29 protein-coding genes, 1 other RNA gene and 2 pseudogenes (1 of these 32 cut by a window edge) are annotated in these 40,548 nt (G+C 61.3%); 11 read left to right on the top strand and 21 right to left on the bottom strand.

Features of this window, described 5'->3' with window-relative positions:
- Nucleotides 1–105: 105 nt before the first annotated feature.
- The 4 genes from recR to dnaX all read right to left on the bottom strand — a co-directional run bounded on the left by recR (nt 106) and on the right by dnaX (nt 4,389).
- Nucleotides 106–708, bottom strand: coding sequence for a recombination mediator RecR (gene recR, locus KL786_RS18470; RefSeq protein ID WP_032863350.1), 603 nt, complete (start codon nt 706–708; stop codon nt 106–108).
- Between the two features lie 58 nt (nt 709–766).
- Nucleotides 767–1,792: an NADPH-dependent curcumin/dihydrocurcumin reductase gene (gene curA, locus KL786_RS18465; protein ID WP_215518524.1), complete on the bottom strand. Its 1,026-nt coding sequence runs from the start codon at nt 1,790–1,792 to the stop codon at nt 767–769.
- A 140-nt stretch (nt 1,793–1,932) separates the two neighbouring features.
- On the bottom strand, nt 1,933–2,271 hold the full coding sequence (locus tag KL786_RS18460; protein ID WP_003193199.1) for a YbaB/EbfC family nucleoid-associated protein: 339 nt from the start codon (nt 2,269–2,271) through the stop codon (nt 1,933–1,935).
- Between the two features lie 66 nt (nt 2,272–2,337).
- Nucleotides 2,338–4,389 carry a DNA polymerase III subunit gamma/tau gene (dnaX, locus tag KL786_RS18455; protein WP_215518523.1) on the bottom strand — a complete coding sequence of 684 codons (2,052 nt, stop codon included), beginning with the start codon at nt 4,387–4,389 and terminating at the stop codon, nt 2,338–2,340.
- 134 nt (nt 4,390–4,523) lie between these two features.
- Here dnaX and KL786_RS18450 point away from each other — a divergent pair, with 134 nt between their 5' ends.
- Nucleotides 4,524–5,291, top strand: a complete 768-nt coding sequence (locus KL786_RS18450) for a substrate-binding periplasmic protein (RefSeq protein WP_215518522.1) — start codon at nt 4,524–4,526, stop codon at nt 5,289–5,291.
- On the opposite strand, the gene KL786_RS18445 is transcribed toward KL786_RS18450, so the two are convergent.
- From KL786_RS18445 to KL786_RS30130, 3 genes and pseudogenes are all read right to left on the bottom strand, one after another.
- On the bottom strand, nt 5,270–6,961 hold the full coding sequence (locus tag KL786_RS18445) for a putative bifunctional diguanylate cyclase/phosphodiesterase (protein ID WP_215518521.1): 1,692 nt from the start codon (nt 6,959–6,961) through the stop codon (nt 5,270–5,272). The genes KL786_RS18450 and KL786_RS18445 overlap by 22 nt on opposite strands.
- 18 nt (nt 6,962–6,979) lie before the next feature.
- A pseudogene (locus KL786_RS30135) lies at nt 6,980–7,471 on the bottom strand (methyl-accepting chemotaxis protein); the annotation flags it as partial.
- Nucleotides 7,472–8,272: 801 nt separating this feature from the next.
- Nucleotides 8,273–8,545: pseudogene (locus KL786_RS30130) on the bottom strand (PAS domain-containing protein); the annotation flags it as partial.
- Nucleotides 8,546–9,003: 458 nt separating this feature from the next.
- Between KL786_RS30130 and KL786_RS18435 the strand changes: the two are divergent.
- Nucleotides 9,004–9,318: a helix-turn-helix domain-containing protein gene (locus KL786_RS18435; RefSeq protein ID WP_032863355.1), complete on the top strand. Its 315-nt coding sequence runs from the start codon at nt 9,004–9,006 to the stop codon at nt 9,316–9,318.
- A gap of 182 nt (nt 9,319–9,500) precedes the next feature.
- On the top strand, nt 9,501–10,403 hold the full coding sequence (locus tag KL786_RS18430; RefSeq protein WP_215518519.1) for a DUF2167 domain-containing protein: 903 nt from the start codon (nt 9,501–9,503) through the stop codon (nt 10,401–10,403).
- Nucleotides 10,404–10,547: 144 nt separating this feature from the next.
- On the opposite strand, the gene ffs is transcribed toward KL786_RS18430, so the two are convergent.
- From ffs to KL786_RS18400, 6 genes are all read right to left on the bottom strand, one after another.
- Nucleotides 10,548–10,644: signal recognition particle sRNA small type (gene ffs / locus KL786_RS18425), an RNA gene on the bottom strand.
- Between the two features lie 232 nt (nt 10,645–10,876).
- A complete protein-coding gene (locus KL786_RS18420; protein WP_215518518.1) occupies nt 10,877–12,043 on the bottom strand; it encodes a zinc-binding metallopeptidase family protein in 1,167 nt (388 codons plus the stop codon).
- 184 nt (nt 12,044–12,227) lie between these two features.
- Entirely contained in the window at nt 12,228–14,585 is a 2,358-nt protein-coding gene (ligA, locus tag KL786_RS18415; RefSeq protein ID WP_215518517.1) for an NAD-dependent DNA ligase LigA, read from the bottom strand.
- Nucleotides 14,586–14,671: 86 nt separating this feature from the next.
- A complete protein-coding gene (gene zipA / locus KL786_RS18410; RefSeq protein ID WP_032863359.1) occupies nt 14,672–15,535 on the bottom strand; it encodes a cell division protein ZipA in 864 nt (287 codons plus the stop codon).
- A gap of 253 nt (nt 15,536–15,788) precedes the next feature.
- A complete protein-coding gene (gene smc / locus KL786_RS18405) occupies nt 15,789–19,277 on the bottom strand; it encodes a chromosome segregation protein SMC (RefSeq protein ID WP_215518516.1) in 3,489 nt (1,162 codons plus the stop codon).
- 2 nt (nt 19,278–19,279) lie between these two features.
- Complete coding sequence (locus KL786_RS18400; RefSeq protein WP_065943389.1) at nt 19,280–19,939, bottom strand: GntR family transcriptional regulator; 660 nt, start codon at nt 19,937–19,939, stop codon at nt 19,280–19,282.
- 267 nt (nt 19,940–20,206) lie between these two features.
- Between KL786_RS18400 and xdhA the strand changes: the two genes are divergently transcribed.
- The 4 genes from xdhA (at nt 20,207) to guaD (ending at nt 26,317) form a co-directional block, all read left to right on the top strand.
- Entirely contained in the window at nt 20,207–21,655 is a 1,449-nt protein-coding gene (gene xdhA, locus KL786_RS18395; protein WP_215518515.1) for a xanthine dehydrogenase small subunit, read from the top strand.
- A complete protein-coding gene (gene xdhB / locus KL786_RS18390; protein ID WP_215518514.1) occupies nt 21,648–24,047 on the top strand; it encodes a xanthine dehydrogenase molybdopterin binding subunit in 2,400 nt (799 codons plus the stop codon). The genes xdhA and xdhB overlap by 8 nt, the downstream gene beginning before the upstream one ends.
- Nucleotides 24,048–24,162: 115 nt before the next feature.
- Nucleotides 24,163–25,005: a xanthine dehydrogenase accessory protein XdhC gene (xdhC, locus tag KL786_RS18385; protein ID WP_154842934.1), complete on the top strand. Its 843-nt coding sequence runs from the start codon at nt 24,163–24,165 to the stop codon at nt 25,003–25,005.
- A gap of 7 nt (nt 25,006–25,012) precedes the next feature.
- Entirely contained in the window at nt 25,013–26,317 is a 1,305-nt protein-coding gene (gene guaD, locus KL786_RS18380) for a guanine deaminase (RefSeq protein WP_215518513.1), read from the top strand.
- Nucleotides 26,318–26,379: 62 nt separating this feature from the next.
- On the opposite strand, the gene KL786_RS18375 is transcribed toward guaD, so the two are convergent.
- Nucleotides 26,380–27,144, bottom strand: a complete 765-nt coding sequence (locus KL786_RS18375; protein ID WP_032863366.1) for a GntR family transcriptional regulator — start codon at nt 27,142–27,144, stop codon at nt 26,380–26,382.
- 219 nt (nt 27,145–27,363) lie between these two features.
- Between KL786_RS18375 and KL786_RS18370 the strand changes: the two genes are divergently transcribed.
- Complete coding sequence (locus KL786_RS18370) at nt 27,364–28,557, top strand: benzoate/H(+) symporter BenE family transporter (protein WP_215518512.1); 1,194 nt, start codon at nt 27,364–27,366, stop codon at nt 28,555–28,557.
- Between the two features lie 67 nt (nt 28,558–28,624).
- On the opposite strand, the gene KL786_RS18365 is transcribed toward KL786_RS18370, so the two are convergent.
- Entirely contained in the window at nt 28,625–28,969 is a 345-nt protein-coding gene (locus KL786_RS18365) for a YggL family protein (RefSeq protein WP_215518511.1), read from the bottom strand.
- Between the two features lie 237 nt (nt 28,970–29,206).
- Here KL786_RS18365 and dacB point away from each other — a divergent pair, with 237 nt between their 5' ends.
- Nucleotides 29,207–30,667, top strand: a complete 1,461-nt coding sequence (gene dacB, locus KL786_RS18360) for a D-alanyl-D-alanine carboxypeptidase/D-alanyl-D-alanine endopeptidase (protein WP_215518510.1) — start codon at nt 29,207–29,209, stop codon at nt 30,665–30,667.
- A 146-nt stretch (nt 30,668–30,813) separates the two neighbouring features.
- Here dacB and KL786_RS18355 read toward each other — a convergent pair whose 3' ends face one another.
- Together KL786_RS18355 and rlmKL are read right to left on the bottom strand one after the other, a co-directional pair.
- Entirely contained in the window at nt 30,814–33,213 is a 2,400-nt protein-coding gene (locus tag KL786_RS18355) for a sensor domain-containing diguanylate cyclase (protein WP_215518509.1), read from the bottom strand.
- Nucleotides 33,214–33,347: 134 nt separating this feature from the next.
- Nucleotides 33,348–35,618, bottom strand: a complete 2,271-nt coding sequence (rlmKL, locus tag KL786_RS18350) for a bifunctional 23S rRNA (guanine(2069)-N(7))-methyltransferase RlmK/23S rRNA (guanine(2445)-N(2))-methyltransferase RlmL (protein ID WP_215518508.1) — start codon at nt 35,616–35,618, stop codon at nt 33,348–33,350.
- A 533-nt stretch (nt 35,619–36,151) separates the two neighbouring features.
- On the opposite strand from rlmKL, the gene rmf reads away from it, so the two are divergent.
- A complete protein-coding gene (gene rmf, locus KL786_RS18345; protein WP_002553055.1) occupies nt 36,152–36,367 on the top strand; it encodes a ribosome modulation factor in 216 nt (71 codons plus the stop codon).
- 117 nt (nt 36,368–36,484) lie between these two features.
- On the opposite strand, the gene KL786_RS18340 is transcribed toward rmf, so the two are convergent.
- The 4 genes from KL786_RS18340 to KL786_RS29965 all read right to left on the bottom strand — a co-directional run bounded on the left by KL786_RS18340 (nt 36,485) and on the right by KL786_RS29965 (nt 39,577).
- Nucleotides 36,485–37,510 carry a quinone-dependent dihydroorotate dehydrogenase gene (locus tag KL786_RS18340; RefSeq protein ID WP_215518507.1) on the bottom strand — a complete coding sequence of 342 codons (1,026 nt, stop codon included), beginning with the start codon at nt 37,508–37,510 and terminating at the stop codon, nt 36,485–36,487.
- A gap of 90 nt (nt 37,511–37,600) precedes the next feature.
- Nucleotides 37,601–38,065 (bottom strand): transglycosylase SLT domain-containing protein, encoded by a 465-nt coding sequence (locus tag KL786_RS18335; RefSeq protein WP_215518506.1) that lies wholly within the window; start codon nt 38,063–38,065, stop codon nt 37,601–37,603.
- Nucleotides 38,062–38,484: a winged helix-turn-helix domain-containing protein gene (locus KL786_RS18330; protein WP_215518505.1), complete on the bottom strand. Its 423-nt coding sequence runs from the start codon at nt 38,482–38,484 to the stop codon at nt 38,062–38,064. The genes KL786_RS18335 and KL786_RS18330 overlap by 4 nt, the downstream gene beginning before the upstream one ends.
- 175 nt (nt 38,485–38,659) lie before the next feature.
- Nucleotides 38,660–39,577, bottom strand: coding sequence for a secretin N-terminal domain-containing protein (locus KL786_RS29965; protein WP_353844675.1), 918 nt, complete (start codon nt 39,575–39,577; stop codon nt 38,660–38,662).
- Between the two features lie 248 nt (nt 39,578–39,825).
- On the opposite strand from KL786_RS29965, the gene KL786_RS18320 reads away from it, so the two are divergent.
- Nucleotides 39,826–40,548 carry the 5' portion of a CmpA/NrtA family ABC transporter substrate-binding protein gene (locus tag KL786_RS18320; RefSeq protein WP_215518503.1) on the top strand. It continues 504 nt past the right edge of the window, so 723 of the gene's 1,227 nt are visible here — the first part of the coding sequence; the start codon lies at nt 39,826–39,828; its stop codon lies beyond the right edge, outside the window.

Raw genomic sequence — 40,548 nt, 5'->3', positions numbered from 1 at the left:
CGAAAGCGGTGGATCAGTCGGTACATGTATTGACTGATCCACCGCTTTCGCGAGCAAGCCCGCTCCCACATAAGCTCATTCATATCTGGGAATTTGTGGTGGGTGTTAGAGGGCGATAGGTTTACGCCCGGCAAACGAGTGCGCCAGGGTGCCGCCGTCCACCAGCTCCAGCTCGCCGCCCAACGGCACGCCATGGGCGATGCGCGAAGTGACCAGGCCTTTGTTGCTCAGCAGTTGTGCGATGTAATGCGCCGTGGCTTCGCCTTCCACCGTCGGGTTGGTGGCCAGGATCACTTCGCTGAAGGTGCCCTGCTCTTCAATGCGCGCCACCAGTTGCGGGATGCCAATCGCCTCCGGCCCCAGGCCGTCGAGGGGCGAGAGGTGGCCCTTGAGCACAAAATAGCGCCCGCGATAGCCGGTCTGCTCCACCGCGTACACGTCCATCGGCCCTTCGACCACGCACAGCAGCGTGTCGTCGCGGCGGGGGTCGGCGCATTGCGGGCACAGTTCTTCTTCGGTCAGGGTGCGGCATTGGCGGCAATGCCCCACGCCGTCCATGGCCTGGCTCAGCGCCTGGGCCAGGCGGGAGCCGCCGCTGCGGTCACGCTCCAGCAGTTGCAGCGCCATGCGCTGGGCAGTTTTCTGGCCCACGCCCGGCAAGGTGCGCAGGGCATCGATCAGTTGACGAATCAGGGGGCTGAAGCTCATGGGGCAAAGGTCCGACAAAACAACGAGACGCGGTTTATACCCGCGCCTCGGATAAGCGTCAAATACGCACGACCAACTTGCCGAAATTGCGCCCTTCCAGCAAGCCGATAAAGGCTTCGGGCGCCTGCTCCAGACCCTCGACCACGTCTTCGCGGAACTTGACCTTGCCGTCACGCACCCACGGCGCCATGGCGCTGATAAATTCGGGGTGCCGATCACCATAGTCGTCAAACACGATAAAGCCCTGGATGCGCACGCGCTTGGTCAACAGGGTGCGTTGCAGCGCCGGCAACCGATCGGGTCCGGTGGGGGCTTCATGGGCGTTGTAACCGGCAATCAGGCCGCACAGGGGAATCCGTGCCTTGGCATTGAGCAAGGGCAGCACGGCGTCGAAGACCTTGCCGCCGACGTTTTCGTAATAAATGTCCACCCCTTTGCAACAGGCCAGGGCCAGTTCATTGGCAAAGTCCGCGCTCTTGTGGTCGATACAGGCGTCAAAACCCAGCTCATCCACCACATAGCGGCACTTGTCCGCGCCGCCTGCGATGCCCACCACCCGCAGGCCCTTGAGCTTGGCCACCTGGCCGACCACCGAACCCACCGCACCGGAGGCCGCCGCCACGACCAGGGTTTCCCCGGCCTTGGGCTGGCCGATATCCATCAATCCCATGTAGGCCGTCATACCGGGCATGCCCAGCACGCCAAGGGCCATGGACGGGCTCGGCAACCCCTTGGGCACCGGCATCAGGTTACGACCGTCACTGATGCTATGGCTTTGCCAGCCGGTGGCACCGACCACCAGGTCACCCACTTCAAACTTGGGGTTGCGCGACTGTTCGATACGGCTGACAGCGCCGCCGGTCATTACCTCGCCGATTTCCACTGGAGCGGCGTAGGACGGCGCATCACTCATACGCCCACGCATATAGGGGTCCAGGGACAGGAACAGGGTCTTGAGCAGGACCTGGCCGTCTGCCAGGTCTGGCAGCGCCACACGCTCCAGGCGGAAGTTTTCCGGCACCGGCGCCCCTTGCGGACGGGATACCAGGACGATGCGCTGGTTAAGGGTCATGGCTTGAGTCATCAGCGAGGCTCCTTTATATCGGTGATTGAATTCAGCGGTATAGGGTGCAGACAGCTGTTGCAATACTGACGTTCGATTTTGACCGACACAAACAAAAATGCCAGGCACAAGGCCTGGCATTTTTTATTGCATGTCACCGATCAGAACGGCAGCTTCATGCCCGGCGGCAGTTGCATGCCTGCGGTCACACCGGACATTTTGTCCTGGCTGTTGGCTTCGATCTTGCGCACAGCGTCGTTGACGGCCGCGGCGAACAGGGCTTCGAGCATTTCCAGGTCGTCTTCGCCCACGCCCGGCAATACGCTTGGGTCGATGCTCACGCGCTTGATGTCGTGACGACCGGTCATCACCACGCTGACCATATCGCCACCGGCTTTACCGGTGACTTCGGCGTTGGCCAGTTCTTCCTGCATCTTGGCCATTTTTTCCTGCATCTGCTGCGCCTGCTTCATCAGGCCGGCCATGCCACCTTTCATCATGGGAATCACCTCAAAAGTACGTGGATCAATACGGCGCCGAGCCTTGGGGCACGGCGCCTTCAACTATCAGCCCTGTGCTGCCTGGGCTTCGACGGGCTCAATAGTATCGTGTCGCACCACCGCGCCAAACTGCGTCATCATCTGCTGGATGAGCGGATCGGCCTGGATCGACTCCTCGGCCTCGCGCTGGCGGTTGAGACGGCGACGGGTCGCAGCCTGGGCCGGGGTTTCCTGCTCGGGCTTGATCAGCTCGATGGTCACCGTCAGGGGGCGTTCGTGGAACTGGTTCAGGGCATCGTTGAGCCGGCGCTGCTGGGTCGCGTTGAACAGGGCACTGTGGGCCGGGTCCAGGTGCAACAGCCAGTGATCGCCATCGACGGCGATCAGGGTGCAGTTGGCGGCGATGCTGCCGGTCATGCCGGAGATCGGCAATTTCGGGAACAGCTCCAGCCATTGCAGGGCCAGGCCCGTGGCCGGCATCGCGGCGGGTTCCGCCTCGGGCTCGGGAGCAGGCTCGGCGGTGTGCTCGCTGGCGAGATCGTCCAGGTAGCTGTAGGCCGAATCCATGTCCGGCTCGATGTAGTCTTCGTCCAGCGGCGGCTCGTCGTCCAGGTCAATGTCCGGCGTGGCGGCATCCACTTCGGCGAAAGTCGGCTCAGGCACGGGCGCAGCGATCCATTCCGGCGCATCGGGCACCACGCTGTCGGGAGTTGGCGTCGGCATCGGCGTGAGTTCGGGCTGTTCGCCAGCGGTTTCCAGCACGGGCTCGACTGCCGGCTGCTGCTCGACCACCGCCTCTACCGGCGCGTTCCAGGGCAGGTCGACTACAGGCGCGGGCGCAGGCTCGGCAACCGGCGCGGCTACCACCACGGGCGCCACAGGCTGTGCGACGACCGGCTTCGGCTCCGGTGCGACAGGCGTCGGCGCGACCACTGGTGCAGCAACCGCTGCGCCAGCCACTAGTTTGGCGGAATCAACTGTGGCCTGGCTGATCCCCACTGGCTTTAGCGGCTGTCTCGGCGCGTCGGCGGTGTCCGCCGGGCGGAACGCCAACATGCGCAACATGACCATTTCAAAGCCACCGCGCGGGTCTGGCGCCAATGGCAAGTCACGGCGACCGATCAGGCCCATCTGGTAGTAGAACTGCACATCTTCGGCCGGCAACGCCTGTGCCAGGGCCAACACGCGATCGCGGTCACCGTGGCCGTTATCGACGCCTTCAGGCAGGGCCTGGGCGATAGCGACGCGGTGCAGCACATTGAGAATTTCCGACAGCACGCCATTCCAGTCCGGGCCCTGCTCCGACAAATGGCGCACGGCTTCGAGCAGTGCCTTGGCATCGCCTTCGATCAGCGCATGCAACACATCAAAGACCTGCCCGTGATCGAGAGTACCGAGCATGGCCCGCACGTCGGCGGCCATGACCTTGCCTTCACCGAAGGCAATCGCCTGGTCGGTCAGGCTCATGGCGTCACGCATCGAGCCATCGGCGGCGCGACCCAGCAGCCACAGGGCGTCGTCTTCGAACGGCACGTTCTCGACACCCAGCACATGGGTCAAATGCTCGACCACCCGCTCGGGGGTCATGTTCTTCAGGGAGAACTGCAGGCACCGCGACAAAATCGTTGCAGGAAGTTTCTGCGGGTCGGTGGTGGCCAGGATGAACTTCACGTAGGGCGGCGGCTCCTCCAGGGTCTTCAACAGGGCGTTGAAGGAATGGCTGGAGAGCATGTGCACTTCGTCGATCAGGTAGACCTTGAAGCGGCCACGGCTAGGCGCGTACTGCACGTTGTCCAGCAGTTCGCGGGTGTCCTCGACCTTGGTGCGGCTGGCGGCGTCGATCTCGATCAGGTCGACAAAGCGCCCTTCGTCGATCTCCCGGCACACCGAACAGGTGCCGCAGGGGGTCGATGTGATGCCCGTCTCACAGTTCAGGCACTTGGCGATGATCCGCGCAATGGTGGTCTTGCCCACCCCGCGGGTGCCGGTGAACAGGTAGGCGTGGTGCAGCCGCTGGCTGTCCAAGGCATTGATCAGAGCCTTGAGCACATGGGTCTGGCCGACCATTTCGCGGAACGAGCGCGGACGCCATTTACGTGCAAGAACCTGATAACTCATCGAAAACCGTCGCAACTGGGAAGCGGAAGCCGGTAATGCTAGCGGAGCAGGGGGGAAATTGCATCCGGCACGCTCGCCTAATCTGACTAAGCTGGTAGTGGCATGCCCTGCAAAGGGCTGATCCCGGAGAGTTTATGCGCGTAGTCCTGGGCGCTTTATGGATGATCACCACACTGAGCCTGGCGGCACCTGCGCCGCTGCGCTTCTCGATTTCCGACAGTTGGGCCATGCCCTTGGTGCAGATCGAGGGCGACCAGCCGACCCAGGGCATTTTGTATGACCTGATGTTGAGCCTGGCGACCCAGGTCGGCCTCCCGGCGCAGTTCCAGGTCCTGGCCCGGGGCCGCATCGCCCCGGCCATGGAGCGCGGTGAGATCGATGTGCGCTGCTACGTCGCACAAGCGTGGCTCAATAACCTGTCAGGCGATTATGTGTGGAGCATCCCCTTGTTGGTGCAGCGCAATGTGCTGGTCAGTGCCCATATCCCCCCGTTGTCGGTACGCGTCCCCAAGTTGGCGGCGCAGAATATCGGCACGGTGCTCAATTACAGCTACCCGACGCTTGAACCGCTGTTTGCCAAGGGCCAACTCAAGCGCGACGACGCCCGCAGCGAAGAGCAGGTGCTGCAAAAACTGGTAGCCGGGCGCTTCAAGTATGCGGTCACCAATGAATGGACCCTGGAGCGTTTCAATCAACAGTTGCCGGTGGGTCGCAGGTTGCACGTGGTGGCCGTGGTCGAAGAGCAAAGCCTGGGCTGCTTCGTGCGCAACGACCCAGCCCTGCCCGTCCAACGGATTTTGCGTACGCTGCTGCGTATGAAGATGTCAGGAGAGATTGACGCAATCATCAAGCTCTACACCGGCCACGGTGGGCGCCTGCCTCAACCCTCACCGGCGCCATAGTTGAGCAGATCAAACCCAGCCGCCCAGGCCGGCACCTCGTCAGCCGGCATGGGCTGGGCGAAGTAATAACCCTGGGCCACTTCACAGCCCATGCGCAGCAGCAGTTGGCCATGCTCCAGGGTTTCCAGGCCCTCGGCGATCACTTCGCGGCCAAACGCCCGGGCCAGGCCGATCACCGCCTGAGTCAGGGCCAAATCGTCCTTGTCATGCAGGATGTCGCGCACAAACGACTTGTCGATCTTGATGGTCTGGGTCGGCAGGCGCTTGAGGTAGCTGAGGGAGGAATAGCCGGTGCCGAAATCATCCAGGGAAAACCGCACCCCCAGCGCCTGGCATGCTGCAAGGTGCTCGGTGACCCGCTCGATATGGTCGATGGCCACCGACTCGGCAATCTCCAGGTCGAGCATGTGCGGTGCAACGTCGGGGTGCTGCGCCAACAGTTGTTGCAGGCGCTCGACAAAATCCGCGCGCTGAAAATGCCGGGCCGCGATATTCACGCTGACCGGCCAGCAATGCCCAGCCTCTTGCCACTCACGCATCTGCGCCAGTACCTGGTCCATCACCCATTCGCCGACGTCGACAATCAAGTCAGTCTGCTCGATCAAGGACAGGAAATCCTTGGGCGACACCAGCCCACGTATCGGATGCTGCCAGCGCAGCAGTGCTTCAAATCCCACGACCTGCCCATGACGCAGGTTGATCTTGGGATGAAAGTGCAGGCACAACTCCCCCGCCGCCAGGGCCTGGCGAATCTGTTGCACGGTCTGGTGGGTGGCCTTGACCTCCTGCTCCAGTGACACGTCAAACAGTTGATAGCGGTTGCGACCACTCTGCTTGGCCACATACATCGCCTGGTCGGCATGGCGCAGCAAGGTGTCGGCGTCCTCGTCATCCAGCGGAAACAAGGTCACGCCAATGCTGGCAAACACGTTGATCTGCGCGCCGAGGATCGAATAAGGCTCGGAAATCGCCGAGAGGATGCGCCGCAGCGCGCGATTCAGTTCATCTGTATCACGCACATAGCGCAGGATCAGCACGAACTCATCACCCGCCAGCCTGGCGACCACATCTTCGCCACGGATGATGTCACGCAGGCGGCTGGCCACCTCCACCAGCAACAGGTCGCCAGAGGCATGGCCATAGCCGTCGTTGACCGCCTTGAAGCCATCCAGATCGAGCATGCACACCGCCAGGGGGATGTGCTCGCTGCGGGAAAACTCCAGGGACTGCACCAGCAATTCCGAAAGGTAAGCCCGGTTCGGCAACCCGGTCAGCACATCGTGGCCGACCCGCCACTGCAAGGTTTGCAGCAGCTGACGCTTTTCGCTGACATCAAAACGGATCGACACGTACTTCTGCACCTGCTTGGTACGCTCATCGACCAGTGGCACCATCGTGCTGTCGACCCAATACAACGATCCATCCTTGGCGCGGTTACAGATTTCCCCACGCCAGACCTTGCCCTCGGTGAGGGTGCGCCACATGCCCTGAAAAAACCCGGCAGGGTGCAACCCGGAACTGAGGATCCGGTGGTTGCGGCCCAGCAACTCGTCGCGGCTGTAGCCGGACATGCCGCAAAATTGGTCGTTGACGTAGGTAATGCGGCCGGTGAGGTCTGTCTCGGAGAAAATGGCGGCGGCATCCACGGCCCTGCGGTATTTCTCATCCATGAATGAGGCTCTAGGTGGCTAGCGGTTGAACCGCTCGACCAGGGCACGCAACCCGGAAGAGATGCTTTCAAGTTCCCGGCCCCGGATGACTGCAGCGTTGGCATTGCCCGCTGTCTTTTGCACCGTGGCCGCGACGTTATTGATCTGTTGTGAAACATCCTCTGCGACGTGGGATTGTTCCTGTGAGGCAGCCGCCATTTGCTGACTCATGCCAGTAATGCGCTCCACCGCCTGGCGAATGCCCAGCAGTGCCTGTTGCGCTTGCAATACCTGTTGCACGCCCTGCTCGGCTTCGTGAATGCCGGTGCTGGCGATTTCAACAGCCTCGTCGGCGCCGGCGCGCAAGTTCTGGATGATGCCCTGGATCTGTTCGGTCGACTCCCGGGTCTTGCCCGCCAGCGCCCGCACTTCATCGGCCACTACGGCAAAACCACGCCCTTGCTCGCCCGCCCGCGCCGCTTCGATGGCGGCATTCAGGGCCAGCAGATTGGTCTGGTCGGCGATGGCCTGGATCATGCTCGCGGCGACGCGGATTTCCTGGGTCTGGCCGGCCAGGTGGCCAACGGCCTGGTTGATCTGGGTGACGGTGGCCGCCAGCAGTTGAATCGCTTCGCGTGTGGTGCCGACCACTTGGCTGCCCTGCCCGGCCAGGTCATTGGCGGTGCGAGCTTCGCTGGCGGTCTGTTGGACGTGCACCGCCACTTCGGCGATGGACGCAGCCATTTCGGTCATGGCGGCGGCAGTCATATCGGTTTCGGCACGTTGTTCCAGCAGCGCCGACTCGGTAGTCGCCGACAGTGCGCTGGAGTCGGTAGCCGCCCCAGCCATCTGCGTGGCCAGGTCACTGAGACGGGTGAGGGCCGTTTTCAAGCGCGCCTCTTCGCTGATCAGGATCATCTCCAACTGCGCAGCCGGTCCCAGCGCATCGCTGTAGGTCATGGCGCTGATCGGATCGGAAAAGGTATTGGGCGTGTGCTCGACAATCTGCTTGAGTTGCTGCCCCAGGCGCAGGTGCGCCCAGGCACCCAAGCCGAGTAACAGCAGCGCGGTCGATGCCTGCGCCCACCCCGTGGGCAGCCATTGCACCGCCCCACTCGCGATCACCGCCGCCAGGGCGGGCACTGCCAGCGCCTGGCTGACCGCACCAAGGCGTTGCAGCGGCGCAACCGCCGAACGCCCGGCACGCAAGCGTGCGTAGAGCGCTTCGGCTCGCCGGACCTGCTCGCGCGTCGGTTTGATCCGTACCGATTCGTAGCCCACCAAGCGGCCCCCTTCGAGGATCCGCGTCACATAGGCGCTGACCCAATAGAAGTTGCCATTCTTGCAGCGATTCTTGACCACGCCCATCCAGCTGTGGCCGGCCTTGAGGTAGCGCCACATCAGCTCAAACACCGCCGGCGGCATGTCCGGATGACGCACCAGGTTGTGGGTACTGCCGATCAGCTCAGCCTGGGTAAAGCCGCTCATCGCAGCAAACTCGGCGTTGCAGTAGGTAATATGACTGTTGATGTCAGTCGCGGAAATCAGCCGTTGCTGCTCCCCGAAAGTCTGTTCAACAGTGGTGACCGGCAAGTTGACGCGCACTTTGAAACTCCATGGACAGCATTCGATCTACCCGGCCGGGACCGGATAGGTCCCGTAGGTAGAGAGGTATTTCCAGACGGGTAAACCGTCAATCGGCCGGCTGGCGCCATTTGGCAGCCAAACCAGGTTTTACCCAGCACTTGACCTTCGGTTCGACGAAGATCAACTAGGCTTTAATTCGAGCGTCTGGTGTGAAAGGCGGGAGCTGCACGGGCACGCAAGAGCAAGCCTGGCGCTGCGGCCAAGCAACTGTTTTGCAGCCACCTTTATGAAAGTGAGGAGAAAGCAATGATTTCCTGTTTCATAAAGCTGCCCTGTGAAACGACACCGCCAAATACTTGTCCTAAACGCCGATTCTACGAATTACATCACATTTTGCAAGAAAAGGTGATGGTGCGTGCCGTTGTCTAATGCCAATATTTATCGTTAAGTTCTTGATTCTAAATGGGAATTGAGCGATGCAAATTTCAAGTTTGGGTCCAGCCATCAGACGCTACCGAAAGGTAGCGGGGCTTACTCAGGCTGAACTAGGTGAGAAAACCGGTTTTGACCCTAAAACCATCAGCCGCTTCGAAACCGGCACCTATACACCCAGCGTTGACGCTCTGTTCTTGTTTGCGGAGGCTCTGGGAGTGAAGCTGAAAGTCTTTTTTGCCGATCTGGGCGATGAAGACGAACAGCGCGCTTATCTGTTCGGTGTCATTCATAAAGCCACCCCGAAGGATCTGGGAAAGCTGATAGCGGCGGTAGACCAGGCCTTGTCCAAGCCTTAGAGCTCGTACGACATAACAAGAGCAGGCCGCTGATGCAGCCTGCCCTCAGCCTCCAGACATGATCCGACCGGACAGCCCCTCTTTTGGCAGGCGCTGGGCCACGCCTTTTGCCAGCATGCTCGCGCGCCCCAGGCGGATTCGGTATCCTTTCGCCAAATTATTTCAAAATGTAAGGGACTACCATGAACTACTTCCGCCTGCTGCTGGCGGCTGCCGCCCTGAGCCTGCCTACCGCGCCAGCCTATGCCACCACAGCCCCGGCACCGGTCGAAACCAGCGCGCCCGCCGAAACCGCCGAGCACTTCCTCGCCTCCCTCAAGCAGCAAACCGGCACCGTCACCCTGCCCGGCGGCATTGCCACGCTCAAGCTCAGCGACGAGTTCTATTACCTTGACCCCAAGGACACCGAGCGCCTGCTCACCGACGGCTGGGGTAACCCACCGGGTTTCAACACCCTGGGCATGATCGTGCCCAAGGCCGTCAGCCCGCTGTCGGAACGCGGCTGGGGCGTGATCGTCAGCTACAAGGACGACGGGCATATTGCCGACGAAGACGCAGCAAAAATCGACTACGCCGAACTGCTCAAGCAAATGCAGGAGGACGACGCCGAGGACAACAAGGAACGCCAGAAACAGGGCTACGCCGGCCTGCACCTGCTGGGCTGGGCCGAACCGCCGCACTACGACCAGCAGTCCCACAAGATGTACTGGGCCCGCGAACTGAAAGCCGACGACGCCGAGCAGAACACCCTCAACTACAGCATCCGCGTGCTCGGCCGCGAGGGCGTGCTGGAACTCAACGCCGTCGCCGCCATGGCCGACCTGCCCACCATCAAACAGGAGCTGCCCAAAGTCCTGGCCTTCACCAACTTCACCGACGGCAACCTCTACACCGACTACAACCCAGGCACCGACAAACTGGCCTCGTACGGCCTGGCCGCGCTGGTAGCAGGTGGGATTGCCGGCAAGGCCGGGCTGTTTGCCAAGATCGGCATCTTCCTGCTGGCAGCGAAGAAATTTCTGGTGATTGGCGTGGTGGCGTTGCTGGCAGGCCTGCGCAAGTTCTTCAATCGCAACAAAGGCTGATTGCCAGGCACGAAAACGCCGCGGGAAATCGCGGCGTACAGATAGCTTGGCCCCGTGCGCAATCAGGCATGGGCAAGTGAAAAGTTCTGATGAGTCAGGGATAAAGCAGGAGGGTTGTGGCGAAGGAGAGCGTTATGGAGGCAACCCCACCAGCCACACCCCGGCACACAATGTTCCCGCTGTGGCTGCTGCCTTCCGGCTCTGACCAGGTTCACGGGTAATCGTTGCGGGGGGACCGATGGGGTCACCATAACGACGCTGGCCTCTCGGCAAGCGGGGCCATTGTACCGATCTCATCGGAAGTTACAACCGTTGGTGCAGGATTAAAAAGCCAAGAGGTTCAAGTACTTGCCATCCCCCTCAGCATCCCCCTATTAAATGTGGGAGCTGGCTTGCCTGCGATTGCATCACCTTGTTGCACCTGCCGTACCGAGGTGCCTGCATCGCGGGCAAGCCCGGCTCCCACATTTCGATCAGCGAGCCTCTACTGCTTCGTCGGCCCGGCCGCCCTCTTCCTGGATCACCAGGTGAATGAAATGCAGCTTGGTGATCACCGCCGGCGGCAGCACGAACGGATAGAAATCCGGCTGCCCCATGCTGCGGGACAGTTCGTTGAGCATGCCGGCCAGTTCGATCCAGGCGTTGACGAATGACAGGAACGCCGCGCCGCCTGGGTGTTCTGGGTCGTAAAGGGTGGCAATGGGAAACGGCTGGTAGTCCAGGTCCATCTCCCTTGCGCTCATGCCAAAGCCCAGGGCGGTGTCGACGGCGTCCATCATGTGCAGGTAGTGAGCCCAGGTTTCCGCCCAGTCCTCCCAGGGGTGCATGGTGGCGTAGGCGCTGACGCAGCTTTGCTGCCAGTCCGGTCGCGGGCCGTTCTGGTAGTGCCGGTCAAGGGCGTCGGCGTAGCTGGCGCGTTCGTCGCCGAACAGGTTGCGAAAGGGTTCTAGCCAGTGGCTGTCGGCAATCAGGCGATCCCAGTAATAGTGGCCGACCTCATGCCGGAAATGGCCAAGCAAGGTGCGGTACGGTTCGCGCATCTGCACGCGAATTTTCTCACGGTGCTCATCGTCAGCTTCCTTGATATCCAGGGTGATCAGGCCATTGGCATGGCCGGTGGTGGGGGCCTTGCCTTCCAGGTCGATGCCCACAAAGTCAAACGCCAGGCCGCTGTCTTCATCAACCGTCTTGGGGATGACCTGCAACCCCAGGCTGATCAATTGCGCCACCAGCCGGCGCTTGGCGGTTTCGACCTTGCGCCAGCGCTCTGGATTTTGCGGGGTCGACAGATCGGGAATGGTGCGATTGAGGCTACACGCCACACACAACTGCGCGGTGCTCTGGGCCGGAATCAGCCAGTTGCAGGCGGCCGGGGTTTCTAGATTGGCGCAACGGCGGAAGGCGCCCGCCTCCAGGTTATCGTCCTGCAACCAGGTATCGACCACGGGGCCCGGCTGTAGGGACGATAGGCGGCTGTGCTCAGGCTGATAGCCCAACAGCGCCGAGCAGGCCAGGCACTGGCTGTTGCGAAAGAACAAGGATTGCCCGCAGCGACATTGCCAGACCTTGCTGTTGCGCGATGGTCCCGCCGCGAACGGCGCAGCAATGCGCGAACTGAGTTGCTCGAAATAGCGGAACATGGCGATCTTTCCCTAGGGCGTGCCCAAGACTAGATCATTTCCCACGCAAGATCGTTCAAAGTGAATGCCCTGTAGGAGCGAGCTTGCTCGCGAAGAACCTGAGACCGCCACGGGGAACCAGGTACCCCGCGTTATCGTTGAGGTTTTTCGCGAGCAAGCTCGCTCCTACAGGATTGGGCCGGTATCAGACAGTGATGTGGTGCTTGGCCAGGAAGGCCACGAAAGCCTCCTCGTCCAATACCTTCAACCCCAGCTCGCTGGCCTTGGCCAGTTTCGACCCGGCGCCCGGCCCTGCGACCACACAATGGGTTTTCGCCGATACCGAGCCCGCCACCTTGGCGCCCAGGCTTTCGAGCTTTTCCTTGGCCACGTCGCGGCTCATCAGCTCCAGCGACCCGGTCAAGACCCACGTGTGGCCTGCCTCAGGCAAGCCCTCGACCACCTTCTTCTCGCTCTGCCAGTGCATGCCGAAGTCCTTGAGCTGCTGCTCGATGGCCAGCGCACGACGGGCATTCTCCTCACTATCAAAGAACTCACGCACGGCCTTGGCCTGCTTCTCCGGCAGGGCCTGACGCATGTCCAGCCAGTCAGCCTTTATCACGCCCTCCAGGGAGCCGAACTTGTCTGCCAGCTTCTGCGCAGCCCCAGGCCCCACGGAAGGTACGTGCAACTTGTCGAGCAAGCCGCCCAGGGTGGTACTGGCGGCAAACTCGGCACTGAGTTCGCCCTGGTCCTGCAAGACCAGCGCACATTCATCCGGCGACAGCAGCGCGCCAATCACCTGCTGGTTGTGGCTGTCTTCAAAGAAGCTGTGGATCTCGTGAGCCACTTCCAGGCCAACATCCGGCAAGTACGTCAACACTTCCGGCAGCGCCTGCTGGACACGCTCAAGAGAGGCCAGGGAGCGCGCCAACACCTTGGCGGTTTCCTCGCCCACATCGGGAATGCCCAGGGCGTAGATGAAACGCGCCAGGGTCGGAGTCTTGCTGTTCTCGATGGCAGCGATCAGTTTCTTGCTGGAAACATCGGCAAAACCTTCCAGGTCGATGATCTGCTCGTACTTGAGTTTGTACAGGTCGGCCGGTGAGCCAATGAGCTTTTCATCGACCAGCTGCTCGATGGTCTTGTCACCCAGGCCGTCGATGTCCATGGCCCGGCGCGAAACGAAATGGATAATCGCCTGCTTGAGCTGCGCACCGCAGGCCAGACGCCCGACGCAGCGATACACCGCGCCTTCGCTGACGGTTTCCTTGCCCTTGCTGCGCTTGACCAGTTGCGTGCGCTCCACGTGGGAGCCACACACCGGGCAGCTCTGCGGGATCTGCACGGCGCGGGCGTTTTCCGGGCGACGCTCGACAACCACCGACACGACCTGTGGGATCACATCACCGGCACGGCGGATGATCACCGTGTCACCAATCATCAAGCCCAGGCGCGCCACTTCGTCCATGTTGTGCAACGTCGCATTGGACACGGTGACGCCCGCGACCTTGACCGGCTTCAAGCGCGCTACGGGCGTGACGGCGCCAGTGCGGCCGACCTGGAATTCAACGTCCAGCAACTCGGTCAGCTCCTCCATCGCCGGGAATTTATGGGCGATGGCCCAACGCGGCTCGCGGGCGCGAAAGCCCAGTTCACGCTGGTAGGCGATGCTGTTGACCTTGAACACCACACCGTCGATTTCATACGGCAGGCTGTTACGCCGCTCACCGATATCGCGGTAGTACTCCAGGCAATCCTCTATGCCCTTGGCCAGCTTCAGCTCGTGACTGATGGGCATGCCCCACTGCTGCAACTGCTGCAGGTTACCGATATGGGTGTCGCTGATATCCGTCGTCACACCGTAGCAGCAGAACTCCAGCGGGCGGCTGGCGGTGATCTTCGAGTCGAGTTGGCGCAGGCTCCCAGCGGCCGCGTTGCGTGGGTTGGCGAACGTCTTGCCGCCGACTTCCAACTGCGTGGCATTCAAACGCTCAAAACCAGCCTTGGACATAAACACTTCGCCGCGCACTTCCAGGGTCGCCGGCCAGCCACTGCCTTGCAGCTTCAACGGAATATTACGCACGGTGCGCACATTGACGCTGATGTCTTCGCCCGTAGTGCCATCGCCGCGGGTCGCGCCGCGTACCAGCTCGCCGTCCTGATACAGCAGGCTGACCGCCAGGCCATCGAGCTTGGGCTCACAGCTGTATTCCACCGCCGCACCACCACCAAACAGATCGCCCACCGGCAGGTCGAGGCCCTCGGTGACCCGGCGATCGAATTCCAGCATGGTGGCTTCATCAAAAGCGTTGCCCAGGCTGAGCATCGGGACCTCGTGGCGCACCTGGGTAAAGGCCGACAACGCCGCGCTGCCGACCCGCTGCGTGGGCGAATCACGGGTGACCAGGTCCGGGTGCTCGGCCTCAAGGGCCTTGAGTTCGTGGAACAACCGATCGTACTCGGCGTCCGGGATGCTCGGTTCGTCGAGTACGTGGTAACGGTAGTTGTGCTGATCCAGTTCAGCGCGCAGTTCGAGGATGCGGGTATGGGCGGCGGTCATGGGTGTTCTCTCAGAAAGCAAAAGAGCAGCCGAAGCTGCTCAATATGTAGTGCACGGATTCTACAGGCAACGCTTAGGATTGAACCTTAGCGCTTCTGTGTCAGGGCGCGACGCTCGAACTCGACGATACGCTGACGGTAATGTTCGATGGTCTGGGCGGTCAGCACGCTGCGCTGGTCGTCCTTGAGCTCGCCGTTGAGTTCCTGGGACAGCTTGCGGGCTGCAGCCACCATGACGTCGAACGCCTGTTTCGGATGACGCGGGCCTGGCAGACCGAGGAAGAAACTCACCGCCGGGGTGCTGAACAGGTCGATATCGTCCAGGTCGAACGTGCCCGGCTTGACCGCATTGGCCATGGAGAACAGTACTTCACCGTTACCGGCCATGCTTTCGTGGCGGTGGAAAATATCCATCTCGCCAAAGCGCAGGCCGCTTTCCAGGATGTTCTGCAACAGGGCAGGGCCCTTGAAGCCAGCCGCGTCGCGGCAGATCACGCTGATCACCAGCACTTCTTCAGCCGCCGGCTGATCCTTGGCGGACTCACGCGATGCGCCCTTGGCCGGAGCTTCATCCGGGAAGTCACCATCACGGCTGCTGAAGCTCGGGCCATCATCCACGTCGAGGTTCAGGTCACCCTGATGCGGCTCGGCGACAGCGGCGCTGCCACGCTTGCCGCGCTTGGACGACGGCTCGCGGGCTTCACGCACCGGCGCGCTCATCGACGGCAAGTCGTGCTCGTCCAGCTGCGGTTCTTTATGGGTATCCAGGACACGGGGCGGCCCCAGCAGCTCGGCGGCACCGTCATCGTCGGGCAAATTCGACAGGTTGCGGTCCAGGCGAAATTTCAGCTTGCCCTTGCCGCCGCGCATACGGCGCCAGCCATCAAAAAGAATACCGGCTATTACAATAATGCCGATGACGATCAGCCACTCGCGCAGACCGATTTCCATGTAATCCCTTGCCTCTATAAAAAATGCTGAAAAATAAGGGGTTTAGCACCGTGCAAACCGCTTTAAAACGTGGCGCCAACTCTATGTTCTGACTGACGTTTTGCCCACGCATACGAAAAATTGACATTAAACTAGCACGACCAAAGATAACTTTACACAGTTGGCGCAAAATGTGTCGGCTGACGCAGGAATTAAGCTACAAACCATAAGCTTCAAGCCGACGCTATTGCCGCTTGAAGCTAGCAACTTGCGGCTAACTTTCCACCATCGCCATCGCCTCTTCGACATCCACTGCCACCAGTCTCGAACAGCCCGGCTCATGCATGGTCACCCCCATCAATTGATCGGCCATTTCCATGGCGATCTTGTTGTGGGTGATATAGATGAACTGCACCGTCTGGGACATCTCTTTAACCAAGCGGGCATACCGTCCAACGTTAGCGTCATCCAGCGGCGCGTCAACTTCATCGAGCATGCAGAACGGCGCCGGGTTCAACTTGAAGATCGCAAATACCAGCGCCAGTGCGGTCAGGGCCTTCTCGCCGCCGGACAACAAATGGATGGTGCTGTTCTTCTTGCCCGGAGGCCGCGCCATGATCGTTACCCCTGTATCGAGTAGATCTTCGCCCGTCAGTTCCAAGTAAGCGCTGCCACCACCGAAAACTTTTGGGAATAACGCCTGTAAACCGCCATTAATCTGATCAAAGGTATCTTTGAAACGATTGCGGGTTTCCTTGTCGATCTTGCGAATGACGTTTTCCAACGTGTCCAGGGCTTCCACCAGATCGGCATCCTGGGCATCCAGATAACGTTTACGCTCGGACTGCTGCTGGTATTCATCGATGGCCGCGAGGTTGATCGCCCCCAAACGTTGAATACGTGCAGCAATGCGCTCAAGTTCTTCTTCGGCGTCTTTCTCGTTGGCCTGGGCGGTCAGCGTATTGAGTACGCCGTGCAGGTCGTAGCCATCTTCCAGCAACTGCTCTTGCAGGGTTTTGCGGCGCACCGTCAGTGCCTGCCATTCCATGCGCTGCTGTTCGAGCTGGCCGCGGATCAATTGCGATTGCTGCTCGGCCTGGGTCCGGCGCTTTTCTGCATCACGCAGTTCGCGGTCAGCATCTTCCAGGGCGATTTGCGCGGTCTTGAGTTCTTCGTCGACGCTCATGCGTTTGTCGAGCAATTCTTCAAGCTTGAGCCGCAACTCTTCCAGCGGCGCCTCGCCCTCCTCCAGGTTGAGGCTCAACTGCTCGCGTTTTTCCGTCAGGCGCTCGGACTGCATCTCCAGGCGCTCAAGGGCCTGGCGCGTGGAATCGTGCTGGGCGCGCAACGAGCCGAGGCGCACGGCCAACTGATGGGCGTGATCCTTGTGCTGGCGCGCTTCCTGGCGCACCCGGTCGAGGCGTTCGCGCAGGCTGTCACGCTGGGCCAACAGCAGTTCACGCTGCTCGGTGTCCAGCGCCATGCTGTCGAGGGCGTCCTGCAATTGCAGGCGCGCTTCGCCGACTTGTTCGTGTTCGAGGGCACGCTGTTCGCCCATCTCGGCCACTTCCTCATCGAGACGGGTGCGGCGCAGGGTCAATTGTTCGGCCTTGGCCTTGCTCGCCGAGAGCTGGGCTTTCAATTCGCCCTGCTGGCGCGCTTCGTCCTGCAACAGGCGACGCAAATGTTCGCGGCCGGTCTCTTGTTGGCGCTGGGTGGCGCGCAGGGTTTGCAGTTGGGTTTCCAGGGACTCCAGAGTGGCCTCGCGCTCTTCGCGCTCGGCACTCAGGTTGACGATTTCCTGGCCACGGGCCAATACGCCACTTTCGGCTTCACTGGCGCGACGCACCCGCAAAAAGTGCCGGCCAACCCAGTAGCCGTCACGGCTGATCAGGCTTTCGCCAGAGGCCAATTGGCCACGTAATGCCAGGGCCTGCTCCAGGGAGTCCACCGGTTTTACCTGGCCCAGCCACGGCGACAGATCAATCTGTGCCTCAACTTTATCCAGCAGGCTGCCCGGTACGCGGGTGCCATCAGCCGACGGACTGAGCAGGCGCAAATCGCCCTGGGCGAAGCCGGCCAGATCAAACCCGCCGAAATCGTCCACCAGTACCGCCTGCAGATCGGCACCGAGCACGGTCTCCACCGCCAGCTCCCAGCCCGCTTCAACCTTCAAGCCCTCGGCCAGGCGCGGGCGCTCGGCCAGGTGCTGGTCGCGCAGCCATTCGGCGGTGCCGGTGCCCGGGTCCAGGGCAGCCTGCTGCAAGGCCTCAAGGGATGCCAAACGACCGTTGAGCCGCTGCAAATCACCTTGGGCCTGCTGCTGCGCCTGGGTTGCCTGGTGCAACTCCTGGCGCAATTGCTCCAGGCGCTCCACTTGTTGTTCTTCGCTGGCCTCCAGCTCTTCCAGGGTCATTTCGCTTTCAGCCAACTGCTCGCTCAACGCCATGATCGCCGCATCTTCCGGGGCAGCGGCGAGCAACGCGCGCTCCTCCAGGACCCGGCGCTGGCGCTCGGCCAGGCGCTCCATGCTGGTTTCCAGTTGCTGGATGCGCGATTGCTGCACCTCAGCCTGGCGACGCGGTTCGGCGGAACGCAGGTTGAAAGCGTCCCACTGCTCCTGCCAGCCGTGCATGGTGGTTTCGGATTCTTCCAGGGCGGCAGCGGCTTCTTCGGCGGCGGCGCTGGTAATTTCCTGCTCGGGGGTGAGCATGTCCAGCTCCTCCCCAAGGGTCAGCAGCAAAGTGCGGTCATGCCCCAGGTGGGATTCGGTTTCCAGGCGCGCCCGTTCCGCTTCCTTCAAGTCATCCTGCAACTGGCGCAAACGCTGCTGGCCGTGCTGGATGCTCTGCTCGACCCGCGCAATGTCGCCGCCCACCGAATAGAAGCGTCCCTGCACCAGGTTGAAGCGCTCGGACAGGTCATGATGACCATCGCGCAGGCGCTCGATGCTCGCATCGGCATTGCGCTGCTCGGCCACCAGGGCCTCGAAGCTGATTTCCTGGGTGCCGATGATCGCTTCGCGCTGGCCCACCTGGTCATTCAAGGCCTGCCAGCGCAGCGCCGAAAGTTGCGCCTTGAGCTGGCGCTCTTCGCCTTTGTATTCCTGGTATTTCTCGGCGGCCTGGGCCTGGCGGTGCAGGCGCTCCAACTGGCGCTCCAGCTCTTCGCGCAGGTCGGTCAGGCGTGCCAGGTTCTCGTGGGTGCGGCGGATGCGGTTTTCAGTCTCGCGGCGGCGCTCCTTGTACTTGGAGATGCCGGCCGCTTCCTCGATAAAGTTGCGCAAGTCTTCAGGCTTGGCTTCGATCAGCTTGGAAATCATGCCCTGCTCGATGATCGAGTAGCTGCGCGGGCCCAGGCCGGTGCCGAGGAAGATGTCGGTAATGTCCCGGCGGCGGCACTTGGTGCCGTTGAGGAAGTAACTGTTCTGGCTGTCGCGCGTCACTTTGCGGCGGATGGAAATTTCCGCATACGCCGCGTACTCGCCCACCAAGGTGCCGTCGGAGTTGTCGAACACCAGTTCGATGCTGGCCTGGCTTACCGGCTTGCGGCTGGTGGAGCCGTTGAAGATGACGTCGGTCATCGACTCGCCACGCAGGTTCTTTGCCGAGCTCTCGCCCATCACCCAACGGACGGCGTCGATGATGTTCGACTTGCCGCAACCATTGGGCCCGACCACTGCCGCCATATTACTGGGGAAGTTCACCGTGGTCGGGTCGACGAAGGATTTGAACCCCGCCAGTTTGATGCACTTGAGCCGCACGCTTAGGCGTCCGCCAGGGCTGCGATGACCAACGTGGCACTGCGCTGGCAGTAAGCCGAGAGCACCTTTCGGATCTGCGGCAGGTCACGGGCAAGGACGGCGGCGAGCAGTTGCTCGAACAGCGCCAGGTACTCGCTCATGGACGCCTTGCGCTGATCCAGGGCCAGGTAATAGGCACGGTTCATCGCCGGCTGCAGGTTCTCGACCGTTTCCTGCAAGTACGGGTTATTGGCGAAAGGGTACGCGGCGCGCATCACGTTGAAGCACTCTTCGACAAAGGCACGGATGTCCTGGCGTTCGAAGTTGCTCACCAGGCGTTGCTGGATCTGCATGAACGGCGCCATGTCGGCCTGGGTCTGCCAACCGTCGGCAACCGCATTGCCCAGCAGGATGTACAGCTCGCTCATCAGCGTGCACAGGCTCTGCACCTTGTGCGCGGTGAGTTCGGTGACGTGGGCACCACGGCGCGGCAGGATGGCGATCAAATGCCGCCGCTCAAGGATCAGCAAGGCTTCGCGCACGGAGCCACGGCTGACATTGAGTGCCAGCGTGACTTTCTGCTCCTGGATCCGCTCCCCAGGCTTGAGGTCGCCGCGGATAATGCGTTCGGCGAGGTGGTGAGCGATTTGCTCGGCGAGACTGTCCGGCGCCTTGAACGTCATGTTTTCCCTTCAAAATCTTCTATCGGTACAAGGGCGGCAGTGTAGCGCAATCGCTGGGCCCACAACGCCGAATTTGGCATGAAATAAGCAGACGATAAAGCCCAGGCGCCGCTGAAAACGGTGGTTACAGGGATATGAACCATAATCAAAGGTGTTGCAATCGCACTTTCTTGACCCTTAGGTCAGAAAATCATTGACCGAAAAGTCAGACATGACTAGATTCGGCGCAAAGCGGTTAACAACAATAATGAGTCTGCGAGGCCTTCCGTGATCCAGTTTTTACTTAACCAGGAACTCCGTAGCGAGCATGCCCTGGACCCCAACCTGACTGTGCTCAACTACCTGCGTGAGCACCTGGGCAAATCCGGTACCAAGGAAGGCTGCGCCAGCGGTGACTGTGGCGCCTGCACCGTGGTGGTCGGCGAACTGCATAGTGACGAACAGGGCGCCGAGCAGATTCGCTATCGCAGCCTCAATTCGTGCCTGACCTTTGTCTCGTCCCTGCACGGCAAGCAACTGATCACTGTCGAAGACCTCAAGCACCAGGGCCAACTGCACAGCGTGCAACAGGCCATGGTCGAGTGCCATGGTTCGCAGTGTGGTTTCTGCACGCCTGGTTTTGTGATGTCGCTGTTTGCCCTGCAAAAGAACAGCGACACCCCGGACAGTGCCAAGGCCCACGAAGCCCTCGCCGGCAACCTGTGCCGCTGCACCGGCTACCGGCCGATCCTGGCCGCCGCCGAACAAGCCTGCTGCAACAAACCCCAGGACCAGTTCGACAGCCGCGAAGCGCAGACCATCACCCGCCTCAAGGCCATCGCGCCGACCCAGACCGGTGAGTTGAACAGCGGCGACAAACGCTGCCTGGTGCCCCTGACCGTCGCCGACCTGGCCGACCTCTACGACGCCTACCCCCAAGCCCGGCTGCTGGCCGGCGGCACCGACCTGGCGCTGGAAGTCACCCAGTTCCACCGGGTGCTGCCAGTGATGATCTACGTCGGTAACATTGAGGCCATGAAACGCATCGAGACCTTTGACGACCGCCTGGAAATCGGCGCCGCCACCGCCCTCTCCGACTGCTACAGCGCACTGCACCACGAATACCCGGACTTCGGCGACCTGCTGCACCGCTTCGCCTCCTTGCAAATCCGCAACCAGGGCACCCTCGGCGGCAACATCGGCAACGCCTCGCCGATCGGTGACTCGCCGCCGCTGCTGATCGCCCTCGGCGCGCAGATCGTGCTGTGCAAGGGCAACGTGCGCCGTACCCTGGCCCTGGAAGACTATTTCATCGACTACCGCGTCACCGCCCGCCAGGACAGCGAGTTCATCGAAAAAATCATCGTGCCCAAGGGCCACGCGCTGTTTCGCGCCTACAAGGTTTCCAAACGCCTGGACGATGACATTTCTGCGGTGTGCGCAGCCTTCAACCTGAAGATCGACAACGGGGTGATCAGCGATGCCCGCGTCGCCTTCGGCGGTATGGCGGCCACGCCCAAACGTGCGAAACACTGTGAAACGGTACTGATCGGCGCCACCTGGAACGCCGCCACCGTGGAGAAAGCCTGCGCCGCCCTGGCCGAGGATTTCACCCCGCTGTCGGACTTCCGGGCGAGCAAGGAATACCGCCTGCTGAGCGCACAGAACCTGCTGCGCAAATACTTCATCGAACTGCAAACACCGCACATCGAGACTCGGGTGACCGCTTATGTCTAACCATCACGCCGTGGTAAAAAACCAAGCCGAAATGGCCGAACTGTTTGCCCAGGACCTGACGAGCGGAGTCGGGCGTAGCGTCAAGCACGACAGCGCCGCCAAACACGTGTCGGGCGAAGCGCAATACATCGATGACCGCCTGGAATTCCCCAATCAGCTACACCTGTATGCGCGCATGTCCGACCGCGCCCACGCCAAAATCCTTAGTATCGACACCGCGCCCTGCTACGCCTTCGAAGGTGTGCGCATCGTCATCACCCATGAAGATGTGCCGGGCCTGAAAGACATCGGCCCGCTGATGCCCGGTGACCCGTTGCTGGCCATCGACACCGTGCAGTTCGTCGGCCAGGTGGTGCTGGCCGTCGCCGCCCGCGACCTGGAAACCGCGCGCAAGGCCGCCATGGCGGCGGTGATCGAATACGAAGACCTGGAACCGGTGTTGGATGTGGTCGAGGCCTTTCGCAAAAAACATTTCGTGCTGGACAGCCACACCCACCAGCGCGGCGATTCGGCGGGTGCCCTGGCGAGCGCGAAAAACCGTATCCAGGGCACCCTGCATATCGGCGGCCAGGAACATTTCTACCTGGAAACCCAGATCTCTTCGGTGATGCCCACCGAAGACGGCGGCATGATCGTCTACTGCTCCACCCAGAACCCCACCGAAGTGCAGAAACTGGTGGCCGAAGTCCTCGACGTGTCGATGAACAAGATCGTCGTCGATATGCGCCGCATGGGCGGTGGGTTTGGCGGCAAGGAAACCCAGGCCGCCAGCCCGGCATGCCTGTGTGCGGTGGTGGCGCGCCTGACCGGCCAGCCGACCAAGATGCGCCTGCCGCGCGTCGAAGACATGCTGATGACCGGCAAGCGCCACCCCTTCTATATCGAATACGACGTGGGCTTCGACGACAGCGGGCGTCTGCATGGGATCAATCTGGACCTGGCGGGTAACTGCGGCTGTTCGCCGGACCTGTCCAACTCGATTGTCGACCGTGCGATGTTCCACTCCGACAACTCGTATTACCTGGGCGATGCCACGGTCAACGGCCATCGCTGCAAGACCAACACCGCGTCCAACACCGCGTACCGTGGCTTCGGTGGCCCGCAAGGCATGGTGGCCATCGAGGAAGTGATGGACGCCATCGCCCGCCATCTGGCGCTGGACCCACTGGCCGTGCGCAAGGCCAACTACTACGGCAAGACCGAACGCAACGTCACCCATTACTACCAGACCGTCGAGCACAACATGCTCGAAGAGATGACTGCCGAACTGGAAGCCAGCAGCCAATACGCCGAGCGCCGCGAAGCCATTCGTCGCTATAACGCCAACAGCCCGATCCTGAAAAAAGGCCTGGCGCTGACCCCGGTCAAGTTCGGCATTTCGTTTACCGCCAGCTTCCTCAACCAGGCTGGCGCGTTGATCCATATCTACACCGACGGCAGCATCCACCTGAACCACGGCGGCACCGAAATGGGCCAGGGCTTGAACATCAAGGTCGCGCAGGTGGTGGCCGAGATCTTCCAGGTGGAAATCGACCGGGTGCAGATCACCGCGACCAACACCGACAAGGTGCCCAACACCTCGCCGACCGCCGCATCCAGCGGCGCCGACCTCAACGGCAAGGCCGCGCAGAATGCCGCCGAGACCATCAAGCAGCGCCTGGTGGAATTTGCCGCGCGCAAGTACGACGTCAGCGAGGCAGATGTTGAGTTCCACAACGGCCATGTGCGGGTGCGTGAGCAGATACTGACCTTTGAAGAACTGATCCAGCAGGCGTATTTCGCCCAGGTCTCGCTGTCGAGCACCGGGTTCTACAAGACCCCGAAAATCTTCTACGACCGTAGCCAGGCACGGGGCCGACCGTTCTACTACTTCGCCTTCGGTGCGGCCTGCTGCGAAGTGATCGTCGATACCCTGACCGGCGAATACAAGATGCTGCGCACCGACATCCTCCATGATGTGGGCGCCTCGCTGAACCCGGCCATCGATATCGGCCAGGTCGAGGGCGGTTTTATCCAGGGCATGGGCTGGCTGACCATGGAAGAGCTGGTGTGGAACAACAAGGGCAAGCTGATGACCAACGGCCCGGCCAGCTACAAGATCCCGGCGGTGGCGGACATGCCGCTGGACCTGCGGGTGAAGCTGGTGGAAAACCGCAAGAACCCGGAAGACACGGTGTTCCACTCCAAGGCCGTGGGTGAACCACCGTTCATGCTCGGGATTGCCTCGTGGTGCGCGATCAAGGATGCGGTGGCGAGCCTGGGTGACTATCGTCATCAGCCGAAGATCGATGCGCCGGCCACGCCGGAGCGGGTGTTGTGGGGGTGCGAGCAAATGCGCCAGTTGCAGGCGGCGAAGGCGGTTGAAGCACAGGCCGAGATGGCTTCGCTCTAGACCGAGGTGCTGCCTTCGCGAGCAAGCCCGCTCCCACATTTGGAATGCATTCCCCTGTGGGAGCGGGCTTGCTCGCGAAGACGGCCGAACTGACAACAGAAATGTTGAGGTAGACATGAACAACTGGATCAGCGCCCTCGCCAACCTGCAAACCCAGGGCGAACCCTGCGTGCTGGTGACCATCATCGAAGAGCTCGGCTCCACGCCGCGCAATTCAGGCTCCAAGATGGTGGTCAGCGCCAGTCACACCTTCGACACCATCGGCGGCGGCCACCTGGAATACAAGGCCATGCAGATCGCCCGCGACATGCTCGTGCGTGGCCAGCACAACACCCACCTGGAGCGCTTCAGCCTGGGGGCCAGCCTCGGCCAGTGTTGTGGCGGCGTGACCGTGCTGCTGTTCGAGCCCATGGGCCAGGTGCAGGCACAGATTGCCGTATTCGGCGCCGGCCATGTCGGTCGCGCGCTGGTGCCGCTGCTGGCGAGCCTGCCGTGCCGGGTGCGCTGGATTGACTCGCGGGAACAGGAATTCCCGGAGCATATCCCCCAGGGCGTGCGTAAAATCGTCAGCGAAGAGCCGGTGGATGAAATTGCCGACCTGCCCGCCGGCAGTTACTGCATCGTCATGACCCACAATCATCAGCTCGACCTGGAACTGACCGCCGCCCTGCTCAAGCGCAATGATTTTGCCTACTTCGGCCTGATCGGCTCGCAGACCAAGCGCGTCAAGTTTGAACACCGCCTGCGCGAGCGCGGCTTCGAGGCCGCACAGTTGCAACGCATGCGCTGCCCCATGGGCCTCACCGAGGTGAAGGGCAAACTGCCGGTGGAAATCGCCATCTCCATCGCCGGCGAGATCATCGCCACCTATAACGCCAACTTCGGCCAGCACACCGCGAGTGCCGAACCCATTGCCAAACTGCTGCCGGCTTCGCGCCGCAGCCAAGCTATCAATTGAGACGACCATGCCTTTGACTCGCAAAGCCTACCGTGCTGCCATCCTGCACAGCCTCGCCGACCCTGCCATCGTAGGGATCGAAGCCTCCTATGAGTATTTCGAAGACGGCCTGCTGGTGATCGACAACGGCCAGATCAGTGCCCTGGGGCATGCCAGCGACTTGCTGCCCACACTGGCCGCCGACATCGAAATCACCCATTACCAGGATGCGCTGATCACTCCCGGCCTGATCGACACCCATATCCACCTGCCGCAAACCGGCATGGTCGGTGCCTACGGCGAACAACTGCTGGATTGGCTGAACACCTATACCTTCCCTTGCGAAAGCCAGTTCGCCGACAAGGCACACGCCGAAGAAGTCGCGGATATCTTTATCAAGGAACTGCTGCGCAACGGCACCACCACCGCCCTGGTGTTCGGCAGCGTGCATCCGCAATCGGTGAACTCATTCTTTGAAGCGGCCGAGAAACTCGACCTGCGCATGATCGCCGGCAAAGTGATGATGGACCGCAATGCGCCGGATTACCTGACCGACACCGCCGAATCCGGCTATCAGGAAAGCAAGGCGCTGATCGAGCGCTGGCACGGCAAGGGCCGCTTGCACTACGCCGTAACCCCGCGCTTCGCCCCCACCAGCACACCGGAACAACTGACCCTCGCCGGCCAATTGCTGGGGGAATATCCAGACCTGTACATGCAGACCCACATCAGTGAAAACCTGCAGGAAGTGCAATGGGTCAAGGAGCTGTTCCCGGAGCGCAGTGGCTACCTGGACGTGTACGACCACTACAAGCTGCTGGGGGAACGTTCGGTATTCGCCCATGGCGTACACCTGTGCGACGACGAGTGCGCACGGCTGGCCGAAGCCGGTTCGGCGGTGGCGTTCTGCCCGACTTCGAACTTCTTCCTGGGCAGCGGTTTGTTCAACCTGCCGATGGCCGAGAAGCACCAGCTCAATGTGGGCCTGGGCACGGATGTGGGTGGCGGTACCAGCTTCTCGCTGCTACAGACGCTGAACGAAGCCTACAAGGTCATGCAATTGCAGGGCGCACGCCTGAGCCCGTTCAAATCGCTGTACCTGGCGACCCTGGGCGGTGCAAAAGCGCTGCGCCTGGAAGACAAGATCGGCACCCTGCAGCCGGGCACCGATGCGGACTTTTTGGTACTGGACTACAACGCCACGCCGCTGCTCAGCTATCGCTTGAAGCAAGCCAATAACATTGCCGAGACGTTGTTTGTGTTGATGACGCTGGGGGATGATCGGGCGGTGATGCAAACCTATGCAGCGGGCAATCTGGTACACCAGCGCTGATCCAAAGAACACCACAAAACCCTGTAGGAGCTGGCTTGCCAGCTCCTACAGTTTGATCGGGTTTACAGCTTGATCGACGAGCGACTCGGTTTCTTGGTTTGCAGCAAATGCGAGAACACCGCATGCAAATCATCCGACGCACTTTCCTCATCGAGGTTGAGCTTGCTGTCGATGTGATCCATGTGATGCATCATCAGGTCCACCGCCAGCACCGCATCCCGAGCTTCGATCGCGTCGATCAACTGGGTGTGCTCATCGTAGGAACAGTGTGAGCGGTTGCCGCTTTCATACTGGGCGATGATCAGCGAGGTCTGGGACACCAGGCTGCGCTGGAAGCTGATCAGCGGTGCATTCTTCGCCGCCTCGGCCAGCTTGAGGTGGAACTCGCCAGAAAGCCGGATGCCGGCCCCACGATCACCGCGCGAGAAGCTGTCGCGCTCATCATTGACCATCTGACGCAGCGCGGCCAATTCTTCGGCCGTGGCATGTTGCACCGCCAATTCGGTGATGGCCCGCTCTACCAGGCGCCGCGCCATGAACACCTGGCGCGCTTCCTCGACACTCGGGCTGGCTACCACAGCGCCACGATTGGGGCGCAGCAACACCACGCCTTCGTGGGCCAGGCGCGAGAGCGCGCGACGAATGATGGTGCGGCTGACGCCAAAGATCTCGCCCAGTGCCTCTTCACTCAATTTGGTGCCGGGCGCCAGGCGTTGTTCGAGGATGGCCTCGAAGATATGCGCGTAGACGATATCGTCCTGGGTTCCACTGCGACCGGCCTTACCGGCTCGCGGCTGTTTCTTGAGGGGCTGCAACTGTTCGTTCATGGGCACTCGGGTCGGGAGAACGGCGGCGAATTGACGTTGACTGTAATACGGCACAGAGGGTCGCTGGCAAGTATCGCGTAAAAACAGCGCACATTGTACACAACCCGTTGCGCCAACACACTGTACGGCTGTTTGCGTAGCCGGCTGTATTGCAACAGTCAGTTACGTTTGAGTTTAGGCTTGATTCCACGATTTCCCAGGTACAAGGAATACCGCACCATGACCGACGCGACCCAGGCGCCCCTGCGCCCCTTGGCCGATACTTCGCCTTCGGCCATCGTTGCCGGCTTCATCGCCATGATGACCGGCTACACCAGCTCCCTGGTGCTGATGTTCCAGGCCGGCCAGGCTGCCGGCCTCACCAGCGCACAGATTTCCTCGTGGATCTGGGCGATCTCCATCGGCATGGCGGTGTGCAGCATCGGCCTGTCCCTGCGTTACCGCACGCCGATCACCATCGCCTGGTCGACCCCAGGCGCAGCACTGTTGATCACCAGCCTGGGCGGGGTCAGCTATGGCGAAGCCATCGGCGCCTACATCACCTGCGCGGTGCTGGTGACGATCTGCGGCCTCACCGGCAGCTTTGAAAAGCTGGTGAAGAAGATCCCCGCCTCGCTTGCCGCCGCGCTGCTGGCCGGGATTCTGTTCAAGATCGGCAGCGAGATTTTCGTCGCCGCGCAGCACCGCACTGCCCTGGTGCTGGGCATGTTCTTCACCTATCTGATCATCAAGCGCCTGTCGCCCCGTTATGCGGTGCTGGCCGCCCTGCTGATCGGCACCGCCTTGTCCGGGCTGATGGGGCTGCTGGATTTCAGCGGGTTCAGCCTGGAAGTGGCGACGCCGGTATGGACCACCCCACACTTTTCCCTGGCCGCGACCATCAGCATCGGCATCCCGCTGTTTGTGGTGGCGATGACCTCGCAGAACATGCCAGGGATCGCGGTATTGCGCGCCGATGGCTACAACGTGCCGGCCTCGCCGCTGATCACCACCACGGGCCTGGCCTCGCTGGTACTGGCCCCGTTCGGCTCCCACGGTATCAACCTGGCCGCCATCAGCGCCGCCATCTGCACCGGGCCGCATGCCCATGAGGACCGCAACAAGCGCTATACCGCCGCGGTCTGGTGCGGGATTTTCTACGGGTTTGCCGGCGTGTTTGGCGCCACGCTGGCGGCCTTGTTCGCAGCGCTGCCCAAGGAGCTGGTGCTGTCGATCGCCGCATTGGCGTTGTTTGGCTCGATCATCAATGGCCTGAGCATTGCCATGAATGAGCCCAAGGAACGGGAAGCAGCGCTGGTCACCTTTATGGTCACGGCGTCGGGGTTGACGCTGTTTTCCATCGGTTCGGCATTCTGGGGGATTGTCGCGGGGGTGTTGACGCTGGTGATTCTGAACTGGCGTAAGCAAGCTTAGATTCAAGCTTCAAGCTTCAAGCTTCAAGCCACATGAGCTTGTAGCTTGAAGCTTGTAACTTACCGCTTCAATTCGTGGAATTGATCGGCTTTTCTGGATGCCAGGCGTCCAGCAGTTCGCTGACTTCAACGCGGGTCAGCTCTGGGCGAGCCTTGAGCCACGCTTCAACAGCTGCACGCTGCTCAGCGGTAACCGAACCACGGGTGGCTTTGCAAACCAGACCGAAGTCGTCGCCGCCCACGTAGTCCAAGCCATTGCCATCCATCGCTTCGGTCAGGAAGGCGTCGAGGAAAGCGTCAACCGCTTCGTCGTCCAAACCTTCTTTGAAATCCAGGTTCAGTTCGAAACCCAGCTCTTGAAATTCATCAACGCACAGTTTTTTGCGCAGACGCCGGGAACGGTTAGTCGCCATTGGAACAATCCTCTTAAGTATTAACGGCCGGCACTCTACCAGTTTAAGGCGGCAATTGCCCGGCTATCCAAGACGGGTGGCATGACCCCGTGAAAAAAATCCATCATTTACAGCTATCGTTGAGGCACAAGCAGCCCCACCTTGGGGCATAATGCCGACACTTTCATGACCACTGGGGGATTTTCTTACATAACCCCCGCCATATTCACCCTCCTCTGCAGTAGGGTCTTACTTCTTATGATCAAATCCTTGCGTCCATTGTTACTCGCCAGTTTCCTCTTGCCCCTGGCGCTCTCCGTCACCGCTGCCCCGATCAATACCACCCTGCCACCCAAAGTCCAGGAAGCCCTGCAGAAAGCCAAGCTGCAGAACAATGCGTTGTCCCTGGTGATGATTCCGCTCAATGGGCCCGGCACCGCCACGGTGTTCAACGCCGACGTTTCGGTCAACCCGGCTTCGACCATGAAGCTGGTCACCACCTACGCCGCCCTGGAAATGCTCGGGCCCAACCATCAGTGGAAAACCGAGTTCTACACCGACGGCACCCTCAGCGGCGGTGTCCTGCGGGGCAACCTGTACCTCAAGGGCGGCGGTGATCCCAAGCTGAACATGGAGAAACTCTGGCTGCTGATGCGTGACCTGCGTGCCAATGGCGTACAGCAAGTCACCGGCGACCTGGTGCTGGACCGCGGCTTCTTTATCCAGCCGCAACTGCCAGAGTTCAACGACGACGGCAACGACGCGAACAAGCCATTTCTGGTCAAGCCGGACGCCCTGCTGGTCAACCTCAAGGCCCTGCGCTTCGTGACCCGCAATGATTCAGGAAGGGTGTTGGTCTCGGTCGAACCGCCGATTGCCAGCATTCAGATCGACAATCAGGTCAAAGCCACCAACGCCAAGCAATGCACCGGTGACGTGCGCTACAACCCGGTTACCGCCGCCGACGGCAGTGTCACTGTGACCGTCAGCGGCCAGTTGGGCGATGGCTGCAGCTCGCAGACGTATCTGTCGCTGCTCGACCATGCCACCTACACCGCTGGCGCCGTACGGGCGATCTGGAAAGAGCTGGGCGGCACTATCCAGGGCCGCGACGTGCTGGCCCCGGTGCCGAAAACCGCCAAGGTCCTGGCCCGGGCGTTCTCCCCGGACCTGGCGGAGATCATCCGCGACATCAACAAATACAGTAACAACACCATGGCCCAGCAACTGTTCCTCAGCCTCGGCGCGCAATACCGCACCGATGCCGACGGCGACGACGCCAGGGCCGCCCAGCGCGTGGTTCGTCAGTGGCTGGCGAAAAAGGGCATTACCGCACCGCACCTGGTGATGGAAAACGGCTCCGGCCTGTCCCGTGCCGAGCGCGTGAGCGCCCGGGAAATGGCGACCATGCTGCAAGCCGCCTGGAGAAGCCCGTATGCCGCAGAGTTCATCAGCTCGATGCCGATTGCCGGCAGTGACGGCACCATGCGCAAGCGCCTGAAAACCACGGCCCTGCGCGGCGAAGCCCACGTCAAGACTGGCACCCTGAACACGGTGCGTGCGATTGCCGGCTTCAGCCGTGACAACAATGGCAATACCTGGGCGGTAGTGGCGATTCTCAACGATCCGAAGCCGTGGGGTGCATCGTCGGTGCTGGACCAGGTGCTGCTGGATCTGTATCGCCAGCCGAAGCTGACGGCTGCCGCTCCGGGTATATAAAGCGGTTGGCTTGCCCACCTTTGAAACCGCTGCGAACTAAATGTGGGAGCGGACTTGCTCGCGAAGACGGTATGTCAGTCAATACATCTGGCGACTGATACACCGTCTTCGCGAGCAAGCCCGCTCCCACATTCGGTATGCGGCGCTCACACAGGCAAGCGCTCTGCCTCAACCCGGTCCCGCCCCGCCTGCTTGGCCGCATACACCGCCGAGTCCGCGCGCAGCAACAAGCCATCCACCCCCTCATCAATACGCCAACTGGCCACGCCGAAGCTGGCCGTCACTGTCCCGACATTCTCGATCGGCGTATTGCGCAACACTTCCCACAATTCAACCGCCAGGCTGTAGGCCTGCACGCCATCGGTGTTCGGGCACAGCACCATGAATTCCTCGCCACCCAGGCGGCAGAACACATCACTACGGCGCAAGCGCTGGGCGATTCGCCGGCACAGCTCCTGCAATACCCCATCCCCTACTGCGTGCCCATGCTGGTCATTGATGCGCTTGAAGTGATCGATATCCAGCATGATCACCGCCAATGTGCCCGAGGTGCGCCGGACCCGACTCATCTCGGCCTTCAACCGATCCTGGAAGTAGCGCCGATTGTGGATTCCCGTCAACGAGTCGGTGATGGACAGCGCCCGCAGCTCTTCCTCTACTCGCTTGAGATCAGAAATATCCGACACATAGCCATGCCACAACGTACCGCCGCCGGGCAATTCTTCCGGCGTCGCCTCGCCACGGATCCAGCGCAGGCCGCGGCCTGGCAGTTGCACCCGATATTCTTCACGCCATTGGCTCAATTGCAGCGCTGACAGGCGGATGGACGCACGGATGCGCTCAGCGTCCAGGGGATGAATGCGTTCGAAGACTTGCTTGGCATCCTGCTGCAGCAGCCCCGGATCGATTTCATAGATATCGCGAATGCCGTCGCTGGCGTAGATAAACCGCCAGTTATCGTTGGGCTCCAGGGTGAACTGGAAGATCCCGCCCGGCACATGGGCACTGAGTTTTTTCAACAGGCGATCCCGCGCCGCCAGGGCCTCATAGGCGCGCTTCTGCTCGGTGACATCCAGGCAGATCGCCAGGTGCCCGATCCACAAGCCATGATCGTCAAGCAATGCCGTCGCCAGCATATTCACGGTCAACTGGCTGCCATCGTGGCGCACCAACGTCCATTCCCGAGCTTCATGCAGGCTGTCGGAGCCCTCCACCAGCATCGCCTGGCCTGGCATGATGCGTTTGCCGAGAACCTGGCTCAACTGCGCGGCCCGGGCCTCCAGCTCGGGTGCCAGGTGCAGGCTTTCGAGGGTCATGTGGCCGAGCACCTGCTCGGCCTGGTAACCCAACATCTGCTCGGCACCTGCATTGAAGGTATTGATCACCCCGCGCAGGTCCGTGGCAATGATCGCCACCTGGGTCGCGGCGTTGAGCACGCTGCGCAACTGGGCGTGGGCCCCGCGCAACTCATACTCGCGCTGATGCAATTGCCCCGTGCGCTGCTGCACCAGCCGCACCGCCCGCTGACGCTGGCTGACCAGTACGTAGAGCAAGGCACTGAGCAGCAGACTGAGCAAACTGCCCATGGTCAGGATGCTGGTGACCGAGGAACGATTGGCCTGCTCAAACACCTGGCTGGGGCGCAGACTCAGGGCGTAGACATGATCGCCCAGGGTCAGCCGGCGGATCGCCTTCAGGCTGCTATCGCCCACCGCATTGTCCGACTCATACAACACCCGCTGTTGCGTATCGGAGGTATCGACAATCTGCATCACCAGGTTGTCCCGTGCGGGCTTGGGCAAACCGTCGGCCACCAATTGGCGCATGCTGATCACCGCCATGACAAAACCATAGGGTTCGCTGTAGGGCATTTGCGCGGTGGGCGGTCGCGTGACGGGAGCGACCAGCAACACCCCCATGGCATACGCCGGTTCCACCCCCACCAGCGACATGGGTTGGGACACCGCAATGGCCCCGGAACGGTACGCGCGCTCTATCGTCGAGCGGCGCAGTGGCTGGGAGAGCAGGTCAAACCCCAAAGGTGAGCCGAGCAGGCTCTGGGTCTGGCTGTACAACACCGGCACGTATTCGTCGCGCTCGCCCGCAGGCACGAGGGTCCCGGCTTCGTTCAGTTCGCGAATGGAAAACGCTATGCCACGCTGGAGTGACACCTGTTGTTCGAAAGACTGGCGCTGATCGTGAAAGATACGTGGCGCCCAGGCGTAGGCACGCGCACGCAACAGCAGCGGTTGGGCGAACCCATCGTAATCTTCGCGGGAAACATTATGGGAGTTGACGAAAAAGCGTCGCAGGCTGCCAAGGCGCTGTTCCTGGTCTTCAAAACGCTCTTCCAGACGAATGTAGCGCTCATTGACCAGCAACTGGAACCGCTGGCGAACCTGCTGCTGATAAACATCGGCCGTGGTCAGCGCCAGCACTGCGGTGAGTGCCACCCCCACCAGCAAGACCACCAATGCCACCAGCCAAGCCGACGCCTGTTCGCTGATAAATCCCAGTATTTTCGGGCGGACGGCTTGCAACGGCATAGGCAAAACTCGAAACACCAGCGTGCAGGAGCGCCACTTTGGCTAGGTGATTAGTTATAGCCATCGGGTCCAGTTTTGACCAGTGCAAAAAGCCGCAAGCCCGGAAAAATCCAGGCCTGCAGCATCAAGGTCGATCAGCGTGCGGTGATTTTCCAGGCACGATGGATTTTCGCGTTACGGGCAAAATCCGGATCAATGGTTTTATCGCTGATTTCCTCGACGCCATAGCGCTCGCCCAGGTTGTCTTCCAACTGGAACTTGCGGAAGTTGTTGGAGAAATACAACACCCCGCCCGGCGCCAGACGCGCCATGGCCAAGTCGAGCAGTTGCACGTGATCGCGTTGAACGTCGAACACGCCTTCCATGCGCTTGGAGTTGGAGAAGGTCGGCGGGTCAATGAAGATCAGGTCGAACTCATCACGGCTGGCTTCCAGCCAGGCCATCACGTCACCCTGCTCCAGGCGGTTCTTGTCGGAAAAACCATTGAGCGACAGGTTGCGGCGCGCCCAGTCCAGGTAGGTTTTCGACAAGTCGACGCTGGTGGTGCTGCGCGCACCGCCCTTGGCCGCGTGCACACTGGCGGTGGCGGTGTAGCAATACAGGTTGAGGAAGCGCTTGCCGGCGGCTTCTTTCTGGATGCGCATGCGCATCGGGCGGTGATCGAGGAACAGGCCGGTATCCAAGTAGTCGGTCAGGTTGACCAGCAGCTTCACCCCGCCTTCGCTGACCTCAGTGAACTTGCCCTGGGCGCTCTGGCGCTCGTACTGCTTGGTGCCACTCTGGCGCTCGCGGCGCTTGACCACCACACGGCTCTTGTCGATGTTCAGCGCCTGGGGAATCGCGGCCAGGGCATCGAACATGCGCGCCGAGGCTTTTTCCGGGTCGATGGACTTGGGCGCCACGTATTCCTGCACATGTACCCAGTCGTGGTACAGGTCGATAGCCATGGAGTATTCCGGCATATCGGCATCGTACACACGGTAGCAATCGACACCTTCGCGCTTGGCCCACTTGCCCAGCAGCTTGAGGTTCTTTTGCAGGCGGTTGGCAAACATCTGCCCGCCTTCGCTCAAGCGCGCCTGTTCGACCACCGGAGCCGGTGCCGGCGCGGGTTTGATCGGGTTACCGTTCTTGTTGTACTGACGCTCTTGCGGCTCGGTCGGGGCCTGATCGTAAGCGGCTTGCTCACGTTCGGCCTGGCGCTGTTCCGGGGTACGGCGCTCGCCGGTCACGAACTGGTCCGGGTTGACCTTGATCAGCAGCAGCTTGCACGGCAACGCGCCGTTCCAGAACGAATACTGCTTGTGGCTGCGGATCCCCATGCGCTTGCCCAGGTCAGGTGCGCCAGTGAATACCGCCGCCTCCCAGCCCATGCACGCCTGGCGCAGGCGCTCGCCGAGGTTCTGGTAGAGATACAACAGGCTGGCTTCATCACCCAGGCGCTCGCCGTACGGCGGGTTGCAGATGACCAGGCCTTTCTGGTTCTGGTCCGGGCGCGGCTCGAAGGTGCCGACTTCGCCCTGGTAGATCTTGATCCAGTGGCTCAGGCCGGCGCGCTCGATGTTGTTGCGCGCGGGCTGGATCAAGCGCGGGTCAGCTTCATAGCCACGGATCCACAGTGGCGGCTTGTTCATGCCGATGGCCGCACGTTCGCTGGCCTCGGTATGCAGTTTTTTCCACAGGGCTGGCACGTGGCCGAGCCAGGCGGTGAAGCCCCACTGCTCGCGATTGAGGTTGGGTGCCATGTCGGCGGCAATCATCGCACCTTCCACCAGGAAGGTACCGACGCCACACATCGGGTCCGTCAGCGCGCCGTTTTCTGCGGCAATGCGCGGCCAGCCGGCACGAATCAGAATCGCCGCCGCGAGGTTTTCCTTCAACGGTGCGGCGCCCTGCTGCAGGCGGTAACCGCGCTGGTGCAGGCTATGGCCGGACAGGTCGAGGGAGAGGATCGCTTCGCCACGGTCCAGGCGCAGGTGAATGCGCAGGTCAGGGTTGATCTTGTCGATGGACGGACGCTCGCCGGTCGGGGTGCGCAGCTTGTCGACAATCGCATCCTTGACCTTCAGCGCGCCGAAGTGGGTGTTGTCGATGCCCGAGCCATGGCCGCTGAATTCCACCGCGAGGGTGCCATCCGGGACCATATGGTCTTGCCATTCGATATCCAACACGCCGTGGTACAGGTCTTCGGCATCCTTCATCGGGAAGCGCTTGAGCACCAGCAACACGCGGTTGGCCAGGCGCGACCAGAGGCACAGGCGGTAGGCGGTTTCCATGTCGGCCATGCCGCGCACGGCAGAGGTGTGCTCACGGGCGTCTTCAAGGCCAAGCCCGACGGCTTCCTCGATCAGCAGGCCTTCGAGGCCCTTGGGGCAGGTGAGGAAGAGTTCGTAACGGTCCGACATGGGCATTCCAGGCTTTTCAGCAATAAATGAACGGGCGACGCATCGCGCGTTCGGTTTTCAATCAAGCGCTTTTCTTGAAGAACGCTCGCGTGGCACGAATGTGTGCCGTTCCACCTAGGTGTCCAGACCTGTAGGTCTTGATTGCCAGGGCAGAGAGATAATTTGTGCAACAAAAGGAAATATTCCGACCCTTCGTCGAATAATAACCGACTGCAAACGGCGGGTATTCTCACTAAAGGATTAAACCCATCCTCTTTACAGGGCACATCATAGCTGGCTTTGCCCAATAAATGGGGCGAAAAGCCATCCCAGCTTATGGCTATAGCATCGTTATCGTTACGTGCTTATGACAAAACGATCATTGAATCCATGTGACCTATTGGTTAGAACTCAACACAGGTCAGCGCCGCAACGACGCTGACACATCGGCTCGCCACGCCGGCAGCGAGCCACACCAACGGCAGAAAAACTCTGCCCGGCCTCGGATGAGGTCGAAGGATATCAAGACAGTCAACAAGTGAGGGAAACACCCTATGAGAAGACTTAAGCGTGATCCGTTGGAAAGAGCATTTTTACGCGGATATCAGTATGGCGTTCATGGCAAATCCCGTGAGCTTTGCCCATTTACTCTACCGTCGGTACGCCAGGCCTGGATTAACGGGTGGCGCGAAGGACGCGGCGACAACTGGGACGGTATGACCGGCACTGCGGGGATCCACAGACTCAACGAACTTCACGCCGTCGGCTAATCAGGGCACTTAATTCCGACAACCACCTTGAAGAATGTAACGACTTAACCACGCACGCCCCATCCGGGCGGCGGGCTTCGGCCCAGGGGCTCCTTCGAGGAGCCCTTTTTTATGGGTTCAGGATTTGGGCAAGGCCGCAATGGCGTCTACCGACTGGCGAATCAACGCCGGCCCCTTGTAGATAAACCCGGAATACAACTGCACCAGGCTTGCACCCGCAGCGATTTTCTCTGCTGCGTGCCGGCCTTCGGTGATCCCGCCCACGGCAATGATCGGCAGACGCCCGGCCAGCTCGGCCGCCAGCACCTTGACGATATGGGTACTCTGCTCGCGTACCGGCGCACCGGACAGCCCACCGGCCTCGTCACCGTAGGCCAGGCCTTCTACGCCAACACGGCTGAGCGTGGTGTTGGTGGCAATCACCGCATCCATCCCCGAATCCACCAGGGCCTGGGCCACCAGCACGGTTTCTTCGTCGCTCATGTCCGGGGCGATCTTGATCGCCAACGGCACGCGCTTGCCATGCCGTACCGCCAGGTCTTCCTGGCGCTGGCGCAGGGCTTCGAGCAGTTGCTTGAGGGAGTCGCCAAACTGCAGGCTACGCAGGCCCGGGGTGTTGGGGGAACTGACGTTGACCGTTACATAGCTGGCATGGGCGTAAACCTTGTCCAGGCAAGTCAGGTAGTCATCCACTGCACGTTCAACCGGGGTATCGAAGTTCTTGCCGATGTTGATCCCCAGGATGCCCTTGTACTTGGCTGCCTGCACCCGTGACAGCAAATGGTCAACGCCCAGGTTGTTGAAGCCCATGCGATTGATGATCGCCTCGGCTTCCGGCAGGCGGAAAATGCGCGGCTTGGGATTGCCCGGCTGCGGACGCGGCGTGACCGTGCCGATCTCGACAAAACCGAACCCCAACTGCGCAAAGCCGTCGATGGCCGCACCGTTCTTGTCCAGGCCAGCCGCCAGGCCAACCGGGTTGGGGAAATCGAGCCCCATCACCGAGACCGGCATTTTCGCCGGCGCCTTGCACACCAGGCCATTGAGCCCCAGGCGGCCGCCCGCGCCGATCAGGTCCAGGGACAGATCGTGGGAAGTTTCCGGGGAGAGTTTGAACAACAGCTGGCGGGCCAGGGTATACATGGGCGGGCTTGACTCGGATGGCGGCGAAAGGTGGCGGCGATTATAGCCGGGGTGGCGAGTCCGTGCGAGGCGTGACACACCGCCGGTCGATCATCCACTGCCATGGGCCATCAACTCTTCATAACGGCTCCAGATCTTCTGCGCATAACGCAGGCGCAGCGCATCACGCTCGGCCCCTGCCCCGGGCCCGACGTTATAGGCGCCCACGGCGGTCCAGTTGTAGCCGAACTGCTTGATGAAGTCGGCCAGGATCGACGCCCCCACTTCCACCGACAGGCACGGCTCATCCAGCAACCGCTGCTCGGTAATCCCCTGCTTGAGCAAGCGCGGTAGATGAATGCTGTTGATTTGCATCAGGCCAATATCACGGGAGCCATTGGTATTGCTGTAGTTCATGGCCTCGGCACGATAGCCAGACTCTACGGCAGCAATCGCCTGCAACAGTTGCGGCTCGATATCGTATTGGCGAGCAGCCTCGGCCCAGCAATAAGCCCTGGCCTCACTCGCCCCACCCACGATGAGCCACAACAGCCCCAACCAGCCAGCCGGCTTCATACCCGCTCGACACCCACTTCGGCACCCCGCCCACAGGCCGGGCAAACACGCGGCGCAACACCCGCAGCTCGAGCCGCCTGGCCAGGCAGGTCAACCACCCGCACTCTGCCATTGAAGCGATAGCCTCGGCCATACACCGTGGCGATCAACCCCCTGTCGCGCTGCAATTGCTTGCGCAACGAGTAGATGCAGCGGGTCAGCGATTCTTCGGCAATGTCGATATTGGGCCAGACCTGCTCCAGCAGGTAGTCCTTGGTGACCAATACGCCAGGCGTAGCTAGCAACAGGCGCAAGACATGACACTCCTTGGGCGGTAACTGAATGTCACGACCTTCGGCGGTCAGCCTGCCATCGCCCTGCAACTTCCAATGACCAAAGGCGAGGGAGACCATGACCGAGCCCTCAACGGCAACAACCATGCAAACCTCTGTACCTGTCTGACATTCACGGCTCCTTGATTTCAGCAGCACCCACCTGGGAAGTGTTGCGACTATAGAAACCCGCAGCCAATTTAACGTTAGGAAAAAGCCCGGAACTTCCAGGTTTTCCAGGAGTACCGCGTAGGAACTTTCGAAGCCTTCACAGCAGCCCTCTTCACTGCTCGGCTACGCGAGCAAATGCACGCCGTACGCGCTCGTATTGATCGGCGCTCAGGGGTGTCGAAGCGACATCAGCCAAGCCAACCTTAAAACCACCAACCTCATGCCTGTGCCTGGAAAGCTCTACGGCAGGCGCAGGGTTATCCAGCTCAGTCACCAGCGTTTTGATAAGTTTCAACTGCTGTTCACTGCCCTTGATCAACAGGCTGTTGAGCTGCGGGTAGGCGATTACCGCTGCGCCAGCGCCGGCCTTGCGCCCCAGTTCGGCAAGCCGCCGCTCGACCATCGTCGCCATGCCGGGCACGGTGATCGTTTGCGCCCCCCTGTCGTACTGGTGGTCCGCGACGTCGGCATTAAGCACCTGGACAACACCGACGCTGGGCAACGCCTGCCGGCGCGCTGGACGCTGGCGATCCATGAGCTGGGCCAGGCGCAATACGTGATCGACATAATTGGCGGGCCCGGACACATAAAACAATCGAGGACCGGCCTTGCGAATGGGGTAGCGCGCCTCGTCGAGTCCCGAGCGCCGCATGACTTTGCGCAACCGGTCGACAGTCATGTACCGCAAGGTCACCCCGGAGCTCTTGGCCTCGCCGGCGTCGTAGAGATGCAGCACCTGGCCGTCGCTGTACCAGATCAGTTCGTGCTGCAAGGCCACGGTCTCCAGGACCGCTTGCGGGTCGGCAAAATCAAACTGCCCGGTAATACGCTTACCCGCCGCCAGCTTGCTGACGACGATGGGCTGGCCCAGGGGCACCGCGAGCCGGGAAAAGAAGCCCTGCAGGCTCTCGCTCCACATCAGATAGGACTCGCCCGCCGCAGGCAGGGCATTGAGCAGCAACAGCCCGCCAAGCAACCAGCGCTGCAAAAAGGCCCGGCAGGTCGCTGCGGTATATCGGTCAAGGAGCACGCGGGGGATTCCTGAATGGTCTTGCATGAAGGAGCGCCATAGTGAAAGGCCCCCGTAGCGCAATCTTGATGAAAACCTGATCATCCGGCGCCCGCCTGCACGCCGTGGCATGTGCCTTGCTTTGCCTTGTCTATGGCGGCCCGCACCAACGACGGAACGGGCGCAAAGACAAAGGCGTCGTTACCGGCAGGAGGCTTGCAAGCCACCCTACGGAACGACGCCTTTTTTCACACAGAAGGTAGGTGTTGATGAGTGATCAGGTCGGCAACAGCCAGGCAACCAATGCCCTGGCCTGGGTCAACGGCAGCGATGCCCCGGAAAAGAGCAGCCTCGACCTGGGCTTCATGGCCCTGAGCGACTGCGCCTCGCTGGTGGTCGCGGCGACACAGGGGTTTGCCCAACCCTACGGCCTGACATTGAACCTCAAGCGCCAGTCGTCCTGGGCCGGCCTGCGGGACAAGCTGGTCAGCGGCGAACTGGACGCCGCCCACAGCCTGTACGGCCTGATCTATGCGGTCCACCTGGGCATCGGCGGGGTCGCTGCGACCGACATGGCGGTGCTGATGGGCCTGAACCAGAACGGCCAAGGCATCAACCTGTCCCAGGGCCTGCAACTACAGGGCGTGACCAGTCCTGAGGCACTTGAGCGCAAGGTGCACCAAAGCCGAACAAAACTCACCTTCGCTCAGACGTTTCCTACCGGCACCCACGCCATGTGGTTGTATTACTGGCTGGCCAGCCAGGGCATTCATCCGCTGCGCGATGTCGAAAGTGTAGTGGTCCCACCGCCGCAAATGGTCGCGCACCTGCAAGCCGGGCGGATCGACGGCCTGTGCGTCGGCGAGCCCTGGTGCGCCAGTGCGGTGCAGCAGAAACAGGGCTTTACCCTCGCCACCAGCCAGGCAATCTGGCCGGATCACCCGGAAAAAGTCCTGGGGTGTACCCAGGCGTTTGTCGAGCAATACCCCAAC

The organism is Pseudomonas sp. TAE6080, from assembly GCF_018732265.1.
In the GTDB taxonomy this organism is placed as follows: Bacteria; Pseudomonadota; Gammaproteobacteria; order Pseudomonadales; family Pseudomonadaceae; genus Aquipseudomonas; species Aquipseudomonas brenneri.
Note: the sequence above shows the minus strand (reverse complement) of the source record. Positions and strands in the feature narration are given on the sequence as shown.

Bases quoted from the DNA above. Each gene is read 5' to 3' on its own strand.
- KL786_RS18420 (WP_215518518.1), bottom strand. From the start codon at position 12,043: ATGTTCCGCTATTTCGAGCAACTCAGTTCGCGCATTGCTGCGCCGTTC.
- xdhC (WP_154842934.1), top strand. From the start codon at position 24,163: ATGAACAACTGGATCAGCGCCCTCGCCAACCTGCAAACCCAGGGCGAA.
- rlmKL (WP_215518508.1), bottom strand. From the start codon at position 35,618: ATGTCGGACCGTTACGAACTCTTCCTCACCTGCCCCAAGGGCCTCGAA.
- KL786_RS18340 (WP_215518507.1), bottom strand. From the start codon at position 37,510: ATGTATACCCTGGCCCGCCAGCTGTTGTTCAAACTCTCCCCGGAAACT.
- KL786_RS18450 (WP_215518522.1), top strand. From the start codon at position 4,524: ATGCGCGTAGTCCTGGGCGCTTTATGGATGATCACCACACTGAGCCTG.
- zipA (WP_032863359.1), bottom strand. From the start codon at position 15,535: ATGGAAATCGGTCTGCGCGAGTGGCTGATCGTCATCGGCATTATTGTA.
- KL786_RS18400 (WP_065943389.1), bottom strand. From the start codon at position 19,939: ATGACGTTCAAGGCGCCGGACAGTCTCGCCGAGCAAATCGCTCACCAC.
- KL786_RS18330 (WP_215518505.1), bottom strand. From the start codon at position 38,484: ATGGTTGTTGCCGTTGAGGGCTCGGTCATGGTCTCCCTCGCCTTTGGT.
- ligA (WP_215518517.1), bottom strand. From the start codon at position 14,585: ATGACCGCCGCCCATACCCGCATCCTCGAACTGCGCGCTGAACTGGAT.
- KL786_RS18430 (WP_215518519.1), top strand. From the start codon at position 9,501: ATGAACTACTTCCGCCTGCTGCTGGCGGCTGCCGCCCTGAGCCTGCCT.
- KL786_RS18375 (WP_032863366.1), bottom strand. From the start codon at position 27,144: ATGAACGAACAGTTGCAGCCCCTCAAGAAACAGCCGCGAGCCGGTAAG.
- recR (WP_032863350.1), bottom strand. From the start codon at position 708: ATGAGCTTCAGCCCCCTGATTCGTCAACTGATCGATGCCCTGCGCACC.
- curA (WP_215518524.1), bottom strand. From the start codon at position 1,792: ATGACTCAAGCCATGACCCTTAACCAGCGCATCGTCCTGGTATCCCGT.
- xdhB (WP_215518514.1), top strand. From the start codon at position 21,648: ATGTCTAACCATCACGCCGTGGTAAAAAACCAAGCCGAAATGGCCGAA.
- dacB (WP_215518510.1), top strand. From the start codon at position 29,207: ATGATCAAATCCTTGCGTCCATTGTTACTCGCCAGTTTCCTCTTGCCC.
- KL786_RS18435 (WP_032863355.1), top strand. From the start codon at position 9,004: ATGCAAATTTCAAGTTTGGGTCCAGCCATCAGACGCTACCGAAAGGTA.
- KL786_RS18460 (WP_003193199.1), bottom strand. From the start codon at position 2,271: ATGATGAAAGGTGGCATGGCCGGCCTGATGAAGCAGGCGCAGCAGATG.
- KL786_RS18335 (WP_215518506.1), bottom strand. From the start codon at position 38,065: ATGAAGCCGGCTGGCTGGTTGGGGCTGTTGTGGCTCATCGTGGGTGGG.
- KL786_RS18365 (WP_215518511.1), bottom strand. From the start codon at position 28,969: ATGGCGACTAACCGTTCCCGGCGTCTGCGCAAAAAACTGTGCGTTGAT.
- KL786_RS18445 (WP_215518521.1), bottom strand. From the start codon at position 6,961: ATGGATGAGAAATACCGCAGGGCCGTGGATGCCGCCGCCATTTTCTCC.
- dnaX (WP_215518523.1), bottom strand. From the start codon at position 4,389: ATGAGTTATCAGGTTCTTGCACGTAAATGGCGTCCGCGCTCGTTCCGC.
- guaD (WP_215518513.1), top strand. From the start codon at position 25,013: ATGCCTTTGACTCGCAAAGCCTACCGTGCTGCCATCCTGCACAGCCTC.
- KL786_RS18355 (WP_215518509.1), bottom strand. From the start codon at position 33,213: ATGCCGTTGCAAGCCGTCCGCCCGAAAATACTGGGATTTATCAGCGAA.
- rmf (WP_002553055.1), top strand. From the start codon at position 36,152: ATGAGAAGACTTAAGCGTGATCCGTTGGAAAGAGCATTTTTACGCGGA.
- KL786_RS18370 (WP_215518512.1), top strand. From the start codon at position 27,364: ATGACCGACGCGACCCAGGCGCCCCTGCGCCCCTTGGCCGATACTTCG.